This is a genomic window from Paenibacillus psychroresistens (assembly GCF_009728935.1).
In the GTDB taxonomy this organism is placed as follows: Bacteria; Bacillota; Bacilli; order Paenibacillales; family NBRC-103111; genus Paenibacillus_AC; species Paenibacillus_AC psychroresistens.
This window is the reverse complement of record NZ_CP034235.1, coordinates 8,024,902-8,082,572: the sequence shown is the minus strand read 5'-3', so window position 1 is coordinate 8,082,572 and position 57,671 is coordinate 8,024,902. Positions and strand designations below refer to the sequence as shown.

43 protein-coding genes and 2 riboswitches (2 of these 45 only partly in view) are annotated in these 57,671 nt (G+C 40.1%); of the genes, 37 read left to right on the top strand and 6 right to left on the bottom strand.

Features of this window, described 5'->3' with window-relative positions:
* Nucleotides 1-281, bottom strand: the beginning of a protein-coding gene (locus EHS13_RS36025) for an NAD(P)H-dependent oxidoreductase (RefSeq protein WP_155705138.1). 361 nt of this gene lie to the left of the window's left edge; 281 of the gene's 642 nt are visible here — the first part of the coding sequence; it begins with the start codon at nucleotides 279-281; the stop codon falls past the left edge of the window.
* 376 nt (nucleotides 282-657) lie between these two features.
* Here EHS13_RS36025 and EHS13_RS36020 point away from each other — a divergent pair, with 376 nt between their 5' ends.
* The 12 genes from EHS13_RS36020 to EHS13_RS35965 all read left to right on the top strand — a co-directional run bounded on the left by EHS13_RS36020 (nucleotide 658) and on the right by EHS13_RS35965 (nucleotide 18,964).
* Nucleotides 658-1,356 (top strand): class D sortase, encoded by a 699-nt coding sequence (locus tag EHS13_RS36020; protein WP_155705137.1) that lies wholly within the window; start codon nucleotides 658-660, stop codon nucleotides 1,354-1,356.
* A 72-nt stretch (nucleotides 1,357-1,428) separates the two neighbouring features.
* Nucleotides 1,429-1,518, top strand: a riboswitch (cyclic di-GMP riboswitch).
* Between the two features lie 13 nt (nucleotides 1,519-1,531).
* The gene (locus EHS13_RS36015; protein ID WP_155705136.1) at nucleotides 1,532-2,338 is read left to right on the top strand and encodes a transglutaminase-like domain-containing protein; all 807 of its coding nucleotides are present in this window, start codon (nucleotides 1,532-1,534) and stop codon (nucleotides 2,336-2,338) included.
* Nucleotides 2,339-2,555: 217 nt separating this feature from the next.
* Nucleotides 2,556-6,221: a collagen binding domain-containing protein gene (locus EHS13_RS36010; RefSeq protein WP_155705135.1), complete on the top strand. Its 3,666-nt coding sequence runs from the start codon at nucleotides 2,556-2,558 to the stop codon at nucleotides 6,219-6,221.
* A 231-nt stretch (nucleotides 6,222-6,452) separates the two neighbouring features.
* Nucleotides 6,453-8,240, top strand: coding sequence for a sensor histidine kinase (locus EHS13_RS36005; RefSeq protein WP_155705134.1), 1,788 nt, complete (start codon nucleotides 6,453-6,455; stop codon nucleotides 8,238-8,240).
* Nucleotides 8,233-9,834 carry a response regulator transcription factor gene (locus EHS13_RS36000; RefSeq protein WP_155705133.1) on the top strand — a complete coding sequence of 534 codons (1,602 nt, stop codon included), beginning with the start codon at nucleotides 8,233-8,235 and terminating at the stop codon, nucleotides 9,832-9,834. Before EHS13_RS36005 ends, EHS13_RS36000 begins: the two co-directional genes overlap by 8 nt.
* A gap of 110 nt (nucleotides 9,835-9,944) precedes the next feature.
* Nucleotides 9,945-11,297 carry an ABC transporter substrate-binding protein gene (locus EHS13_RS35995; protein ID WP_155705132.1) on the top strand — a complete coding sequence of 451 codons (1,353 nt, stop codon included), beginning with the start codon at nucleotides 9,945-9,947 and terminating at the stop codon, nucleotides 11,295-11,297.
* A gap of 101 nt (nucleotides 11,298-11,398) precedes the next feature.
* The gene (locus EHS13_RS35990) at nucleotides 11,399-12,280 is read left to right on the top strand and encodes a carbohydrate ABC transporter permease (RefSeq protein WP_155705131.1); all 882 of its coding nucleotides are present in this window, start codon (nucleotides 11,399-11,401) and stop codon (nucleotides 12,278-12,280) included.
* Nucleotides 12,280-13,098 (top strand): carbohydrate ABC transporter permease, encoded by an 819-nt coding sequence (locus EHS13_RS35985; RefSeq protein ID WP_155705130.1) that lies wholly within the window; start codon nucleotides 12,280-12,282, stop codon nucleotides 13,096-13,098. Before EHS13_RS35990 ends, EHS13_RS35985 begins: the two co-directional genes overlap by 1 nt.
* 19 nt (nucleotides 13,099-13,117) lie before the next feature.
* Complete coding sequence (locus EHS13_RS35980) at nucleotides 13,118-15,235, top strand: alpha-galactosidase (protein WP_319633411.1); 2,118 nt, start codon at nucleotides 13,118-13,120, stop codon at nucleotides 15,233-15,235.
* 275 nt (nucleotides 15,236-15,510) lie between these two features.
* Complete coding sequence (locus tag EHS13_RS35975; protein WP_155705648.1) at nucleotides 15,511-16,377, top strand: ABC transporter permease; 867 nt, start codon at nucleotides 15,511-15,513, stop codon at nucleotides 16,375-16,377.
* 46 nt (nucleotides 16,378-16,423) lie between these two features.
* Nucleotides 16,424-17,314: a carbohydrate ABC transporter permease gene (locus tag EHS13_RS35970; RefSeq protein WP_155705128.1), complete on the top strand. Its 891-nt coding sequence runs from the start codon at nucleotides 16,424-16,426 to the stop codon at nucleotides 17,312-17,314.
* A 60-nt stretch (nucleotides 17,315-17,374) separates the two neighbouring features.
* Nucleotides 17,375-18,964, top strand: a complete 1,590-nt coding sequence (locus EHS13_RS35965) for an extracellular solute-binding protein (protein ID WP_155705127.1) — start codon at nucleotides 17,375-17,377, stop codon at nucleotides 18,962-18,964.
* Nucleotides 18,965-19,070: 106 nt separating this feature from the next.
* On the opposite strand, the gene EHS13_RS35960 is transcribed toward EHS13_RS35965, so the two are convergent.
* The gene (locus EHS13_RS35960; RefSeq protein WP_155705126.1) at nucleotides 19,071-21,299 is read right to left on the bottom strand and encodes a helix-turn-helix domain-containing protein; all 2,229 of its coding nucleotides are present in this window, start codon (nucleotides 21,297-21,299) and stop codon (nucleotides 19,071-19,073) included.
* A gap of 125 nt (nucleotides 21,300-21,424) precedes the next feature.
* Nucleotides 21,425-22,315 carry an AraC family transcriptional regulator gene (locus tag EHS13_RS35955; RefSeq protein WP_155705125.1) on the bottom strand — a complete coding sequence of 297 codons (891 nt, stop codon included), beginning with the start codon at nucleotides 22,313-22,315 and terminating at the stop codon, nucleotides 21,425-21,427.
* A gap of 225 nt (nucleotides 22,316-22,540) precedes the next feature.
* Between EHS13_RS35955 and EHS13_RS35950 the strand changes: the two genes are divergently transcribed.
* From EHS13_RS35950 to EHS13_RS35940, 3 genes are all read left to right on the top strand, one after another.
* Nucleotides 22,541-25,867, top strand: coding sequence for a DUF5107 domain-containing protein (locus EHS13_RS35950; protein ID WP_227013724.1), 3,327 nt, complete (start codon nucleotides 22,541-22,543; stop codon nucleotides 25,865-25,867).
* 234 nt (nucleotides 25,868-26,101) lie between these two features.
* Nucleotides 26,102-26,191, top strand: a riboswitch (cyclic di-GMP riboswitch).
* A 68-nt stretch (nucleotides 26,192-26,259) separates the two neighbouring features.
* The gene (locus EHS13_RS35945) at nucleotides 26,260-28,134 is read left to right on the top strand and encodes a FapA family protein (protein WP_162463422.1); all 1,875 of its coding nucleotides are present in this window, start codon (nucleotides 26,260-26,262) and stop codon (nucleotides 28,132-28,134) included.
* 25 nt (nucleotides 28,135-28,159) lie between these two features.
* Nucleotides 28,160-29,161, top strand: coding sequence for an HD-GYP domain-containing protein (locus EHS13_RS35940; protein WP_155705123.1), 1,002 nt, complete (start codon nucleotides 28,160-28,162; stop codon nucleotides 29,159-29,161).
* A 74-nt stretch (nucleotides 29,162-29,235) separates the two neighbouring features.
* On the opposite strand, the gene EHS13_RS35935 is transcribed toward EHS13_RS35940, so the two are convergent.
* The gene (locus EHS13_RS35935; RefSeq protein WP_155705122.1) at nucleotides 29,236-29,577 is read right to left on the bottom strand and encodes a LytTR family transcriptional regulator DNA-binding domain-containing protein; all 342 of its coding nucleotides are present in this window, start codon (nucleotides 29,575-29,577) and stop codon (nucleotides 29,236-29,238) included.
* Between the two features lie 173 nt (nucleotides 29,578-29,750).
* On the opposite strand from EHS13_RS35935, the gene EHS13_RS35930 reads away from it, so the two are divergent.
* From EHS13_RS35930 to EHS13_RS35885, 10 genes are all read left to right on the top strand, one after another.
* Entirely contained in the window at nucleotides 29,751-31,205 is a 1,455-nt protein-coding gene (locus EHS13_RS35930; RefSeq protein WP_155705121.1) for a spore germination protein, read from the top strand.
* A complete protein-coding gene (locus EHS13_RS35925; RefSeq protein ID WP_155705120.1) occupies nucleotides 31,195-32,277 on the top strand; it encodes a GerAB/ArcD/ProY family transporter in 1,083 nt (360 codons plus the stop codon). Before EHS13_RS35930 ends, EHS13_RS35925 begins: the two co-directional genes overlap by 11 nt.
* 4 nt (nucleotides 32,278-32,281) lie before the next feature.
* A complete protein-coding gene (locus tag EHS13_RS35920) occupies nucleotides 32,282-33,403 on the top strand; it encodes a Ger(x)C family spore germination protein (protein ID WP_155705119.1) in 1,122 nt (373 codons plus the stop codon).
* Nucleotides 33,404-33,493: 90 nt separating this feature from the next.
* On the top strand, nucleotides 33,494-34,411 hold the full coding sequence (locus EHS13_RS35915; protein WP_227014096.1) for a DUF2232 domain-containing protein: 918 nt from the start codon (nucleotides 33,494-33,496) through the stop codon (nucleotides 34,409-34,411).
* Between the two features lie 34 nt (nucleotides 34,412-34,445).
* Complete coding sequence (locus EHS13_RS35910; RefSeq protein WP_155705117.1) at nucleotides 34,446-36,410, top strand: DHH family phosphoesterase; 1,965 nt, start codon at nucleotides 34,446-34,448, stop codon at nucleotides 36,408-36,410.
* Nucleotides 36,407-36,853, top strand: a complete 447-nt coding sequence (gene rplI, locus EHS13_RS35905) for a 50S ribosomal protein L9 (protein ID WP_155705116.1) — start codon at nucleotides 36,407-36,409, stop codon at nucleotides 36,851-36,853. The genes EHS13_RS35910 and rplI overlap by 4 nt, the downstream gene beginning before the upstream one ends.
* 3 nt (nucleotides 36,854-36,856) lie before the next feature.
* Entirely contained in the window at nucleotides 36,857-38,218 is a 1,362-nt protein-coding gene (gene dnaB, locus EHS13_RS35900) for a replicative DNA helicase (protein ID WP_155705115.1), read from the top strand.
* A gap of 175 nt (nucleotides 38,219-38,393) precedes the next feature.
* Nucleotides 38,394-39,680 carry an adenylosuccinate synthase gene (locus tag EHS13_RS35895; protein WP_155705114.1) on the top strand — a complete coding sequence of 429 codons (1,287 nt, stop codon included), beginning with the start codon at nucleotides 38,394-38,396 and terminating at the stop codon, nucleotides 39,678-39,680.
* A 191-nt stretch (nucleotides 39,681-39,871) separates the two neighbouring features.
* Complete coding sequence (locus EHS13_RS35890) at nucleotides 39,872-41,296, top strand: C39 family peptidase (RefSeq protein ID WP_155705113.1); 1,425 nt, start codon at nucleotides 39,872-39,874, stop codon at nucleotides 41,294-41,296.
* Nucleotides 41,297-41,418: 122 nt separating this feature from the next.
* Complete coding sequence (locus tag EHS13_RS35885; protein WP_155705112.1) at nucleotides 41,419-42,153, top strand: hypothetical protein; 735 nt, start codon at nucleotides 41,419-41,421, stop codon at nucleotides 42,151-42,153.
* Here EHS13_RS35885 and EHS13_RS35880 read toward each other — a convergent pair.
* On the bottom strand, nucleotides 42,150-42,368 hold the full coding sequence (locus EHS13_RS35880; RefSeq protein WP_155705111.1) for a hypothetical protein: 219 nt from the start codon (nucleotides 42,366-42,368) through the stop codon (nucleotides 42,150-42,152). The two genes, EHS13_RS35885 and EHS13_RS35880, sit on opposite strands and share 4 nt — an antisense overlap.
* A gap of 180 nt (nucleotides 42,369-42,548) precedes the next feature.
* On the opposite strand from EHS13_RS35880, the gene EHS13_RS35875 reads away from it, so the two are divergent.
* From EHS13_RS35875 to EHS13_RS35850, 6 genes are all read left to right on the top strand, one after another.
* A complete protein-coding gene (locus EHS13_RS35875) occupies nucleotides 42,549-44,114 on the top strand; it encodes a M23 family metallopeptidase (RefSeq protein WP_155705110.1) in 1,566 nt (521 codons plus the stop codon).
* 151 nt (nucleotides 44,115-44,265) lie between these two features.
* Nucleotides 44,266-44,973, top strand: coding sequence for a response regulator YycF (yycF, locus tag EHS13_RS35870; RefSeq protein ID WP_155705109.1), 708 nt, complete (start codon nucleotides 44,266-44,268; stop codon nucleotides 44,971-44,973).
* A gap of 24 nt (nucleotides 44,974-44,997) precedes the next feature.
* Entirely contained in the window at nucleotides 44,998-46,854 is a 1,857-nt protein-coding gene (walK, locus tag EHS13_RS35865) for a cell wall metabolism sensor histidine kinase WalK (RefSeq protein WP_155705107.1), read from the top strand.
* Nucleotides 46,851-48,143 (top strand): YycH family regulatory protein, encoded by a 1,293-nt coding sequence (locus EHS13_RS35860; RefSeq protein WP_155705105.1) that lies wholly within the window; start codon nucleotides 46,851-46,853, stop codon nucleotides 48,141-48,143. Before walK ends, EHS13_RS35860 begins: the two co-directional genes overlap by 4 nt.
* Nucleotides 48,144-48,241: 98 nt before the next feature.
* Nucleotides 48,242-48,994, top strand: a complete 753-nt coding sequence (yycI, locus tag EHS13_RS35855) for a two-component system regulatory protein YycI (protein ID WP_155705103.1) — start codon at nucleotides 48,242-48,244, stop codon at nucleotides 48,992-48,994.
* Between the two features lie 27 nt (nucleotides 48,995-49,021).
* Nucleotides 49,022-49,828, top strand: a complete 807-nt coding sequence (locus EHS13_RS35850; RefSeq protein ID WP_155705102.1) for an MBL fold metallo-hydrolase — start codon at nucleotides 49,022-49,024, stop codon at nucleotides 49,826-49,828.
* Here EHS13_RS35850 and EHS13_RS35845 read toward each other — a convergent pair.
* Entirely contained in the window at nucleotides 49,797-50,003 is a 207-nt protein-coding gene (locus EHS13_RS35845) for a hypothetical protein (protein ID WP_155705100.1), read from the bottom strand. The two genes, EHS13_RS35850 and EHS13_RS35845, sit on opposite strands and share 32 nt — an antisense overlap.
* A gap of 166 nt (nucleotides 50,004-50,169) precedes the next feature.
* Here EHS13_RS35845 and EHS13_RS35840 point away from each other — a divergent pair, with 166 nt between their 5' ends.
* The 6 genes from EHS13_RS35840 to EHS13_RS35815 all read left to right on the top strand — a co-directional run.
* The gene (locus EHS13_RS35840) at nucleotides 50,170-51,375 is read left to right on the top strand and encodes a S1C family serine protease (RefSeq protein ID WP_227013723.1); all 1,206 of its coding nucleotides are present in this window, start codon (nucleotides 50,170-50,172) and stop codon (nucleotides 51,373-51,375) included.
* A 48-nt stretch (nucleotides 51,376-51,423) separates the two neighbouring features.
* Nucleotides 51,424-51,591, top strand: coding sequence for a CxxH/CxxC protein (locus tag EHS13_RS35835; RefSeq protein ID WP_155705096.1), 168 nt, complete (start codon nucleotides 51,424-51,426; stop codon nucleotides 51,589-51,591).
* Nucleotides 51,592-51,636: 45 nt separating this feature from the next.
* A complete protein-coding gene (gene rlmH / locus EHS13_RS35830; RefSeq protein WP_155705095.1) occupies nucleotides 51,637-52,116 on the top strand; it encodes a 23S rRNA (pseudouridine(1915)-N(3))-methyltransferase RlmH in 480 nt (159 codons plus the stop codon).
* Between the two features lie 537 nt (nucleotides 52,117-52,653).
* Nucleotides 52,654-55,509, top strand: a complete 2,856-nt coding sequence (locus EHS13_RS35825; protein ID WP_155705093.1) for a COR domain-containing protein — start codon at nucleotides 52,654-52,656, stop codon at nucleotides 55,507-55,509.
* Between the two features lie 601 nt (nucleotides 55,510-56,110).
* On the top strand, nucleotides 56,111-57,232 hold the full coding sequence (locus EHS13_RS35820) for a dsDNA nuclease domain-containing protein (protein ID WP_155705092.1): 1,122 nt from the start codon (nucleotides 56,111-56,113) through the stop codon (nucleotides 57,230-57,232).
* Nucleotides 57,207-57,671, top strand: partial view of a hypothetical protein gene (locus EHS13_RS35815; RefSeq protein ID WP_155705090.1) — the start only. It continues 1,260 nt past the right edge of the window; only the first 465 of its 1,725 coding nucleotides appear in the window; its start codon is at nucleotides 57,207-57,209; its stop codon lies beyond the right edge, outside the window. Before EHS13_RS35820 ends, EHS13_RS35815 begins: the two co-directional genes overlap by 26 nt.

The following is a 57,671-nucleotide window of genomic DNA, read 5'->3' as shown; positions in this document are numbered from 1 at the left end:
TCTGCAGCAACAAATTGATCTACCAGATCGCCTAGACGACCTACTTTTGCTTTTTCATTACTAGACAATTTTTCATAATCGGTACCCGCTGCCAATTTACCCCAACCTCTGAAAACATCGGCATCAATCTGCGGAATATCTATTTTATACAGATCAAGATGAACCACCTCATCATTCGGATTTGCTTTACGGTAAGCATCAATAAATTCCTTCCCAACTGCCAAGCTATAAGAAGTTTCATGATCGTGCGGATGAGCTGTAATATACAATAATTTGGACATGAATTTTCACCTTTTTCTTTTTATTCGGAACGATCGTTCCGTTTAGACAATAGATCAATTAACAAAAGTAAATCTAAATTCACCGCATCACCTTTATATAGACATAAGGAACGATCGTTCCGATAAGCAGAAAAAAAAGAATAACTTGCTTGCGACTTCAATACCATAAGTAAAGTTGCTTACAAAAAGTATGTTACTAGTATTGTTTGGTCTTGTCAAATGTTATTTTTAAGAAAAACTCGGCGAGCCTGCAATTAATGCTGCCCAGTATCTCGATGACTCCAGGGTGGGCAAGGAGTCAGGTTGTCGCTGAAAGAGGAAGAGAGTATAATGACCCCATAGACTCGACACTAACTATAAAGGCAGGAAAATAAAGATGATAAAAAAATATGTATCCGTTATATGTATCTTGCTTGGATTAATTCTTGTGCTGTACCCAACAGTCAAAGATCGTTATGAAAGCTATGAGCAACGACAAATCCTAAAACAATGGCAGCAAAATTTGCAAAGCATCGAGGAAGTAAGTCCACAAACGCCCCCTGTGGAAGAACCACCCATTGAACAGAATGATGAGGATACGGTTGTTAGTATCAGTCCTGTGAAGCCTGTAAATACGCCAATAGCTAAACCAGTAAGTATTGAGAAAACAGCAGCAGAGAAGTATATGGAGAAGCATGTAGAAGGAGTGCTGACGATTAAGAAGATCGATCTGAAGCTTCCGATCATAACCAATGCTACAAAGAAGAATATGGCGTTATCTATCGCGAGTATTGCCAAAACAGGCAAGGCAGGTGCTGTGGGGAATTACGCTATTGCCGGGCACAGAAATTTCAGCTACGGGAAAAATTTTAATAGACTGGATGAGGTTGTTGTAGGCGATCTGATTGAGGTTGATACAGGCAAAAAAAAATATACGTATGAAGTAAGTGAGAAGCTATATGTTTTGCCAACCGATGTCCAGGTTTTGGAAGGAAATGGGAAGGATAAAGAGATAACTCTTGTAACCTGTCATCCCATGAAGAATCCTACGCACCGCTTGATAATAAAAGGGAAAATAATAGAAAAAAATAGCTAATTCAGATATACATGTCGAAAATAATATGGTAAAATTGTCCTACAGATAAACTATATCACAATCGCTGCTTTCTAACGATAAAGGCAAATTTAGCGAAAGCTAAAGACGCAAAACTATAGGGTCTTCTTTATAGAGATATAAAGATGATAGCCAGTTACCAAAAGGGGCGTTTTTTATGTTCAATCGACTGAGAATGATGCTTATTATAACAGCGCTTACCATAATGATTTTACCAGGGGCGGTCTTTGCAGATTCTGGGCTAGCTGTGATAGACAAGAGCTTGCTGGATAAGGGAATTATTACAGTCAGCTATTCAAAAGCTAAAGAAACTAAAGCAATCGTTCGTATTACCAAAGATAAAGTTAACTACGATTATATTTTAGTGGTAGGTGCGCAATACCCTTTGCAATTAGGTAATGGCGATTATACTATCATGGTTGCTGAAGCGGTAGGCGGTACTAAATATAAAGCAATTGCGCAAGAGACTGTAATTCTAAATATGCAAAAAGAGAACGACGTTTTTCTGCAATCTATGGTACAGGTAGATTGGAATAAGAAATCTAAATCTGTCATTAAAGCACTTGAGCTAACCAAGAATGCTAAGACAGATAAAGAAAAAGTTACAGCTATTTATACGTACATTACTAAAAACTTTAAATATGATTTTGATAAAGCAAAGACTGTAAAGACGGGTTATATTCCGATTTTGGATGATGTTTTTAAGGCTTCTAAAGGGATTTGCTACGATTACGCAACTACTTTTGCAGCTATGACAAGAAGCTTAGGTATCCCTACTAAGCTGGTCATGGGGTATTATGCGAAGAATCCAACCGTTTATCACGCTTGGAATCAAGTCTATTTAAAAGATACGAATGAATGGATTACCGTAGATTCTACGAATGATGCTGTTCAAGTGCAAGCGGGAAAAGCAACAATAATGAGTAAAAAAACAGCTGAATTTAAAATTAGCAAAATCTACTAAAATCGACATAGTTTGACGAATTCGAATGATATTTAAGATGATTAGACCTGTAATTCTGTATGGTCCTTTCTGGATCAGCGGGATTTAGGTCTTTTTTTTGCGAAAAACCATGAAAATTGGCAGATTGTTCAGATTTTGTTCAGATAGCAGTAATATAATAAAAATAATTGTGAGTAATAGGCAAATGAATGATTAATAATGAAGCGGAGGATTAATAATGTTAAAGAAAAAAGTAAGTATTCTAATTATTGCGGCTTTACTGATTGTGCAATTTGCTAATGGTTTGGGGTTTAATAAGCAGGCTAATGCGATTGGAAATATTCTCACGGGTGTTCATTTAACTGTAAAAGATAGTGATGGTCATACTGTGTCGAATGCGGTATATGCCCAAGGAGCTGATGTAACACTCGAATATACGTGGGCTTTACCAAATGGCCATGGTTATACAGTTGGAAGTCAATTTACTTTTACATTACCGCAAAAGTTCTTCTTAAATACCAGTATCCCATCAACCCCGCTTATCGCTGGATTAGAGATAGGTAGTTTTACAATAGATAAAGCCACTCATTTAGTGACTATGACTTTTGCTGGTGATATTGCAGATTATGATGAAATACAAGGAACAATTATAGTAAATACTAAGTTTGATAGCAGCGAGTTCATTACATCAACAGAACAGGAAATTTCATTTCCGGAGATAGATTCCAGCACATCTATCCATTTACAATTCAGGCCAAGTAATTCCTCTATAATTGAGAAAAGGGGATACCCGCAAGGTTATAATGCCAAAAGTGTTAAATGGGAAGTGGATGTTAATAAAACATTGGACACTATTGAAAATGGAGTCGTAACAGATACGATTCCAACGGGACTAGCTGTTCCGGTTAGCGTCGCTGTTTATAATCTAGGTGTCAGTCTGACAGGGGTGACAACCAAACTAACAGAACTTGCCTCCGGCGACTATGATTTTACAACAACGGGGAGTGAAATCGAGGTAAAATTTAAAGGTGCTGCCGCCACAATTAATACGGCATATCGCATTGAATTTGAAACAGCAATAATTAACACGAGCAGTTCTACCTTTCAAAATACGGCTACTCTAGCCGGAAACCATTTAGCTGAAAAAACTGCAAGTGCATCAGTTAGTGTTCAACGGGGTAGTCACCTAATTAAAACTGCGGGTACTTATACAGCGGCAGATGGTAAACTTGCTTGGCAGGTTAAATATAATTATGATGAGAAAACTATTGTACAAGCAAGTGCTTCGTTAAACGATTATTTTGATGATTCCCAGACACTCGATGCTGCTTCAATTGAGGTAAGAAGAATCTCATTAGATACAGCTGGAGCGGAATCCCCCACATTATTAACTTTGAATACGGATTATTTCATAAATACAATTCCACATGCGAATGGTAAGAATGGTTTTACGCTATCATTCCCAGGTGACATAACATCGGCATACAAAATTGATTATAAAACAGTAAAAGCGGCTCGTTACGAAAATGATAACACTAACGTAACTAATACGGTTTATGCAGCTTCTGAGAATAAATCGGCAACTAAAGGGATTCAGCAAGTGGTTATTAATAAATCCGTGGATAGTTATGACTATATAAGTAAAACGATAACATGGAAAATTACGATTAACGGCGATAAGTACACAATGAACCCTGTGAAAATTACAGATACCTTCAATGCAGCGGAACAAACCTTCTTGCCTGGAACACTTGAGATCAAGGATGGTAGTACAAGCTTGAGTGACATAACGGATTATACCGTGAATACCTCACTATCTGCACCAGACAATGGATTTAGCATTTTGTTTACTAATGCAGTTTCTAATACGTATACAATAATTTATAAAACTCAATTCAATACGGACTGGCTTGACAGTAATAATCAGTATACAAACCATGGGGAAATTAAATGGACAGATGCAATCACTCCATTTAACCATATTAAACAAGTAACAACTACCTTCACTCCTAATAATAAGGCTATCTATAATGGCTACAAATTAGGAGAATATAATGCAGTAACTAAGGAAATTACTTGGACGGTCGGAGTTAACTATAACAGAGAAACTCTTTTAGACGCGGTGATGATAGATAATCTATTGCAAAATCAAAAGCTAATACAAGATTCTGTTAAAGTATATGAAATGACAATTAATGCAAATGGTAATGTAGATAAGGGAGCATCTGTGGTTGATACAGTTTATGAGTTAACCAAAGCTGATAATCTATTAAAAGTTAAAATAAAAGGAATTAACAGCTCTCCGTACATCATTGAATTTAAAACGAGTTTGGCTGGACAGCTACTAGATGATGCAGTCATCTCAAATACTGCTAATTTAGTTGTTGGAATTTCTCCGGAATCTAAGAACTTAACCGCTTCAGTAACTGTGCATAAAGCTGGAGAGTACGTTAACAAAACTGGAGTACAGGACGATAATAAGATTAATTGGAAAATATTTATTAATCGTGGACAATCCGAAGTTATCAATGCAAAAATAATAGATAAACCAAGTGAAAATCAAAATTTAATTCAGGAATCATTTCATTTATTTAAAACAGTGATCGAAGAAGATGGAGATGTATCGAAGGCGCTTGGAGCAGGATCGGAATTAGTTAAAGGGAATGACTACACGCTAGAATTTAAAACAGATATAGATGGTAATCAGTCATTTGAATTAAAATTAGCGGGTACAATTAAGACAGCTTTTCTCTTAGAGTATCAGTCAACTATTGCCGCCGAAAGTGGAGCCCATGTTACAAATGCAGTTGATTTTAGCGCTAATAATGTTGTGCTTGTAACTAAACAAACAATCGGTGATGTTATTGCAGCAGTATCTTCTGCTTCTGGAACAGGAAGTGGTGTTAGAGGTATTCTGACTGTAACAAAAGTCGATGCGGCTAATACATCCACAGTACTTAGCGGAGCAACATTTGCATTATATCGACTACCCGCTCGAGCATTAATTAATACCATTACTACAGATATGGACGGTAAAGCTGTATTTAAGAAGCTGCTTTCTGGTAATTATGTTTTAGTTGAAACAGCTGCTCCAGCAGGGTATTTACTTGATTCAACTGACATTCCAGTCTTGGTTAATACTCAAAATACAATAATTAATAAGCAAGTTACAAATGTAAAAACAGCAACACCGACACCAACGCCGTCAGATGAGCCGACACCGACACCAACGCCGTCAGATGAGCCGACACCAACACCGACGCCATCAGAAGAACCAACGCCGTCACCAACACCATCAGAAGAGCCGACGCCATCACCAACGGCTTGGCATCCAAGTACAACGTCATCACCAACACCGACGCCAACGCCGACTGCAACACCAACGGAAACACCGACGCCAACACCAACACCGTTGGAAGCAATAACAACGCCAGCGCCGACACCAACGCCACTTGCACCAACAGCAACACCAACACCTGTTGTAAAACCGACACCAACCCCGGTTGGCGAAAAGGAAGTTACTAAGCAGGATGTTCCTAAAACAGGAACAGTTGAAGTTCCAGAAGGAAGCACACCATCAATTGGTAAGGATCCAGAGCATGGAACGGTTACAGTTACTCCAGATGGCAAGTGGGTTTATACACCGAAGCCTGGTTTTATCGGTAAGGATAAATTCTCCGTTATTATTACAGATAAAGATGGTAATGAGGAGGAAATTTTTATCGACATTGATGTTGAAGAAGTACCTTTAGGTGTTACACCAGCCGAAGGAACTCTGCCGACAACGGGAGAATCCAGTCATTTGAATATGGAGTTAGCTGGTTTAGCATTAATATTACTTGGAGTAGGATTAAGCAGAAGATTTGCAAAACGTAGAGAAGATAGAGAATTCCCTAGTTCATAACAAAGAAGAGACAGTCGCCGATTACAGCGATTGTCTCTTTTTTGCAGTAAATGTATGAATATTAGTTGCTTTCAAAAAAGTGAACATCATTTTCACAAATTATTGGATTGTTTGAATCCATAGTTGAAGTACAATTAAGGGTGGACGTTTTCTGGTGAGGGGATATAATAAACGAGAGAAGTTCCACTGGGACAAGGTATTTGCTTGGTTCTATACATCGGGGGTTAAGGCATGCTCAAGCTTTTCTTGAATCGCAGTATCAAAACAAAAATTGTCTGGATTAGCGTGGTTGTTTCCTTGATCCCGTTAATCCTATTAGCGTTTTTATTTTATCAAACCAGTACGAGCTTGCTTGAAAAAACAATGGTGAGAAACGCTGAGCAGAATACGGCGTATTTAACGGACAATTTAGATAAATACTTTAGCCGGTTTACTGTTTCGGCGCTGCAGGTTTATGGCGGGGGATTCGAGAGCATTTATGACATCATGAGAAATGGAGGAGATATTAACAGCGATTACACTCGCAGAGAGACATTAAAAAATTATTTTAGACTAATGCAAAGCCAGAATGATGATATTGTCAAAATTATTATATACGGGAAAAGTAATGTCTTGCTGGATAGCTTTTCGAGAAACAGCCAATTTGATCCGATTCAATTGGAAAAGGATACACCTCATGCCAATGAGATAAAAAATTTACCTTTTCAGCATACTTTAATGTTTACCTACAATGAACAAAGCGTGAATAAATCGCTTTTTGTATACGGCATTACGGTTTACGATATTTATTTTCGCGATAAAATCGGCACTGTTTTATTCTATATCCAAACCAAAGACATTCAGAAAATGATTGAAAAATATAATCGCAGCCCCAATGTAATTGTTTTGCAAAATTCGCAGAGCGAAAGGTTTTATCAGACGAGCGATGCGTACGATGAAGCCATTATGGGATACTCTGTTCCTTATTTTCCGATTAATCAAGTGAAGCCAGAGATGAGCTTTAATAGTCACCGTACCCAATTAATCAGTAAAGCCTATCTGGATCATGGCAATATACAGCTAAATATCGTATACCCGAGTACGGAATTGAATAAGAATCGCAAGTACATTCTTAATATAACTTTGGTCATTCTATTTGTAGTGATTTTATTCATCTACTTATTTTCTTTACTCTCGCATCAATATATTACCAAACCGATTCAGCTTTTGGGGAAAACTATGAAGGCTGTACGCAATGGCAATTTTTCGATTACTTTAAAAGTGAATAACTGGCAGGATGACCTGTCCGAGCTATCACGAAATTTTAATTTCATGACACACAAAATAAGCGATTTAATTGAATCGGAATACGAGACGAAATTACGAAATAAAGAGGCGCAAATCATTGCTTTGCAAACGCAGATTAATCCGCATTTTCTCTATAATACGCTGCAAACCATTGGTGGAAGAGCGGTGCTTAACGGGGATTATGAAATTCATGAAATGTGCAGTGCGCTAGGAGATATGTTTCGATATAGCTTCTATGAAGGGAACAAGGAGTCAACCTTAGGCTTGGAGCTGCTGCATGTTAATAATTATTTATATATTCAGAAGATCCGGTTCGAGGAGTTCCTCCAAACGGAGATCCAAGTGGATGAAGAGCTAGTGGATAGCCAAATGATCCGCTTTGTGCTGCAGCCGATTATTGAAAATGCGATTATTCATGCGTTGGGAAAGACTGATAAAACCCAGCTGCACATAATTGTGACAGCAAAAAGGGATGAGAGCAATATTATTATCTCAGTTAGTGATGATGGACCTGGGATAGAACCGCAGCATTTAGGGGAATTAATGACGATCCTCGATCAAAAGACGTTAAGTGTATTCTCCGGAATATCGATTGGGTTGAAAAATGTACATGAGCGTTTAAGAATGGTATATGGGGCAGAGTATGGGATTAGTATTAAGAGCAGCTTTGGGCAAGGGACAACTGTATTTATCACGATTCCATATGTAAAGCGAGGAACCGAACATGTATAAGGTAATGGTAGTCGACGATGAGCAATGGGGAAGAAAATCGATACGTAAATTGATTGATGAGCTGTCCACAATCGTAGAGGTTGTCGCTGAAGCTAAACATGGGGAGGAAGCGCTGCAGCTGATTCAAATCAGCAAGCCTGATATAGTGGTAACCGATATGAATATGCCGGTTATGGATGGTAAAGTTTTTCTGGAGAAGCTCTACGCCATGCATAAAGAGATCAAGGTTATTGTGATTAGCGGCTATTCGGAATTTGAGTACTTAAAAGCAGCGTTAACTTATGAGGTTTGTGATTACGTACTTAAGCCTGTTTCAATCACGGATTTGAATAATGCTATTACAAAGGCTATTGGAGCTGTAGAGAAAGATGGTGATCTCCGTCAGCAGAAGCGGCATGCGAGTACCTCCTTGAAGCTTAAACAAGAGGTGTTTCTGCAGCACGTTTCCCATGGACGGATCGTGAATCACACCGATATGGCTAACCAAGCAACAGAATTTAAGATAGCCCAGGCGTTTAATCAATACCGGCTTGCGATTGTTTCATTTAGACAATTTAAAGAAGTGGCAGAAACCAAATATCATGGAAATGCCGATTTATTTATGTTTAGTTTAGAGAATGTTTTGACTGAAATCATTGAAAAAGAAGCCTTCATTGTGTATACAGCAGATGACAGAATGAAACTATGTATCATAATGCCTGTAGCAGACGATTTTAACAACATAAATCGGATTCTAAATGAGTTTCAGCAAGCGGTCTATAGGATGCTAAAGGTGGACGTAGTTGTAGGGATTAGCCGAATCTATGAAAAAATCGATACGCTTCCCCTCGCATTCGAACAAGCTTTGAAATACCTTTGGTTGAATAAATTCCATGGAACAGGCTTATCCATCTCAATGGCAGATACAGATGCAACAGCTCCCTATGCGGAGACCTTAACTTCCTTTGATCTAAAAGCCATGAAACAGGCAATAGTGAATAAGAATGAAAAGGAAACCAAAGGCATAGTCGAGCAGTTCGTTAATCGAACTATAAGGAATAAGGAACTGCTCATTCAAGATGTCCATTATGGGTATATGAAATTAACGGAAACGATTGCGGGTGCTTTGCAGGAAGTATCCGTTTTGAATCAAACAATATTTGATTATCATGCTCTGTACTATATGATGGAGCGGGATTCATTTACACACTATATAGATAAAATAAATGCGATGATTTCGGAGGCCTTTATCCATTTTGCAGGTCAAGACTCTTCATTTCCTGTACAAGAAATAACGGATTATCTGCAGAAGCATTATTTTGAAGAGATTAGCTTAGTGGATGTTTCAACCAGGTTCCATATTGAACCGAGCTACTTCAGCAAGCTGTTCAAAGCTGTAACGAATGAGAATTTTATTGAGTATTTAACGCGACTGCGTATGGAGAAAGCATGTGAGCTTCTCAGCTCTACCGAGCAAAAAATCAATGAAATTGCTGAGCTGACGGGGTACGAGAATCAAAGATATTTCAGCCAAGTGTTTAAAAAATTTACTGGGCTAACACCCTCAGAATATCGAGAAGCGCAGGAAGGCAACAAATCGATTACAAAAAAATGAACATACTTCTCACAAGATTTTGTATTACGGTTTGTTTGCAATGTCGCTAATATAAGAAACAGAAGAATACTATGTCTTCTACATCTTGAAAAGTGAAAAGGGGAACTCGCATGAAAAAGAGATTGAGTCTTGCACTATGTACGATCTTGCTTATGTCTTTAATCGCAGCTTGTGGAAACAATAAAGACGCTACGGAATCAGCAGCACCTGCAGCATCCGATGCAGCAGCAACTGTTGCACCAGCCGAAGCTACAGCAGCACCAACGGCAGCACCCGAGAAACCAGTAACGATTTCCTTTATGCATTTCAAGAGTGATGCAACCGATGCTATTCAAAAAATTGTCGATCAATTCCAAAAAGAAAATCCAACTATTACAGTAGAAGTAACACCTGTTAAGTTTGATGATTACTACACACTATTAAAAACAAAAATTGCCAGCGGCGATGTTATTGATGTATTCTCAATCAACTACGGCAGCCAAACAAAATTGCTGGTAGATGGTGGTTATCTAGAAGATCTTACATCGCAGCCATTTTTGAAAGAGCACTTTGATGAAGCCGTGCTTAGCAATCAGGCGACTGACGGAAAAAATTATATTATGCCTTTGAACAGTGGGCCAATTGCTGTATTTTACAATAAAAAAATCTTTAGTGATTTAGGAATTGAAATACCTAGAACGTATGATGCTTTAATGGCAGCAGCGAAGAAAATCAAAGAATCAGGTAAAACACCGTTTGCATTAGGCTGGAAAGATGGATGGCCGTTAGGGATGTGGGCACAACGTGATTTGCCAAGCAACACGGCACTTGTTGAAAACATGCCAGATTTCTTTGAAAAGCTTGAAACAGGTGCAGCTAAGTTTGCAGATAACCCTGCTATGAAAACTTTGCTTACTCATGCTAAAGAATATTTTGATAATGGTAATAAAGATCAGCTAGGCGTAGATTATAACGGTGCTGTTGATATGTTCGCCAAAGGCGATGCAGCTATGATGTATGTAGGTACTTGGCCGTTAGCTGACATTCAGAAGAAGAATCCAGAGCTTTATAACACTGGCATGGGCTACTTCCCGTACCCATTCAGCAATGATGTTGAGAAGAACAAATTGGAATTTAACCCGGATGCTTCGTTAGCGATAAGCAGCAAATCTACACATAAAGAAGCCGCTTTGAAATTCCTTAGTTACATGGGAACTAAAGAAGCTGGAGACATGTGGGTGGATAATGTTAAAACCTTGGTTTTCAACAAAGGTGCAAAAACGAATTTAGCTCCAGCAGTTGATGAACTAAAGCAATATATCGATGCAGGTCAAATGTATGATTCTCAATCTTACTTGGCTAAGACAACCATTGCTTGGGGCGATCAGCTTAATCAAGATTTACAAAAGTTTTTCTTTAACAAAATGACGGGTGAAGAGCTAATTAAAGACATGGATGATTGGGTTGCAAAAAATCATAAATAAGAAGCAGCATAGAAAATAATCGAATAGGAGCCTGACAGACGTCATGAGTTTTACTCGTCTGGCGGGCTCTTACTTCCTTCTTCTTAAGAAAGGACAAAATTATGAAAGCTATTAAACGTTTGTGGAAAGCTGAAGCATGGTTTGTTTTATTTACGATTCCAGGAATAGCCTTATTTTGTTTAGCCGTTGTTATTCCATTGATTTTAGGTGCTAAATATTCGTTTACGAATTGGGATGGAGTCTCGAATGTGCTCCATTATATAGGTTGGAAAAATTATGATCATGTCATTAATGATCCACAGTTCTGGGGAGCATTGGGGCACACCTTTAAATTTGCCATTATTTTGACGCTTTTGGTCAATGTTATATCGTTGCTGTTGGCTCTTGTGCTGGACTCTTATTTAAAGTTTAGAACGATATTTAGGACTATTTTCTATTTGCCGACAATTATTTCTGTTGTCTTAGCTGCTTTTATTTGGAACAATAATTACAGTAAAGCCTTGCCTAGTTTATTTGCATTCTTCGGCTATGATGACATGACGAGTCCGCTGGGCAATCCAGATTATGCTTTATTCGGGCTTATTATTATAGCCGTTTGGCAAAGCATAGGTACTCCAATGATCATATATATTGCAGGTTTGCAGAATATTCCCCCTGAATTACTCGAAAGTGCTGAAATTGATGGGGCGGGTACGATGTATAAATTCTGGCATGTGACGTTTCCGTTAATCGCTCCCTCCGTTACGATAAATGCCATTTTGACTTTAACCGGTTCATTGAAGATATTTGATCTGGTCTATATAGCAACTAAGGGTGGACCCGGATTCTCTACAGAGGTGCTGAGTACTTACATTTATCGTGTTGCTTATACCTCGTTTCAAGGTGGATATGGCGCAGCGCTATCGATGGTCTTTTTTGTAGTGCTTGTATTAGTTACAATCGTTCAACTGTTAATCTTAAGAAAAAGGGAAGTGGAAATATAATGAGAAAGACACATGCGCTAGTATTTATAGTTGTTCTGCTTTTAGCATTATTTTTCCTGCTCCCGTTTTATGTAGCTATTCTTATGGCGTTAAAAACCTCGCAAGAATCATTTTTATCTTTCTATGGATTGCCTCATGGATTGCATCTGGATAACTTTATAAGTGCTTGGAAAACCTCGCATTATATTAGAGGGCTGAGCAATAGCTTAATTGTGACAATTGGTTCTGTTTTATTAATCATTGCCGTATCCGGGCTGGCTGGATATGCGATTGCACGCAAGCGGGGTTGGTACTATCAATTGGTCTTTTTGTTATTCTTGGCTGGTATTATGGTTCCTTTTCAAGTTACAATGCTACCTTTATACAAGCTCGGAAAAACACTGCATATGATTAATACACAATGGGGTATTATCTTGCTTTATGGTGGTTTTGGCTTGCAAACAGCGGTGTTCTTATATGTAGGTTTTATTAGAGCGATTTCGCGGGAAATTGAAGAGGCAGCTAAGATAGATGGTTGTTCGACGCCTGGTATCTTTTTCCGGATTATCTTCCCGTTATTAAAGCCTTTGACGGCGACAGTGGCCGTAATTAATGCGATTTATATTTGGAATGATTTCCTGCTGCCATTGCTTTTTCTGCAAAAAGAAAAATTCCGTACAATTCCATTACAGCAGTATTTTTTCTTCGGCCAATACAGCAGTCAGCTAAACCTAGCTTTTGCTTACGCAGTTATGGGTATGATTCCAATCGTTATATTCTTCTTGCTGATGCAAAAATTCATCGTCAAAGGGATCTCGGCTGGGGCAATTAAAGGATAAACCAATAAAAAAGATGAGGGTGTCTGACTTGGCGATCACATTTTACGAGGATTTGCAGTTATTCGAAATTCATACGAAAAATACTTCTTATTTATTCGGGATCAACGAAAAAGGAATTATGCAGCATATTTATTGGGGAGAAGCGGTAGATGCTCGGGAAAGTGCTTTTCTCTTAAAAAGCCATTCTCACAGCTCGTTTGACGCTGAAGTAGAACGTGATGCGGAGGAGTTTGGCGGTGCAGGTGGTACTAGCTATGTCGAGCCGTGTTTAAAGGTTCGTTTCAAGGATGGCGTTAGAGATTTAAAATTGCAGTATGTTGGACATGAGAGTATTGCTGAGGACGTACTAGTGATTACACTTAAGGATGCTCATTATGATCTTTGGGTGAAGATTCACTATGCGATATTTCATGATCAAGATTTAATTAAGCGTCATGTTGAAGTGCAAAATCAGAGCACAGATGAAATTATAGTGGAACAAATGATGTCCGCAGCATGGTCCTTACCAAATCTTGCGGATTATAGGCTGACTCATGTTACAGGCAGATGGGCTGGGGAGTTTCAATTAAGGGAAACGCAGCTTTCGGAAGGCAAGAAAACGCTGGAATCGAGAAGAGGCTTTACGGGACCACACGCGAATCCCTGGTTTGCTATCGATAATGGTAAAGCCGATGAGGTTTCCGGCAAGGTTTGGTTTGGCGCGTTAGCTTGGAGCGGGAACTGGAAGATTGTCGTGGAGAAAACCAACTTTAATCATGTTAGAGTGGTTGGTGGCGTGAATGATTATGATAGTCCTTTTAAGCTAGGTGCTGGAGAGACGGTTGTTTCGCCTTCCTTCACAGGAGGATATACTTCAGGTGGATTTGGCGAAATGAGCCGCAAGCTGCATAGCTATCAGAAGGCATTTGTTTCACCTTCACAAGCACATCGCAGAGTGTTATATAATTCATGGGAAGCCACCTATTTCGACGTCGAGGTTATTGGGCAGAAGCAGTTGGCGCAATCAGCAGCTCGACTTGGTGTTGAACTGTTCGTGGTAGATGACGGCTGGTTTGGTCAGCGACATAGCGATAAGGCGGGACTTGGCGATTGGTACGTAAACCCGGAGAAATTTCCAAATGGACTTCAAGAGTTAATTACTGAAGTAACGGATTTAGGGATGGATTTTGGCCTATGGGTTGAGCCTGAAGCCGTTAATCCAGATAGTGATCTTTACCGTAAGCATCCAGATTGGATCTATCAATTCCCCACACGCGAAGGCACTCAGCTGAGGAACGAATACACCTTGAATCTGGGTAAACCAGAAGTGAAGCAATTTGTTTTGGATTTCATGACCGAGCTGTTAAGTACGTATAAGATCTCATTTATTAAATGGGATACCAATCGGACAATTACAGAGCCCGGGACCAGTGATGCTATACAGGAACAATATGAGTCCATTTGGATCAAGCATGTGCAAAGTCTTTATGAGATCTGGGCGGAGCTTAGGTTGAGATTCCCGAATGTTGAGTTTGAATCATGTGCAGGTGGTGGGGCGCGAATTGATTTGGGTATTCTGCGTTATGCAGATCAAGTTTGGCCAAGCGACAATACCGATGCGTTCGATCGCCTAAGCATTCAAGAAGGCTTCTCTTATGCATACAGTCCTCATGTCATGATGTGCTGGGTTACTGAGTCGCCGCATAGCTTTAATGGACGAGTTCTGCCATTGTCCTTCCGCTTTCACAGCGCGATGATGGGCGGATTAGGAATTGGAGTCAACCTCAAGCATTGGACAGACGAGGAGTTTACAGAAGCAGCTGTATATATTGAGCAATATAAAGCAATCAGACCTGTGGTATTGGATGGTAAGTTATATCGGTTATCGTCTTTGCGAGAGGCGGATTATGCGGCTGTGCAATATGTGAGTCAGGATGGCGAGGAAGCTGTTGTTTTTGCTTTCTTGCATGCTCAGCAATTTGGTGCAGCTATGCCTAGAATTTGTTTGCAGGGCTTAGAAGCAGATGCTAGTTATCAGGTGGATGGGCTAGAGGGTGGAGTTGCGCAGTTTAAAGGCAAGAACCTGATGCATATTGGTTTGAACATTAAGCTAACCGGCGATTTTGATAGCAAGCTGATTCGTTTGAAAAGAATTTAAAGAGTCAGATTAAAGACGGTTCCCTTTGCTACAGCAGAGTGGAATCGTTTTTTTTGTTTAATAAACATATAAAAGTATCGGATTGGCATTAAAAAAAGTAAAGTATTTGTATCATTTTGACCGCTTTTTCAGTATAAATCGATGAAGATTTCCCCTTAAGATAGGATGTATGGAAAACAGATATGATTACCCATCAGGTTCGAACGGAGGAATAAATAGTGCTAATCAAAAAAGGTTTTTTTAGAGAATTAATTAAATCCAGAGTTCTATATTTAATGATTCTACCCACATTGCTGTTGTTTGCTGTTATGAGTTATCTGCCAATGGTAGGGATTTACTTGGCATTTACCCAGTTTAATTTTAGACAAGGATTTTTTGGAAGTCCATTCGTTGGCTTTGATAATTTCAAGTTCCTCTTTAAATCGGGTACCTTGTTCAATATTACACGAAATACGATTTTGTATAATTTAGTTTTTATTTTTCTCTCCAATTTCCTAGGTATGCTGATTGCAATCATGTTAAATGAGGTTCGCAGTCGATGGTTCAAAAGAATCACTCAATCGGTGATGTTCTTTCCTTACTTCATCTCCTTTGTCATAGTGGGGGCATTTGTATACAACATCTTTAATTATGAGTCCGGATTTTTGAATAGCCTTCTTAAGTCCGTTCATCTGGAAGCTTTCAATGCTTATGGAACAACATGGATCTGGAAGTATCTCTTAGTGGCGCTCTATCTATGGAAGAACATTGGGTATACGACGATTATTTATCTCGCAGCAATTACCGGTATTAATGAAGAATATTACGAAGCCGCTAGAATAGACGGGGCGAACATCTTCCAACAAATTCGCAGAATTACGATTCCACTGTTGTTTCCAACCTTTATCGTACTGTTATTGCTTAGCTTAGGCGGGATTATGAGAGGGCAATTCGATTTATTCTATCAAGTCATAGGGAGTAACGGAACGTTGTTCAACTCTACCGATATTATCGACACCTATGTGTTTAGATCACTAAAAGTAACATTTGATATTGGCTTAGGAACAGCAGCAGGTCTCTACCAATCCTTCTTTGGTTGTATCCTTGTCCTAACCGTCAATTACTTGATCCGCAGGAAGCACGAAGAGTATGCCTTGTTTTAACAACGGTCCACAGTATAAATGAAAGTCAGAGGAAGGAATGATAGCCATGAAAATCAAGGATACCTTATCAATCAAATTATTTCATTTGTTCTCCTTTATCATTTTATTCTTTCTATCGATACTCTGTATTCTGCCTTTATGGTTAGTGCTTGCGGGTTCCTTTTCATCCGACCAATCTATCGTGCGCAAAGGCTACAGCTTGATTCCAAGGGATTTTACACTTGAGGCTTATAAGTTTCTGTTTACCTTTCCTGAAGATATTATCAGAGCTTATGCCGTAAGTATTGGGGTTACAGTGATTGGAACATTGCTGGGATTGTTTCTCATTTCCATGGCAGGCTACGTTTTACAACGAACCGATCTTAAACACCGCAGCCAAATTTCCTTCTTTATTTATTTCACTACTATCTTCCAAGGCGGATTAATTCCCTGGTACATCTTAGTTGTGAATTACCTGCATTTGAATGATACCTATGCGATTCTGATTCTCGTCGGACTCTCCAGTCCGTTCTTGATTATTCTAATGAGAAGCTTTATAAAGGCATCGATCCCTTCAGAAATGATAGAATCGGCAAAAATTGACGGAGCAGGGGATTTCAAAATTTATTACAATATCGTCCTTCCCTTGGCAAAGCCTGCATTAGCTACCGTCGGACTGTTCCTTGCGCTCAATTATTGGAATGATTGGTTTAGTGTTTCGTTGTTTATTGAGGATAAGTCCAAATACAATCTTCAGTTCTTCATGTACAACATGCTAACCCAAGCTCAAGTAATTAGTCAGCTGGTAACAAGTGGTTCCGCATCATCCATTCGCGTTCCAACCGAAACGGCAAAGCTGGCTATATCTGTTATCGCCATTGGCCCGATTGTGCTTTTATATCCATTCCTGCAGAGATTTTTCGTAAAAGGGTTAACTCTAGGGGCAGTAAAAGGCTAAATCTTGGTTATTACCTGCGTTTGCAGGATTAACATATAAAAAAATTAGGAGGACTTATCAATGAAAGCATCAAAAAGGTTATGGGGTTCAGTAGCAACTATCTTGTTGATTTCAACCGCGTTAATGGGCTGTACATCGAACAAAGAGGATACAAAGGAGGCGACAAGTGCTCCTACTACCGCAGCAACTGCTGCCGCAAGTACTGAAAAAGGCGGATTGGATATCACCAAGCATGTCGAGCTTCAGGTGTATATGCTTGGAGATGCACCTAAAGGTTTGGCAGATGTACAAGCGGAAGTTAACAAGCTTTCAGAGAAGGATCTTAATGCTACCGTAAAATTCAACTACATCCCTTGGACGGATTGGGAAACAAAGTATAAGCTTCTCTTAACTTCAGGGCAGACGATTGATTTAATCTATGTTGCTCCATGGACAAAATTTGTGCAATATGCTAAAGATGGCGCCTTCTTGCCGTTAGATGAGCTTGCTCCGAAGGTTGCTCCAGAGCTTTATAAATTGATTCCACAGGATTTATGGAACGCTGTTAAAGTGAATGGCAAGATTTACGATGCACCGAACACATGGAAACAGTATCAGAATGTTGGGGTACTATGGAGAGATGATTTGAGAGAGAAGTACAATCTGCCTAAGCCAACGACGATCGAAGACTATGAAGTATATATGGAAGGTATCAAAAAGAATGAACCAGATATGCTTCCTACAGCTATCGAAGCTACTGCATCGTTACCGGGTACTTGGAGACTTTTAAACTTGAAGCATAAATTCTATAACCAGGATTTCCCGAATGAATTCGGAATGGCTATTATGAATGATAAGCCAGCAGAGGTTGTGAACTTCTTCCAATCACCAATGTTTGCAGAAGATGCTAAGCAATGGAAGTCATGGGCGGATAAAGGCTACTGGAGCAAGAGTGCACTTTCCGATAAAACTACGGCTAGCGATACTTTCACGAGTGGAAAAGCGGCTGTAATCACAGGTGTCAACGCACCTAACTATGGAGGAATAATCACGAGCTTGGCTACACAGCATCCTGACTGGAAGCTTGCTTTCAGCACTTTCCCTGAGACAACTGGGGTTGTGCACACGGCTAGTAATAATGGGAATGACGGTTATGCAATCCCAACTACTTCTAAGAATCCTGAAAGAGCTCTTGCGTTCTTCGAAAAGCTTGTTACGGATAAGCGCTATAACTATTTAACAGAGTATGGTATTGAAGGCAAGCACTATACAATCACAAGCGACGGCTTCTACCAAGGTGTGGGTGATGCGAAGACTACAGAATTCCCACGCGAAGCGATGAACGGCTGGGCTTGGAGAAATCCAGCCATCCAATTATTCGACAAGAGCTTTACGCCTGTTCTTGATATCTTTAAGAAACTGGATGCTATCGCTACCCCAGATGTTACTTCAAATTTCCAATTTGATGATGCTTCTGTCAAAGCAGAGATTGCTGCGTATCAAACGGTTAAAGTGCAATATCTGGCTCCAATCGAAGCGGGTCTCGTACCGGATGTCGATAGTGCTATTGCTACTTTCCTTGCCAAAGCAAAAGCTGCAGGCTTGGAAAAGATTCAACAGACTTATACAGAGCAATATAATAAATACGCAGCGGATAACGGCATTAAATAATTACAAATGAGTCCGAATAACAATAAGAGAGTGAGCCGATTTGGCCACTCTCTTATTGTTATTCAAAAAGTATTCAGGAAGTCCAAGAAGAGTTCAAGGTAGATACTTACTTTGAGTTTTTCTTGTATTCATTCGGAGTGAAGCCGGTCCATTTCTTGAAGACTTTGTAGAAGTAGGTGCTGTTAATAAATCCAATTTGTTCAGCAATCGAGGCAATCGGCAGCTTATTCTCCAATAAGAGCTCCTTAGATTTATTAATTCGTACTTCAGCAATGGAGTCTCCGATTGTGACAAGTGTATACTGCTTATAAAGTCGACCAATATACACAGGTGACATGTCTATGGATTGGGCTATGCTATTGATAGACAAATTAGGATCCGTAAATTCGGTTTGAATAATCAGATTGATTTGTTGGATTAGGTCATCATGCTTATTGCTTTTCTTGTCATCAATTCCAAGGGAAATCTCTTCGAATAGCTGGTAGAAATCAGCATGGATCTCCTCAATGGTTTCTGCTTTATTCAGCGTTATGAATAAAGAGTGAACATCCGTCTGTGTAGATATGGAGATCGTTTTTATTACATTGTGGAGCATAAAAATTAAACGTGAAGCAGCTAAATTTATAACCGTAATCGGGTATTTTATAGTTTCATGGATGATTTCATTGTAAATGGTCAGGGCCTCATCCATTTTTCCAACCATCAGATTCTCTACCAGCTGCTTTTCTTTTTGAATTGGATAAACATACTCTATGGCAGGGAAATTTAACACTTCATTAGCGGAAATAATGCATTCACGCCCGTTATATAATCGATAAAGGGAAGCTTCCATTACCTGGCGATAGGATGAGGCGATTTGGCCAATATTATCTTCAATATCACTGATGGTTATGGAAATCGAGACATTCAAGTAGCTTGTTACAGACGATTGGATAAGCTTTAACCGTGTAATTAATGATTCTTCGAGCGGGCTTGCCATGTCTTCTGGAATGTTGATTATGATAAAAATACGGTCATCGGTCATTTCAACAGCTTCAGATTGATAAAGCTCTGAGCATAGTTCGCTTGCAATGTTGGCAATGGCATAATTGATTAAGCCTCTATCTCGAGAGCTATATTGTTCATTCAAGGCGTAATAGTTATCTAATTTCAGCAGGATTAGACAATACCGTTCCTTTAAATTCAGCTGGATGCCAAAATTAAGAAATTGTTTCTCAATTAAACCGGGGTGAATCTCTTTACTGACCATGAAGTTTCGTAGAAACTCCAGCTTTATCGTTTTGAAATTATCTCTTTTATCATTCTCAAGTCTTGTCAGTGAGAGCTCTAGCTTATCGATCGGTTTGTATAATTTTCGTGATAGAGCTAGCAGGATAAAAAAGCTTATCAGAATAATACTTGCCCCTATGTTAATAGTCGTCGATTTCATGTGGCTTATCTTCGCAGTGATAGTCTCAAAAGGAGTTATTCGGATATATCTCCAGCCTAATGAATCTGACGCTGAATAAGTGACTAATGATTTGACTCCATTTACCGAGTGGATGGAATATCCAGGTTCATTCGGATTGCTTTTAAGTGTTTTAAACCATTTTTCATCGGGATAAGCGGATGTAATCTGATAATGATTGCTGTTAGAAGCCAAATGGCCATTTTCATCTAGGATGAACGTATCGCTCAGAGGATTATTAGAATTAGTTAAAGCACCTCTAATCCAGGTTTCAGAGAAATTGATAATAACGGCACTACTAACGCTTTTTCCTTTAGAAAGGGTGTCATAATTAATAAATGTATAGACGCTTGATGGCTGTGAACCAGGCAAGGCCACCTTTCTCGGGATGGGCTTGAATAGCGGGTAGGAGTGATAGTTTTCAAGCAGATCGATTATTCCCTTATCCGCAATTTCTTGTTTCTCCTGCAAAGCGTTCAGAATAACGCTAGAGCTAATATAGAACATCTGGGTTGTCCCATTATAAATGTAGATAGAGTCGATAAAAGGAATCGATGATCGATAGGTATCCAATTCTTTGGTGGTGGGTAGAATTTCGGATACATCTAACGAACGGTAGTACATAAATCTCTGAAGTGTGAAATCGTAGTAGATTTGTTGAGAAAGCGCAGTTGCTGTTTCTTTCATGATGTTCACATTACGTCCAGCCTCCGAAAGACTATCCAAATCATGCTCATATACTTGATTTAAAGAGATTTTCTCAAAGTTCACATAAAGGATAGAGGTAGAGATGAACAAAGTAGCAATGATGGAGAGTATGATCGGAATGAAGGTCTTGAAATATAGACGATTACTGTTTTTATTGTCAAAAAATCTGAGTCCTCCCAAGCAGCACGCCACCTCCTAGTTATTCCACAAAAGTAACTTCTTGCATCCATCATGAATGAAATCAATCTATAAATCAATGATGGGTCTTCGGCACTTTACAAATCATCGCGACGTTGAGAAGTAAATTATCCCTTAGGAATGTTACGGTATTCAGTAGGCGAATACCCCATGATTTTCTTAAACAATCGAGAGAAATAATAAGGATCGGATATGCCGATAGTGTTGCTGATTTCTTTAATGCTAAGGTCCGTTAAGTCCAAGAGCTGGCCAGCCTGCTGCATTTTCATCCGCAAGAAATATTCAACAGGCGGCACGCCTGTTTTCTGATTAAAGATATGAATCAAATGCTGCTTGGATACTCCGGTATGCGCAGCCAGCTCAGGGAGCTTAATGGAATCCGCTAAGTGATCGGTCATATACCGAATGGCAGCTTCAAGATAACGCTCTCCTTTTTTATTGGGAGTGGAAGTGACTAGGCTGATCCCAATACTGCTCAATAAATAACGCATGGTCTGCGAAACATGCACATGAGTCGGAAGGGAGTAGGTCTTGTTTGCCAGCATTTCGTAAATATGATCGAACCATTCAACGAATTTCGCAAAGCCGCTAACAGGCAGCTGCAAAGCTCCAGCAGCTAGCTCATACAGCTCAATCAGCTCAGCAGCATGCTCGCCTTGCAGATGAAACCAATAGATACTCCAGGGATCACTGGAGGAAGCTTCATAGCGATGGGGCGTCCCAGCCGGAATAACCACCAAATACTGGCTGGTCACATGGATAGTTCTATCACCAAACAGCTCTACGGTTCCTGCCCCCTCAGAGCAATAGATGAAAATATGGGCATCGCTGCCCTCAAGGCGCTCACGAAAATGGTATTTAGCATTCGGAAAATAACCAATATCACTAATGAATAAAGATCGCGTTAGCTCCGCTTCAGCCAATTCCTTCGTCATATAATCGGGAAGCACATATAAGCGTTCCTGCTCAAAGCCCACTTCCTTATGTATGGGTTCCATGTGACATCTCCTTATTTACCAATATACGAAAATGATTAAGGAAACTAATAAATTTCCAATGGGAATCAGTCATAAATTACGTAACAATTAAGAATATAATCCATCATTAACCGCATTTTGTCAATTGGCTTTTGTTAGCCGGAGCTCTAAACTAGAGATATAGCAAGCTGATTAAGCCAAATTAGTAAAAAAACAAACTTCATTAAACTACAAGGAGTGAATAAATTGAGTCATCCAACAGATAAGGTACTAGTAAGGGAAGAAACCGTTTCGATCCCAACCTATGGAATTGGCAAGCCGGATAAGAATCCGATGTTTTTGGAAAAACGAGTTTATCAGGGCAGCTCAGGGCGAGTTTATCCGCATCCCGTGATCGAGAAAATTGAAGATGAGAAAAAGCCTCAGGACTATAAAATGGTTATTCTAGAGAATGAGTATGTACGAATTGAGATTATGCCAGAAATCGGTGGTAGAATTTATCGGGCACTGGATAAAACCAATGATTATGATTTCGTTTATTATAATCGGGTAATTAAACCCGCTTTGGTTGGATTGGCGGGACCATGGATTTCAGGTGGGATAGAATTCAACTGGCCGCAGCATCACCGTCCTAACACGTATGGACCCGTCGAATATCGGATTGTGGAGAATGAAGATGGCAGCGCTACGGTTTGGACCAGCGAGATTGATCGAATGTACGGAACGAAAGTAACAGCGGGCTTTACCTTGCATCCAGGAAAAGCTTATCTGGAGATCCATGCTCAGCTATACAACCGCACACCTGAACCGCAAACCTTTCTATGGTGGGCTAATCCAGCTGTAGCAGTAAACGATCATACTCAATCTGTATTTCCTCCGGATGTAACAGCTGTTTTTGACCATGGGAAGAGAGATGTATCACGGTTTCCGATTGCAACTGGAACCTACTACAAGATGGATTACTCCGAAGGTGTTGATATTTCACGCTATAAGAATATTCCAGTGCCGACCTCCTATATGGCTTACAAGTCGGATTATAATTTTGTAGGCGGCTATGATCATGGCGTTGAAGCGGGTTTACTGCATGTCGCCAATCATCATGTATCACCGGGTAAGAAGCAGTGGACTTGGGGGAATGGCGAGTTTGGGCAAGCCTGGGACCGTAACTTAACAGATGAGGATGGACCTTATATTGAGCTTATGACTGGTGTATACACGGATAATCAGCCAGATTTCACTTGGCTTCAGCCGTATGAGGAAAAGTCTTTTACGCAATATTTCATGCCTTATAAGAATATTGGTGTAGTCAAGAATGCGACAATAGATGCAGCCGTTAATCTTGAACTAGATGAAGCTACAGGCCAGATTATCGTTCAAGCTTATGCAACATCCGTATTCGAAGGAGCAACTATAGAATTAAAGAGTAAAAAGCAAGGATACGTTCTAGAGACCACAACACTTTCTCCAACAGCTACTTTCAGAACATCAGTCACACTTGAACACGGTGATCAGCTGCATGATTTGATGCTAACTATTTACGATACTAATAAAACAATACTAGTTGCTTACCAACCGAAAAAGGCAGAGATCGAGCAAATACCGGATGCTGCAAAACCATTGCCTACACCTGAGGAATTAACATCAATTGAGCAGCTTTACTTGGCAGGTCTACATTTGGAGCAATATCGCCATGCTACTTTTGAGCCAGAAGCTTATTATCTGGAAGGACTTAAACGCGATTCTAGTGATATTCGGATAAATATTGCTTATGGTACTTTATTACTACGCCGTGGTTTGTTCACTGAGAGTGAAGTCCACTTCCGCAAGGCTGTGCAATCCATTTCATGGCGGAATACGAACCCCTATGACAGTGAAGCACATTATCAACTAGGTGTATCGCTTAAGCAACAGGGACGTCTGGAAGAAGCTTTTACAATCTTCTATAAAGCGGTTTGGTCAGCTGCCTGGCAGGATAGCGGTTATTATTCGCTGGCACAAATTGCTTGCTGGACGCAATCTTATGCGGAAGCGTTAGAATTGGTGGAGCGCTCGCTTATTCGAAATTCACATAATTATAAAGCACGCCATCTGAAAACAGCTTTACTTCGCAAATTAGGTAAGTTTGATGATGCGATAAAATTTGCTGAAGAAACATTATCGCTGGATATTGCCGATTTCGGTGCACAAAACGAAGTCATCTTAATACAGCTAGCCCAGAACAATCACGCATCCGCTCAAACTAAGCTTGAAGAGCTTACACGTTTTATGAGAGGCGATATCCACAATTATCTAAATTTAGCTGCTGATTATGCAGGCTGTGGATTATTTAATGAAGCTATTGAGGTGTTGGAACGAGTAGCGCCTAATGCTTACCCAATGCTGCATTACACGCTAGGATACTTATACGAGCAGACGGGAAATCCCGATAAAGCTCAGGCTCATCGCGAAGCTGCACAAGCTGCAGTATCCGATTATTGTTTCCCCAACACCTTATTTGACCTAACGGTATTGGAAAGTGCAATAGCAGCCCGTCCAAATGATGAAAAGGCACATTATTACCTGGGAAATTGGCTGTATGACAAAAAAAGGCCGGAAGACGCAATCGCCCATTGGGAGATTTCTTCAGCTATTCAAGAAGGTTTCGCTACGGTACATCGCAATCTGGCGCTAGCCTACTTCAATAAACATAATAATCCGCAAGCGGCATTACAATCACTTGAAAAAGCCTTCGCGTGTGGAACAGAAGATGCTCGTGTATTCTTCGAGCTGGATCAGTTATATAAGAAACTGGGTTATTCAGCAGAAACACGGCTTGCCAATCTTGAGAAATACAGTACGTTAGTTGAAAAACGAGATGACTTATATCTCGAGTATGTAACCTTATTAAATGCGCAGGAGCAGCATGAAAAAGCGATTGAAGCGATTGCCGGACGCAATTTCCATCCATGGGAAGGCGGGGAAGGTAAAGTAACCGGGCAATATGTGCTTGCTCATGTTGAGCTTGCCAAACGTGTTCTTGCTAGCAAGGATTACGAACGAGCTGTAAGCTTATTGGAGTGTGCGCTTGTCTATCCAATCAATCTGGGCGAAGGTAAATTAACGGGAGCCCAAGAAAATAATATCTATTATTATCTTGGCTGCGTCTATGCGGAGATGGGTCAATCTCAGCAAGCAACTACACAATTCGGCGTTGCTTCTCAAGGTTTGGATGAGCCAGCCAGTGCGATGTTCTATAACGATCAACCACCCGATATGATTTTCTACCAAGGGATGGCGTGGTTGGAGCTACAGAATGCTAAAGAGGCTAAACGCCGCTTCAATAAACTAATTGATTATGCGGAGAAACATATGTTTGACGAAGTGAAAATTGATTATTTTGCGGTATCATTGCCGGATTTCCTAGTCTTCGAGGATGATCTGAATCTGCGCAATCAAATTCATTGCCGTTATATGAGAGGCCTTGGTTTGATTGGATTAAGCCAATTTGAACAAGCTGCAGCTGAGCTGGATGAAGTGCTTCGGCTTAATTTGAATCATCTAGGAGCTAGAATTCACCGAAAAATGTGCAATTAGCTATTCAGAAAAATACATTCTTTTGTTAACTGAAAGTGCCTAATGCACTCACTCAGATAGCGGAGAATGTTTTTTTTGCAAATATAGAACTATAGGCCTGGATGCAATTTACATTTGCAATAATTTTGCTTATAATATAAGTAATGGGTAATTAGTAATGGGATATTAGTAATACATAATTAATTTCGACAAGTAATGCGTAATGCTGGTTATTATTTTAAATAAGCATCACTTATACGACAAGAGCAAACCATTTGAAAGAATGGGACGCAAAGCTATGGACCTAAAGAATTGTTATAATTCTACGGTTGCCAAGTTACCGAACTGAGATGATAGTAAGCATCATCCAAACCCGGATGGTGCTTTTATTTTTCATTGAAGGGAGATTTAGCATGACCGAGTATATGCGCGAGGAAGATATTTATCGTCTTATTAGTAAACTGATGCTGGATGAGAAGAACTTGGATATTCAAGAAGCCATGGCTAAGGACATTTCTAAAAGCTTGGACGGCTGGGTAAAGGTAGAACATAACAAAATACATGTACATAATGCTTCAAGTGGTGGAAAGTCTGCAATGATCTCAGCAATACCTCCTTTGGAGCTTATTAAGAATGGAATTAAAGTTAAGAATTCTACAGTGGTCTCCTCAACGGATTCAATCCTATGGAAAGTATCGGAGGAACCGATGTTTGAGATTATCGTTTCCGACGATAAAATGATAGCTTATTTTAAGCTTAACGCATTGGTCAGGTATCGATGGTTTCTGCTGGATCAAGCTAGAATTCCTCACGCGTATTTAAAGGCTGAAAAAGATCCAAGTCGAGTTTCGGAGACCTTACAGTTTAACGAGATTGTAACCGATATTGTGAAGCTAGGCATTCTAAATAATTTGGATATTAGAGTCATCCAGAATGAGCTGCTTCATCCTACCTATGAGAAGATTGCGATTGCTAAAGGCAAACCGCTCGTTCCTGGGAAAGATGCGAAGCTGGATACTTTTTTCGAAGAACGTCTACTGAGTGAATATAATGAGGTTGAAGGTGTCGTTGATTATCGCAACCATTTGAGTATTCCAAACGTCACAGCAGGTGAAGTAATTGCCAAAAAAACCATGATGAGCGTAGGCAGCCTTGGTTGTGATGTGTATGGACAAGTTTTGACGCCGGCAGCGGTGAAGGATATTCAAGTTTATGCTAAAGATAATATCAATCTGCTAGATGATGGACTAATTGTTGCAACGAGTGAGGGCAGGCCTCGCATAACGGGAACAGAACGGGTTAAATATTTTGATATATCTACCGCTTATATCGTTTCTGGCAATGTAGATATGGAGACGGGAAATATCTGTTTTTCAGGTGATATTGTGGTGTACGGAGATGTCATGGATCACATGATTCTTGAAAGCTTAGGCAGTATATACGTTTCAGGTAATGTGTACAACGCGACTTTAACGGCAACTGGTAGCATCCATGTGAAAGGGAATATCGTGGGAAGTCATTTATATTCAGGGTATTTTGGTGTCATGTTTAATCGTCTGTACAATGGTACGAAGATGCTCCTTGTATTGCTAGAGCAATTACTACAAGCAGCGAGCTTGCTGCAAGAGGCCATCACAAAAAAGCAGAATAAGATTAAATACGGACAGATTATCCAATTGTTAATTGAAAGTAAGCTCAAAGAAATCCCGGATACTGCAAAAGAAATCCTGTTCGTCATTGCCAATATTCAAAAAGTGAATAAAGTAGAGCTGGACAAGCTTAGACAAATGCTAGAGTTAATTCTGCAGCCGATCAAATTAGTGGAGCACATGCAGGTGAAAGTACTGCAAGAGCTTATTGAGCTAGTTAGGGAAACCAATGAAGAGGTTGCCCGCATGCAGGAGCCAAAAGCCATTATTGAAATTCGGCAATGCCATCTTTCCACATTAAAAGCGAATGGAGATATTATTATTGTAGCGGATGGGGTTGTGCAAAGTGAGCTTTATTCCTCAAGGAATATTATTTTTCAATCGCTATTCTCTGTTTGCAGAGGCTCAACGCTTGAATCGGAAGGGTTTATAACTGCGATGATAGTTGGGGGGCAAACGGGAACGGGAACGAATACTGTCTTAAAGGCCAAACGCAGAGTGAGCATTCGTAAAATGTATACGGGAAGAGTATGTGTAGGTCGATATTGTGTAGAAATAATGGAAATGATAGAGCATCGGACTTTTGAAGCCCACACTATGAGGAGTGAAGCGTTCTTAGATACACAAAGTAATATCTAAATGAATAGCAGAAAGAAGGGATATTGTGGTCGAGAAACAAATGGAGGGTTGGATAGGTTATCATATAAACAAAAACATTTATAACAAATTAGATGTTTTGTTGATTCCGGCTAACACGGTACTGAAGCTATCCCATATTAATTTATTAATCTCACTGGAAATCTACTTGGATCAAGAGGATGTTAGTTCAGCGACTAGCGTTCGATTGATGAAGGAAGCCATCAAAGAAACCAAAAAAGCGTTTGAAACGATTAAGCTGAAAAAGGCCATTCCATTTGAGAGTATTAAAGCCAATATTATTCCGATCATTGCCGAGTTTAGTATTAATCCCAATGTATTCAGTATCATTTCCTCGATGGAAGCCAAAGATGAATATACGTATAAACATAGCTTTGCTGTTGCCGTTATCTCGACAATTATTGGCGGCTGGATGGAGCTGGATACAGTTGAAATCGAAGATCTAATGATCTCAGCTTTTTTGCATGATGTGGGTAAATTGCAGATACCCGATGCTGTCTTGAACAAAACGCAACCGCTAACCAAGGAAGAGTTTCTTGAATTGAAAAACCATCCAGAGTATGGATACAACATGATTAGCCAAACGGCTGGAATCTCGCAAAACCAAGCTTTAGTCGCCTTGCAGCATCACGAAAGGGAAGATGGCAGCGGATATCCCTCTGGGCTTAAAGGATGCGACATGGGGATCTTGAGTAAAATAGTTGCCGTAGCGGATGTTTTTCATGCGATGATTTCCAAAAGAGCCTATAAGGAAGCATTACCATTATTTCAGGTTCTGCGAGAGTTGGATGCAGGTGCGTATGGCCTCTACGACCCTCGGGTTGTACATTGCCTAATCAGTAAAATAATGAATGCCTTAATAGGCAGTAGAGTATTGCTGTCTAGTGGTGAAACAGTTACGGTAATCCTCATTAATATCCATGACAGGATGCATCCCTTGGTCAAGAAAGAGCAGCAGTTCATTGATTTAAGTAAAGAAAAAGGAATAGAGATTGTTAAGCATTATTAAGGATTACCCGAATATGCATAGCAAAAAAACTCCCCAAGCCATTAAAGTTCAGGGAGTTTTTAGTAGGTCTAGATTCAATTGTGTATAGGCTGGTGATCCAGCAGCTCTTTAAGCCGAAAGTTTTTGTTCCTAGAAACAGGTACACATTTGGCATCTGGGTTATGGTATTCGAAATAGACTCGGCTGTCTTTAATGGTTTCGATTTTTAGAATGTTCACATAGCAATCGGTGTTTACTTTGTAAAAGATGCCTTCTGCGAGAATCTTCTGTAACTGCTCTGTTGATAATCTGCGTCTGACATTGAAGTTCTTACCGTGAAAGCTGACCAATCCATGGCTTCCAGTACGATAATACAAAATATCTTTTTCCAAAACAAAATCCTCAACTACATTGCGATATTCCAGTGCTGCATTCATGTGTAAATCCCCCTTTTCAAATGTTAACACATAAAAGTGAAGCGCTTTCATTTTACCATATTTAATTTGAATTTTAAAGGCTTTTTTTAATAATAATATAAATTTTTATCTTATATTTATTGGCATAACAGGAAAGGCTACCTATTATTAGCAATGAAATTAGGTGAGCTAGGATGTCGGTTGGAATCATGGTGTCTATCGAAGAGATAAGTAAAGAGATCAAGAAGGAGTTACCTACGGACGACCTAGAATTAATCGCCATTGGTTCTAAAATATCTGTATTTTTTATCAATACAATCATTGATCTCAATAGGTTACATAGGGAAATTATACCGTGCTTAAAGCGATGGGTAGAAAAGCCAGAAGAGTTAAGCTTTATCCTCCCAGAAGGTATTCAATTGGACAACGTTCCAGCTATTATTGATGATTTAGTCAATGGCTCATTAGTCATCCTAGCTGAAACGGGCGATGAGGCAGGAGCCCCCACGATTTATTCGATCCAAATGCTGGCCATTAAAAGCAGAGCTATTGATGAGCCTAAGGTGGAGAAGTTTATTCTCGGCCCGAAGGAATCGTTTATCGAGGATATTGCAACCAATATTGGCTTGTTGCGACGAAGGATAATGGATCCTAAGCTAGTTATCCATTATTTCGAGATTGGGGTAAGGTCGAAAACGAAGGTTGCTGTGTGTTTTATCGCGGATATCGCTAAACCTGAATGGGTAGAAGAGATTGAAACGAGCCTTAAGAAGATCAACATTGATGCGATTTTTGAACAAAATGATTTGATGGAGCTGATAATTGAGAAGAACACGACTCCATTTCCCAAGTATGAGCTTACAGAGAGCCCCATTAGCGTGGCAAGAAATTTAAGCATAGGGCGAATTAGTATCATAATGGAAGGATCACCATTTGCATCCTCACTGCCTTCTTTGCTGCTCTCGATGTTATATGGATCTGAGTATATTTTTCAAGGTGGCATTATTCGATTGGCAATTCGGCTGTTAAAGATGCTGGCTCTATTCATTTCTGTTTATTCGGCTGCTTTATATTTATCCATCGTTTCCGTTAATACCGCTGTGTTACCAACCCAATTCGGGTTATCGATTGCCAAGGATCAAGAAGGGATCCCTTATGCACCCTTTTTTGAGGTGATTATATTTGTAGTTATCCTCGATTTATTTATCGAAGGGACTTCGTTTGTGCCTGGGATGATGGGGCCAGCTATTAATGTATTCGGCAGTCTCGTTATCGGTCAAGCCGCTGTGGAGTCGGGTTTAGCCAGTAAAATGATTATCATCATTACGGCTTTGACAGTAATCGGAACGTATTTCTCTTCGTATCAAATCTCATTTGCCTTTCGTTTATGGAAATATCCGATGATTATTGGAGCGGGTATTCTCGGCTTTTATGGTATTATGCTGAGCACAATTTTTCTACTCGCACATCTTTGTAGTATCAGATCGCTGGGAGTTCCTTATTTAACCCCATTTGCTCCTCTTCGGGCAAAGGACCTATTTAGAGGTGCTTTCTGGGATCGAGATCTCAGCAAATCTCGTATAAGAATGAGTGTATACGACCCGCAGGATAAGGTTAGGCAAAAAGGGGAGCCGGACAATGAAGGCTGATACAAGTATTTCACGAGTAGAAATTTTTATCATTTTTACCTATACCTCGATTTCTTTAACACCCATAGGTATTTCCGCAGTAATGATTCGTTCCTACAAACAAAATGCTTGGATAATTGTCATGTTGGCTTTTCTAGTTGGCTTGCTCAATTTGTTTATCACACTTCGTTTAGCTGAAAGATTCCCCCAGAATAATATTGCTGAATGGGCTGCAAATTATTTAGGCAAGTGGGGAGCAAAGATTTATGGCGTTCTGGCAATCAGTGTGTTGTTCTTTTGGAGCATTCTTATGTTCTGGGAGCATTGGCATTTAACCACATATGCACAACTGCACCTAACCCCGCAGTTCTTACCGGCGATAATAGAAATGATTGCGATTATTTATCTCTTAACCCGTGGGCTTGGATCCTGGCCTAATGTGTTTACCGTATTTGCACCATGGGCTTTTATTGGGTTGATCACAATTAATCTGCCGCAATTCTTCAATAGCGATTTCTCCCGCTTGCGTCCCTTATTTGTTGTTGAATCGGGGTGGGAAGACTGGCGGGTGTTTATACTGGCTATGTTTATTTTTCGCGCAAATATACTGCTCTACTACTTTTATCCCAACATCAAACAAGCTAACTTGCTGTTTCGACCTTCCTTGCTTGGACTAGCAATTGCTTGCATCGAAATCATTCTATCTGTAGTGCTGCCAATTGCCATCTTAGGTCCCAATAGTGCGAGTAGATTGACGTATCCCTATCAGGAGTCGCTGGAAACGATTCATTTATCTGGAGTGCCTTTATCTAAGCTAAGCTTTGCAAGCCCTTTATTGTGGTTGATTATGATGATCTATGTGTTGGCTAGTAGTATTTATTGTGCCATGAAGGGGGTAAAAGGTTTGATTCCAAAGGCTAATGAAAATATCACGATTAGTGTTCTTGCTATGCTTGCGATGATCGTATTGTTATTCCCAATATCGGATTTGCTTTTAAATCATTTAGCTTTTTATTGGTCCATGTTAGGGCTATTAGTGTATTCGGTCATTCCGCTGATTTTTTTGATTATCCCCCTAAAGAAAGGATTGTGAATGTATGTTTAGAAGGCTTCGTTATGGAATAAGCTGCTGTTTATTGATCTGGACTACAGTTGTCTGTACGAGCTGCATGGATATTATTGAGCTGCGTTCTGAGGCATTTTTAATTGGAATGGGAATTGATACAGGAGATTCTGCAGATGAACTGCAGGTCAGTGTGATTGAAGTATTGCTTTCCCCGTCCCAGTCCAGTGAAGGGGCTGAGGCTGCGGGAGGGACAATGTCGAAGGGAAAGAGCGGAGGAGGCGGGCAATATAGAGTCATAACGTCTAATGGCGACTCAATGGCAGATTGTTTACGTGATATTCGTCTGAAACTTCAAAAAAAGTTAGTGCTTAGCAAGATTTCCTATATTGTGTTCAGTGAAGCAGCAGCCCGCAAAGGGATTAAGAAAGAAATAGACTTTCTAGCACGAGCCAGCGATTTTGATCAGACTGCACATCTCTTTGTTTCGGAAGGTAAAGCTGCTGATCTCTTACAGAAGGATCAAGGGAAATTGCTTGACTTTACAACGAAAGGTTATTCCTTTCTACCCGCTTATCTGGCGAGTGAGTTTTGGCGTGTTGGGGTGAGAATGCTGAATAATGGCTTGGAGAGCGCTGCGCTTAATCGTATTAATATAAATGGTGACATCCTTATTTTTGAGGGAGAATCCTATCTGCTTCAAGATAAGCTTGCCTATAGTTTGAGTACTAGAGATAGCAAGTTCACTAACATCCTCTTGAATAAAAAAAGTGGCGGCTTGTATATTTCTGCTTACGACCCTGCGCAAACGACATTAGAAATCAGTCATTTAGCAAGAAAAACTAAATATGAACGGAAGCATGTACAATTGAGTTATAAGTTAAGAGCATGGGTAATTGAAAGTGGAGTACGCAAAGAAATCCAGAATAAAGCGGAAATTGAGCAAGCTGCTGCTAAACGAATCCAGAAAAAGCTGCAGCAGCTTTTACAGGAAACCAAGGAGTTGGGCATTGATATGCTGGGCATTGGCGAGAAGTTTCGTCAACGGAATTGGAATACAACGGATTGGCATGAGCAAATTAAAAAGCTGGATATAGGAGTTGAGGTAAAGGTAGAGATATTATCAGGCTCCGGCAAATCGGATTTTGAAAAATAACGAGGCGATAGCTATCTAAACAGAGATGGTGCATTTGTGGTATACTGGAGCGAAAGTCCCAAAGAGGAGTTGTACCGGCTAGTGAATCGCATGACCCCAACCCTAAGGCAATCATTGCTCTGGTGTGCTGTTCTCATTATTGAATTATTGTCTTTAGTGACACCGCTTAATTTTCTAACGATTACGCTGATCATGGTTCCCCTGCTGATACTCTATCTTAAGCTTGATTTAAAGCAGTTTAGTCTGGCTTATGTATCAAGTTTATTTGTGTTGTTTGTCATACTAGGTGGAAGTGGATTAAGCTTATTACTGATTATTTATTCCTTATTCTTCATCCCGCCGGCAATAGCGATGGGGCAATTATATAAAAAAAGAGCAAGTATTCGAGTTGTGCTTATGATAGCTATTCTTGTAGTGATCGCTGAAATTTTATTGCTATTGTTCATGGGTTATTCTACAGGTGTGGATCCAATTGGGCATCTAAAGATTTTCCTAACCGATAGCGTAGCTAGCCTGCCTAAAGCCATGCTGCCAGTGGAATATCTCGAGTTCAGCACCGATTATATAGAAAAAGCAATATGGATGCTGCCTTTTTTATTGCTTTTGTTTGCTACCTTTTATGTCTTTCTTACACACGCAATTACGCGAAGGCTGCTAAAGAAATCGACAAGCCCTTTACCGGGATTGCCCCCCATGCATGAGTGGAGATTACCTAAGTCCATGGTGTTGTATTTTCTAATTGTGCTTATAATAGGTTTAATCATCACAGAGAAATCCGATTTATATTTTCAGATGATTGTGTATAATTTATTGCCCCTGTTTATGGTACTCTTCGCCGTACAAGCCATTGGTTTACTGTATGCTTTTGTTCATTTCAAGAAATGGAATCGGTTTATTCCGTTAGTGATGATTCTGCTATGCCTGTATCCCCCGGTTACCTATGTGGTTTGTTTGCTAGGAGTCATGGATATCTTGATGCCATTAAGGCAGCGATTCTTTAAAATATAAGTATAAGTTTCAATCATAGAGGAGTTATGTTAATATGCCCAAGTTTCTCTTAAAGCGATGGCACGGCCTCCATATTGTATGGGTGTTCATTCTGCTGTCCGTGGCAATTCTATTATTGTTCATAGCGATGGGAGGGGTTGTAGGCACAGCTATTCTGCTGCCTACGCTAGGTTTGGTCTATTACACTGTGGCTGCAGAAAAAGCCTTTCGTAAAGAGCTTAACCGCTATGTAAGCACCTTATCCCACCGCATTACGCAAGCAGGGAATGAGGTTCTGCAGCAGCTGCCTATTGGGATTCTACTATATAATGAAGAGAAGATCGTGGAGTGGCATAACCCATTCGTCGGCCAAATGCTGGAGCGGCCTTCGATCATAGGCGATCATTTGCTGGAGCTTATTCCCGTGCTGAAGAACAAGAAGGAGAAGGACCCGAGATGTGAGATTAAGCTGGGTAATAAAACCTTTCAAATCCTGATGCGTACGGATGAGCGGCTGCTTTATTTTCAAGAAATTACGGCACAGGCTGATTTGTTCAAAAGATACCAAGAAGAGAAAACCGTGCTCGGTATTCTGCTGCTTGATAATTTAGAAGAAGCTACGCAAGGTATGGATGAGCAAACACGCAATTCAACGATTGGCAAGGTAGCGGGCGAGATTAACGAATGGGCGCAAAAGCATAAGCTGTACGTCAGAAGGCTTTCCTCTGATAAGTACCTCCTGGTCATGGATCATAAAGCGCTGCAGCATCTGGAGCAGACTCGTTTTGAAATATTAGATGAGGTTCGTGATTTAACGAATGAGCTGAAGCTTCCATTTACGCTAAGCATCGGAGTTGCCTCTGGGGCGGAAACTTTGATTGAGCTGGGACAGGTGGCTCAAACGAGTTTAGACATGGCGCTAGGACGCGGCGGGGATCAGGTTGCTGTAAAGATTGGCCAGCGTATGACGTTCTATGGAGGGCGTTCGAATGCCGTAGAGAAACGGACGCGAGTTAGGGCGCGGGTGATTTCACACGCATTGCGCGATTTAATCAAGGAAAGTGATAAAGTCATTATCATGGGTCATAAAGTGCCGGATATGGATGCAATTGGTGCTGCGATTGGGGTGCTGAAAGCGGTACAGGTCAGTCAGAAGGAAGGCTTTATCGTCTTGGAGGGTATTAATCCGTCGATTGAGAAGCTGATGGAAGAGATTTACGGGAACGAGAAAATGGCACGATGCTTCATAACGCCTGAGCAAGCGATGCAAATGACGAATGCGCGTACCCTAGCGGTTGTCGTGGATACACATAAAGCCTCGCTGATTGCGGAGGCGAGAATATTGCAGCAGACTTCACGGATCGTGGTTGTTGATCATCATCGCCGCGGAGAAGAGTTTATCAATGAAGCTGTCTTGGTTTACATGGAGCCTTACGCATCTTCTACCTGTGAATTGGTGACGGAGCTGCTGCAATATTTTAACGAGCGGATGTCAATGGAAGTGCTGGAAGCCACGGCGCTGCTGGCGGGAATTACGATGGACACGAGAAGCTTCAGCCTGCGTACGGGAGCACGGACCTTTGAAGCGGCCTCTTTCCTTAGACGTAATGGTGCGGATACCGCGCTGATTCAACGATTGTTGAAGGAAGATTTGGACACCTTTGTTCGCAAAGCGGAGATTATTAAACACGCTGAAGTGATCTATGGGCACATTGCTTTAGCGGTTACAGAGCCGAATAATAAGCATTCCCAGTTGCTCATTGCGCAGGTTGCAGATACACTTTTGAATATGACGGATATTATGGCTTCTTTTGTAATTAGTGAGCGCCAAGATGGGTTAATCGGAATTAGTGCGCGATCTATGGGTCAAATTAATGTACAATTGGTAATGGAGCGTTTAGGCGGCGGCGGGCATTTAACCAATGCAGCTACGCAGCTGGAAGGATCTTTAGAGAACGCGGCTAAGCAGCTTAAGCAGGTTCTCGACGAAATTGAAGCGGAAGAGGGTTTGTTCGAATGAAGGTAATCTTATTGAAGGATGTTAAAGGGCAAGGCAAGAAAGGCGAAGTTAAAGAAGTTTCGGAAGGGTACTATCAGAATTTTCTAGCTAAGCAAGGCTTGGCTAAGCTTGCATCGGATTCCAACATTAAAGTGATGGATCAGCAGAAGAATTCCGAGAAGAAAAAGAAGGACAATGAAAAAGCAGAAGCCCAAGCATTGGCGGACAAGATCGGTGAGCTAACGCTGCAGATCAAAGGGAAAGCCGGAGATGCGGGTCGCTTGTTCGGTTCGATTACAAGTAAACAAATCGCAGAAGAATTGGAACGCCAATATAAAATTACCATCGATAAACGCAAAATGACACTAGACGATCCGATTCGTGTTCTAGGTACAACCAGCATTCCGATTAAGCTGCATCTTGGTGTAGTGGCGACGCTGCAGGTTCAAGTAACGGAGGCGTAGCATATGGAAGGCGAGTGGCTGCTTGACCGCATACCGCCGCAGAATTTAGAAGCCGAGCAGGCTGTGCTAGGCGCTATTCTATTAGACGGCGAAGCGATGGTTACCGCGATGGAACGGCTGCGCGGCGAGGATTTTTATCGTGCGGCGCATCAACACATTTATGACAGCATGGTCGAGCTTGCCGAAGCGAACGAGCCGGTCGATTTGATTACTTTGACGGCGAAGCTGCAGGATAAGAAGCAGCTCGAGGATATAGGCAGCGTTAGCTATCTGGCTGAGCTGGCGAACTCCGTGCCGACTGCGGCGAATATTGACTATTACGCGGCGATCGTCGAGGAAAAGTCTTTGCTGCGCCGGTTGATTCGCACGGCGAATCAGATTGTGAGCAATGGGTATGCGAACGAAGATGAAGTAAGCATCATGCTGAGCGACGCTGAGATGCGCATCATGGAGATTTCCCAGCGCCGCTCAGGCAATGGGTTTGTTTCCATCCGCGAAGTGCTGATGGAAGTATTCGAGCGAGTGGAATATCTCGCGGAGCATAAAGGCGGGGCTACCGGAGTTGCATCCGGCTTCCGTGATCTGGATAAGATGACATCCGGCTTTCAAAAGTCGGATTTAATTATTCTGGCTGCGCGGCCGTCTGTTGGGAAAACCGCATTTGCTTTGAACGTTGCCCAGAATGCGGGGGTGCGCGGCAAAGAAACCGTCGCGATCTTCAGTCTGGAAATGGGCGCGGCACAGCTTGTACAGCGTATGATATGCGCAGAAGCGAATGTCGATGCGAACAGACTTCGTACCGGTGAGCTGAAACCAGACGATTGGGAAAAGCTGACGATGGCCATTGGAGCCTTATCGGAAGCACAGATTTATATAGATGATTCGCCCTCGTTGACCGTTGCTGAGATCCGTGCCAAATGCCGCCGATTGAAGAAGGAAAAAGGCTTGGGGATGATTCTGATCGATTACCTGCAGTTAATTGCAGGACGTGGTAAAGGCGGAGACAATCGGCAGCAAGAGGTCTCTGAGATATCTCGTACCTTGAAGCAGATTGCCCGTGAGCTGGAAGTTCCGGTTATTGCTTTGTCCCAATTAAGCCGGGGAGTAGAGCAGCGTCAAGATAAGCGTCCTATGATGTCAGATTTGCGGGAATCGGGATCGATTGAGCAAGATGCGGACATTGTAGCATTCTTGTATCGCGATGACTACTATAATAAGGAATCGGAAAAAGAAGGCGTCATCGAAATCATTATCGCCAAACAGCGTAATGGTCCAGTAGGAACGGTGGAGCTCGCTTTTCTAAAGAATTATAATAAATTCGTCAGCTTGGATCGCACTCATCAGGACCCTGTCGGGGCATTTTAATAAAATCGACAAAAAACGAACGATTGAGATGAAGTTCTCGTAAACGTTCGTTTTTTGTCCGGTTTTTCTCTGGGATTCGTTGACTTTCATTATTTGGACTGCTACAATATAAATGCTGTGTTTGGGAACGAAAAAATTAAAGGGACCTTTAAGGGACCTTACGGGGGTTATGTTCATGTCAACAGTAGTTGTTGTCGGAACCCAATGGGGCGATGAAGGCAAGGGGAAGATTACGGACTTCTTGGCTGAATCTGCAGATGTGGTGGCTCGATATCAAGGCGGTAATAATGCAGGACATACGATTATTATTAAGGATAAAAAATACAAACTAACTTTGATACCCTCAGGTATTTTTAATCAAAACAAACTATGTGTCATTGGCAACGGACTTGTGCTTAATCCGGAAGCGCTTATTGCCGAAATTCAATATGTGCAAGACAATGGCTTCTCTACGGCTAATTTGAAGATAAGTGATCGTGCGCATGTTATTATGCCCTATCATTTGTTATTGGATGGATTAGAGGAAGATAGTAAAGGCGCTTCCAAAATCGGTACAACACGCAAAGGCATTGGCCCTTGTTATGTAGATAAAGCGGCACGCAATGGGATTCGAATCGCGGATATGCTGGATTGCGATTTGTTCGAAGAAAGACTTCGTCTATTGGTGGCTGAGAAGAATATTGTGCTTGAAAAAATATATGGTCACCCCGCTTTGGAAATAGAGCCGATTCTTGAGCAATATCTAGCCTATGCTGAAGTTTTACGTCCTTATGTAACCGATACTTCTGTGCTGCTTAACGACTTGATTGATCAGAATAAACATGTTTTATTCGAAGGCGCTCAAGGGGTTATGTTGGATATTGATCAAGGTACTTATCCGTTTGTTACATCATCCAGCCCAACGGCAGGCGGTGTTTGTAATGGAGCAGGTATCGGACCAACTAAGATTCATAGCATCATTGGTGTTGCTAAAGCTTATACTACTCGTGTTGGCGATGGTCCTTTCCCTACAGAACAGAATAATGCGATTGGTGATCTAATCCGTGAAACTGGTCATGAATATGGTACGGTTACAGGTAGACCTCGTCGTGTAGGCTGGTTTGATAGTGTTGTGATCCGTCATGCTCGCAGAGTTAGCGGAATTACTGGCCTTTCATTAAACTCATTGGATGTACTATCTGGATTGGAAACCGTAAAGATTTGTACGGGCTACCAATATCGTGGAACGGTTATTGAGCATTACCCAGCTAGCTTGAAAATGCTGGAGGAATGCGAAGCGGTTTACGAAGAGCTGCCAGGCTGGTCCGAAGATATCACCAATGCTCGCAGCTTAGATGACTTGCCAGCAACAACTAGACGTTATGTGGAAAGAGTTGCGGAGCTAACAGGTATTCCAATTGCTATCTTCTCCGTAGGACGTAATCGCGAGCAAACTAATCTGGTAACACCCATTTATGTCTAATTAATTAAATTTATTAGTCACAGCGAATCTCTTCGGAGGTTCGCTTTTTTATGCTGTTTTTGTGCTGCTTTTGTGCTCTTTTGTCGGTATAGATACCTAGTTGTTGCAATCAGAAACTAAATGTTTCTAATCTCGTATAACGTGGTAATAAATGACATGAGAATGACAAATTACGACAAGAGGTGAATGATATGCGGATAATCAAAATGATATGTTTAATAGCTGTTCTGGTAATGGGAGATTATTGGATTGAAGGTGCATCAGCTCCAGCTTATGCAGATTCGGTTGAGCCAGGAAATGTAACGGAAGAATTAGCGAGTTTAATAGTTAGTCCAGAAGTAAGTATGGTTATGCTAGTGAATAGCACGTTAGCTGCCATCGGGGATGAGGTTAAGAAGATCCCAGCTCCTTATTTGGAAAAAGGAATTACGATGGTTCCAATAAGAGGGGTTGCAGAAGGCTTAGGTGCAAATCTAATCTGGAACGATGTGACTAATGGAATGGAGGTAACTACTTCCACAACAAAAGCGGAATTATGGGTTGGTAAAGCTGAAATAACGGTTAACGGTCAAACTGTATTAAGCCCTATTCCTATTTCTATGAAGAAAGAAGTTGCCTATGTACCTATTAGAGTTATGGTAGAAGCTTTTCAGCAGCAAATTTATTATCAGGACGGACTTATAATTATTAGTAATATTAACAGTGAAGAGTTCGAACCCCTCCATGAGTTTCTCACCCAGACATTTGAACAGCTCGAAGCCGGTTTCCCTTATGTCGTTTATCAAGGTGAGAAGTCAATGGAGTGGTTTGACCAGGCAAACAGCGCGATTACTTACGCCAAGCTATATAGCCATGCATCCGTTAGAACGGTAAAAGATGGTGCTTGGTTATGGGATAATTATTTACCTTACCGTGTCTATCAGAAAGAAATTTTTGTGAAAGATTTAACTGTGTATTCTAAAGCAGTTAGCCTGGCCAAACAATATACGAATAGTTCCGTGTATTTCCATTCCAAAGATCAAGCCGTTTGGAGCAATGTAAAACCTATTAAAGCATCGGCGTATATTAATATCCCGCTTGTATTGCAGTTTCCCGAGCTGGCTCGCGGCTGTGAGGTTACCGCTTTAACGATGCTGCTGCAGCATGCAGGTATAAACGCCAATAAAATGACGCTCGCCAAGGAAGTTAATACAGTAGCTTATTACGGAGATCCCAACGAAGGCTTTGTCGGCAATATCTATACGTTCAGTCAACCAGGTTTTGGTGTATACAACGGGCCGATAGCCGAGCTTGCCGAAGCCTATATTCCGAAAGGTATAGTTAATATGACGGGAACTAGCTTTAATGATTTGTTATATACACTCGACCAAGGCAACCCGATTTGGATCATTACTAATTCTATTTTTACTCCCTTATCTCAAGCAAGCTTTGAAAATCTGAGAACCCCTAACGGCAGTATGAAAATTACTTGGAAAGAGCATTCTGTTCTGGTTGTTGGTTACGATAAGGATTATATCTTCATTAATGATCCTGCTGGAGCTAAGAAGAAGATTCAAAAGCAATCCTTCATAGCCGCTTGGGAGCAGATGGGCAAGCAAGCTATTACTTATGTTTAAAAAATTCGATGAAGAGTCTTGCAGTGTTTTATTGCTGCAGGGCTCTTTTTATTTCTAAGCGTTAGAATACTACTTTTTGGTCCATACTAGTCATTATCTGGAAACGTTTAGGAGAGTGAACCGTGATAAAACTAGTAAACTGGTTAACCAAAATAATTATTCAAACCATGATCATTGCAAGCTTGACTGTATATTTGACTTGGGTAACCGTACATACGTATGTGGATAAGCTATTAGCAAAATATCATTTGGATAGTGCAGAGTCCAAAATAGATTTTTCTGATTTTTTGTCACAAATGTCGACAAGCCTAAATATACTGAAACCATCGTCTTCTAATAATCAAGCTTCCGAAAAGACGTCCGAGCTGACTGAAAATGCAGAGTCGACGGAGGAACCATCACGCCAGACACCGGCAGATCCCGAAACGACAGACACTCCTGTTATAAAAGATGTGAATGCTGATCAGGAAAGTACAACAAGTCCTAATCCAACGGCTACTCCTGTAGCAGCTGATTCTCAAGGTGTGGATGCAGTGCCAGATGACAGTATCTCGGTTTGGAACCAATCGAGCGGAGCAAGCGGTCAAGAAGCATCCAAAAGTGGTGATAAGCAGAAAGAGCTAGTTATGTCCGCTGAAGAATTCACTAAGATGAAGGACGAGCTCAACGAAGCGGATAAAGTCCAAATTTTCACATTGCTTGCCGCAAGATTGCCACAAACGGAGTTTCAACAGCTCTCCACTTATGTCGAGGATGGAGTAACGGAAGCTGAATGGGCCGATATTCAGAAGATGGTCGAGCAATATCTCGAGCCTGATGAATATAAAGAGCTTCAAGATTTATTAGCTAATTATTAAAGCTGTCCACCATGTCGAATAAGGGTATCTTCTGCTTGCCGCCAGCGAGACTTCTCTACGAAGACATCCATAGAGTAGGTTGTAGTGCCAGATGATTCCTTATTCTCTATCACATTATGAATCCTTAAATCTAGTACGCCTTGTTTTCGAAGTGCTTTTGCTGCGAGATCCAGGTCTGTTTTCTTTTTGAATGCAGCCGTAAGAGTGGTTTCCATGAACTGACCCCCATATAATTGAATTGATTTACGAACGTATCTGATACTTACGCTAAACAAGTTGAAATCATGAGTCGTGTTGTGTTAAAGTTGTAAAGGACTCTTTTTTTTCTATTTTATGGAGTGTAAATTGGCGATATTATCTAATGTTTCGTAAAAAAGCTTGAAATGGGGAATACCATGAATTTTTTCAAAGGAGCTCATAAGCTTCGAACAAAACTACAGCAATGGACAACACAGACGAACACCAACATTAAGAAGATAAATTGGAAAGAAAATATACAGAGCAAATTTAGATGGATGGCAGTCGGAAACGGCCCTTCATTGATTAAAAAGCACCGCATGCTCATGATTAAGAGCGTCGGATCGCTTGGTTTAATCGCAGCTATTACGGTAGGCGGAAACCATTATGTGAATGCGAATATGGTCGAAGTTTATCACGTTTATGTCGATGGTAAAGAAGCGGGAAGTGTCAGTAGTCCGCAGCTTGTTGATGATTTCAAGGTTTCTAAAGTAAAAGAATTAAAGGAAAAAAACCCCAATGTTCACATGGTCGTCAATATTGATGCGGTCACCTTAAAGCCTGAAAGGGCTTTCAAAATCGCAAGTGAAGATACTGCTACCCTACATAACTTGGATACTATGTTAACAGTGCGTACTTTGGGCATTGAATTAGTAGTGGATGGCAAGCTAATCGGTACGGTGAGAGATAAGGCTGAGGCGGATGCAATCCTTGATCGCATTAAGGCTAAATACCTGCCGAGCAAAGCAAAAGCTGCTGGTAAAGTTGGCATTCTCTCCGCACAGAATAAGGACGCATCTTCAGATATCGTGGATGTCCAAGTCGAGAAAGCAGATTTTGTCCAGAAGGTTGATATTAATGAAGTTGATATTGACGCTAACGCATTAATGGATCCGGATAAAATTGTCGCAAAGCTCGAGACAGGTGATGTTCAGCCTAAAAAATATAAGGTTATGGACGGAGATTGCGTTTCTTGCATTGCTGCTAAATTCGATATATCGCCTCAGTTAATTTATACTAATAATCCTGTTTTAGTAGAGGATGACCGACTCCAAATTGGACAGGTTTTGGACTTGACCTTGCTAGAGCCTACACTTTCAGTGCGTACCGTAGAGAGAGTTATCGAGAATCAAGAAATTCAATTCGAAACGAATTATAAATTAGATGACAGCATGCGGGCTGGGATTGTTAAAAAAACCAAGTCTGGTGTCAATGGAATGAAGAAAGTCACGATTGAGCTTACTAAGCTTAATGGCTTTATGGAAGATGAGAAAATGCTTAGTGAAGAAGTTACAGTCAAACCTCAAGCAGCTGAAGCGATTAGAGGAACCAAGGTTATTCTTGGCGAAGGTACAGGGAAATTCGCTTGGCCCGTTGTGGGCTCAAGCCTTTCTAGTGGATTTGGGACGCGCTGGGGTGTATTCCATAAGGGTGTAGATTTAACCTCAGGCAATCGCAGCATCCTAGCAGCGGATAATGGAAAAGTCATTTACGCAGGCTACAAAAGTGATTACGGCAATCATATTATTATCGATCATCTCAATGGTTACAAAACTTTATATGGTCATCTCAGCAAAATTGGCGTAACCGTCGGAACCACTGTCGAAAAAGGTGAGAAAATCGGCGTTATGGGCAGTACAGGCGATTCCACAGGGACTCATCTTCATTTTGAAGTAAGATCGGATGATTCTCCACAGAACCCGCTTAAATATTTAAATCGGTAATCATTGGGAAAGGCAGGGCACGGAACAATTTGTTTCGCGGCAATGCCTTTTTTTTGATACAATAGAACTATACGGATAACTTTCAACTTATTATATTTGCTGACCGTTTACCGTAAGCGAGAAATGGGATTATGAGAGGAACGTGGTTGCTTTGTTCGCAAAAATTCTGGTAGTGGACGATGAACAGCCGATTGCTGATATTCTAAAGTTTCATCTAGAGAAGGAAGGCTATCAGGTTATCTGTGCTTATGATGGCGGGACAGCGGTTGAGCTTGCTTTTAAAGAGGAGCCGGATTTGATACTGCTTGACTTAATGCTGCCTGTTAAAGACGGAATGGATGTATGCCGCGAAATTAGGGCTAAGCTTAATACACCAATTATCATGCTGACAGCCAAGGATTCTGAGATTGATAAGGTACTGGGGCTTGAGATGGGTGCTGACGATTATGTGACGAAGCCATTCAGCGCACGTGAGCTGTTGGCTCGTGTAAAAGCGCGGTTACGCCGCCAAAGTCAGGCGCAGATTGCAACAGCGGAATCCAAGGAACAGCATGGTTTACGTATTCATAAATTGTTGATCGATAATGAGATGTACATTGTGTATAAAGATGAGGTTGGACTTGATTTAACACATCGTGAATTTGAATTGATCTATTATATGGCGAAGAATAGCGGCAAGGTCATGACACGTGAGCATTTGCTGCAGGCTGTCTGGGGCTATGAATATTTCGGAGATGTCCGTACTGTGGATGTTACGATTCGTAGGCTGAGGGAGAAGATTGAAGACGATGCGAGTCATCCGGAGTATATTACCACACGTCGAGGTCTAGGCTACATGATGCGTACGCCCAAAGTTTAGCTTGGAGCTTGGAGGAAAGGCTGTATGAAAGGCATCCGTTTTTTGCGTACGATTCAGGTTAAGCTGATTATTATGTACGTTCTGCTTATTTTATTTGCGATGCAGCTAATTGGGCTGTATTTTATGAGAACGATGGAAAGCTCCTTCCGTGATAATTTCTCGAATACCCTGGATCAGCAAGCGCAATTGTTTGCACAATCGATGGCTTCTTACTTAACTCCTACGAACCAAGACGGTAAAATCGTGGACGACCAGACCGTGGAAGCGAAGAAAAGAAACGCGGATTTGAGCACAGATATTGGCAACTGGAATAAAGTCATTAATGCAGATATTCAAGTGATTGATGCGAACGGAATTGTATTGGCTAGCTCGCAGTCGAATGCAGAGAATATTGTCGGACAGAAGAATACGCTACCCATCGTCAGTCGAGCCCTGCAGAACATCACAGAAAGTGATAATGATGGAATCCTCATCGATGTAGATGGGAAACGCAAGAAGTTTATCGCTCGGCCTATTGGCAGTGGCGGTAAAGTAATTGGCGTCGTCTATATCGTGGCTTCTATGGAAGATACATTTACAACTATTCAACGGATTAAACAAATTTTCTGGTCAGGGACAATTATTGCCCTTGCTATGACCGCGCTCCTTGGCGTTATACTCTCTCATACCATTACCAGTCCAATTAAAGAAATTACGAAGCAGGTTACGTATATTGCCGCAGGCAGCTTTGATCATCAGCTGCAGGTTAGAGGGCAGGATGAGATTGGCCAGCTAAGCCATGCCTTTAATGGGATGACGGAACGATTGAAGGAAGCCTTATCCTTGAATGAGGAAGAGCGGGACAAGTTAGCCTCGATTCTCTCTAATATGAGTGATGGTGTAATCGCAACGGATACGGAAGGTCGCGTAATTGTTATCAATCAGGTTGCTAAGCAAATGCTGCAGCTAGATGATCAAATTGAAGGCACGCCGTTGGCACAAATATTGAGGATATCCCCAGAGATGGCTTTGCCGCGCCAAATAGGGCAAACCAATACGAATCTAATTGATGTATCCTTCCCCAATGGCGAAGACTTGACCGTTCGAGTTACCTTTACACCGATTCAACGTCGAGAGATGGGCGTCACGGGAACAATCGTCGTGCTGCAGGATGTTACGGAGCAAGAGCAGCTTGAGCAAGCTCGGCGTGAATTCGTAGCTAATGTGTCACATGAGCTGCGCACACCGCTGACGACAATTAAGAGTTACTTAGAAGCTCTTGAGGGTGGCGCTCTTGAGGAGCCTCAACTGGCTCAACGTTTTGTGGGCGTAACGCGGAATGAGACGGAGCGAATGATTCGTCTGGTCACGGATTTACTGCATCTATCAAGGTTGGATTCTAAGGAAGCCATGCTAGCCAAGGAATGGATAACGGTGTCGGATATGCTAGAAGAAGTCGCCGATCGGTTCGCCTTCCAGCTGCTACAGCGGAATACAGAAATCTTCATCGTAGTGGAGCAGGAGCTTCCAACCATTCTAATTGATCGCGATAAAATAGATCAGGTATTGGATAACTTAGTTTCCAATGCGATTAAGTACACCGGTGATAGTGGTCGGATTGAATTAGGTGCGCGGAAAAATGCGCAGAATGAGCTAGAGATCTTCGTTCAAGATAATGGGATTGGGATTCCGCAGAAGGATTTGAGCCGGATTTTTGAACGATTTTATCGGGTGGATAAAGCAAGATCTAGAAACATGGGCGGAACAGGTCTCGGCCTATCCATTGCCCAGGAAATAATTCGTGCGCATGGTGGCGATATCCTGTTGGAATCCGAATACAATATTGGCACTCGCGTCACCTTCACGATACCTTACTTAGCTGGGGAGAGTGAGGAGATATGATGGAGCGCATCAAATCTATAACCTTAACCATATTAGTGCTTGTAAGCCTGGTGCAAAGCTATTTTCTAGCTTATAGCTCACCGAAGTTCGATAATGTGGTGCAAACTGATTATGTGGAGAATGAAGTCATCGGTACGCAAGCGGAGCTCGGTGATATTCTCTTCCCTGAGCAGATTATTCTTCATTCTGGCAATAGCACACATACACTGCTACCCCTGAGCCTACAATTTTATAGTATGGTTTATGATGATTTTCTCAAACGCAAATTCTATGACGGATTACGTCGTACCGAAACATCCTCGTTGGACCTCAATTGGGACTATATTCGCAAACAGAATCCAGGGATAGAGCTGAGGTTTAAGGAGGCGATTCCGCTGCATGTTCTGCAGAGTATTCTGCAAATCAAGCAAGAAGCCCCTTTAATCGACGAGATGATTACGCGAATCTGGATTTATCTGGTTGCCAATACGGATGATGTGCATACGTATTTCCTGACAGACAAAGATTCGGTCGTTTATGAAGCAATGAAGGTCGATATATCCGCGGATAACGTCAAGAAATATGTGGCTTTCGGGCAATATCTAACCAAATATCATAGCGTGACAGGTGATTATTATTTACCGGATGAAGCAATAACGATCGCAAAAATCCAAGCCTCTTACAGTCAATTTACAGCAGATCAGCTAAAACGCAACCTGTTTGTTGATCCCAGTATGACGCGGAATTTTGTGGAGCGAGATTTAACGCAAATATATACAGATGGCAAAAGGGCTTTGCAGGTGAAGAACGATACTCATTGGATGAAATATTCCGATCCGATCTCGATCCCGGTAGACAACAGCAATGATGCGGAAGAAAACCTGCTGGGTTCCATTAAGTTTATTAACGAGCACGGCGGCTGGAATGGCACTTACATTTACAGTCAGATGAGCTCTGAATTAGAAACAGGACCGCAAACCTTCCTTTATCGCCAGTACGTTGACAACTATCCGTTGATTGGATTAGCTCCGAATAATTTTGGCTATATCAAGCTCGTTCTGCAAAGAGGGGTCGTATCGGTCTACGAACGATCACTGATCAAAATTGATACCGACACCATAGTGAAGAAAGAAGCCTTTCTGCCGGGTGGCAAGACGTTGGATAACTTGATTGAGGCCTATAGCAAAAGACAAGAGATCGTCACTATCTTTCCAGCTTACCAAGTGACGGTGGTCAAAGGCAACAAAGTCGACCTTGTGCCAAGATGGGCAGTCGAGCTTAAGGACGGCACTAACGAATTTATTTACTAAGGTGAGTTTTAAAAAGTAGGCGGAAGGAAGTGATGGGTGTGTCTGGAAGGCATATCTATCACGCACTGTAGATTTACTTTTTATAAAGGAGGTGACCCATGGACTGGGGCCGAGCGAAAATGGTTTTGATATTGTCCTTTCTGTTTCTTAATCTTTTGCTAGGCTATCAGATGTGGGTCACTCGCTGGGATCCTACTCTGCTCAATTCCGATATGAAGGCTTTTAAAGAGGAAACCAAGCAAGTGCTGGCTAGTAAAAACATTAAAGTAATTAATAAAATCCCGAGTGCTGTTCCTAAGTTGAGGCAAATCTCGGTTAAATTTGCTGGTAATAATGAAGAAACGAAAATGACTGTATTGGCAGCACCAATTCCTTATACAAGCTTTACAGCTAAGAATAGTTTGCGGGATTTAGCATTCAAAGCGGACATTCCTAATGCAACTCAGTATCAGCTTGATGAGGGAATAAAAAAGCCGGGAGAGATCCTATTTAATCAAATGAGTGAGAATGTGCCTTTGTTCGATGTAACCTTGCAGCTATTCACAAAAAACTCCCAAGTCACAGGTTACAAACAAGCCTTTGTTGAAGTACAATTAGGTGTAGAGCAAAAAGAGCAGAAGGAAACAAAGGTCATCTCTGCTTACACGGCGGTTCGCAGCTTAGCTGAGAATTATTTGCCAGTTGGCTCGGTGATTACCGACATTCAACTGGGTTATCATGGACAACGTTTTAACTCGGATACGCAGCCGATGCTGCCATTCTGGAGAATTGTTCTGGAAAAGGGTGCACCTTATTATGTGCAAGCTTTTAGCGGAGCAGTCGAGGGAAATCAAGAGCAAACCAAGAATTAGCTGAAGACAGGGCGAGGAGCCGAAAACATGGGACTACGGTTTAGCATATTATCAAGCGGATCGACAGGAAATGCTACGGTTGTAGCCAATGACGATGCAACTATATTAATTGATGCAGGATTAAGCGCCAAAAGAATAGATCAGCTGCTGCTGGAACGCGAAGAATCTGCGAAGAATTTCGACGCCATTCTCGTGACGCATGAACATTCCGACCATATCAAAGGCTTAGGGGCTATTGCACGCAAATATGATCTGCCGATCTATGCCAATGAAAAAACATGGGAAGCACTCAATAAGCAAATTGGCACAATAGCCGCAGAGAAGCAGCATGTCATGGAAACGGGTTCAATGCTAGAGATAGGTTCTCTGCAAATTCAATCCTACGGGATTTCGCATGATGCTGCTGAGCCTGTGGGCTATTGTTTCTATGATGGGGAAGAGAAGCTGAGCGTGGCTACGGATTTAGGTTATATGAGCGGCAAAGTGAAAGAGCAGATTAAAGATTCCGATGTATTAATACTAGAATCGAATCATGATATTGAACTGCTGCGCATGGGAAAATACCCATGGAGCATTAAACAGCGTATACTAGGAGATAAGGGTCATTTGTCGAACAATGCCGCTGGAGAAGGGTTAATTGAAGTACTGGGAAGTCGGACCAAGCGAGTGTATCTGGCTCATCTCAGTCGCGACCATAACATGATGGATCTGGCGAGAATGACGGTAGGGAATATATTGCAGGATAATGGAATATCTACTAAGGATGAAGGCATTACCCTTAAGGATACATACTATGATCGCGCTACTCCGTGGGATAGGTTGAGTGAAGAGTAAGGGCTTCGTCCAGCTGTGCGGCTTTTTGCTCGATATCCTGATGAGTGAGCAGGCCTTTCTCGAGTAGAAGCTCAAGCATAGCGCTAAGAATAAGGGTATTCTGGTAATGCTGTTCCTTCAAATCGGCGAGCTTGCCAATATAATCGACTTGTTCGAGATGGGAAATCTTATTCATGGTTGACCTCCTTCAGTAAGTGTAAAATATAAATGAAACAACTCTTCTAGTTTAGACCGATTTAAGAGAAAACATTCCAAATATTTATAAAGAGATATAGACTGTTAATGGACATTAACCAATTGCCCGTTAAACAGTATAGAAGTAGGGGAATAAGGCAGAGGAAGTGATCAGCTTGAGTTTTTTTAAAGACGATTTTTACTCGACGAAGGCGTCGAAGCGAAACTCATTTGGTCGGCGGTCTCAGAGCCGGGTAGGGATTGCACTTCTATCTGCAGCTAGTGGAGCATTACTTGTCTTACTAGTCCTCTGGATTAGCGGTATTGCTGGTTCTACGGGTCAAGCTGTGCAAAGCGTGATTGCTTCTACCTCATTAGGGCAAACTAGCGATCAGGAAGATAATCGAGTGGTTGAAGCCTATAACAAGGTGGGGCCAGCAGTCGTGAGTGTCATCAGCTTAATTAAATCCGAGGAAGATCCCGTTTCTCCTGAAGGGCAGGGGTATGGATTGGGCTCGGGTGTTATTTTTCGAATTGGTAATAATAAGGCACAGATTGTGACGAACAACCATGTGGTTGAAGGCGGAACCTCCTATGAAGTCGTCCTAGCCAACAAAGACCGTCGAAAAGCAGTGCTCGTGGGGCGGGATCCTTTTACAGATTTAGCCGTGTTGGAAATCGATAGCAAAGGTGTTACGGAGTTTGCAGAATTCGGTGATTCCGATACGCTGAAAGCTGGGCAAACGGCAATTGCTATCGGCAACCCGTTGGGGATGGATTTTGCCCAAACCTTAACTAAAGGAATCATTAGCGCTCCAATGCGCATAGTGCCTACAACCATTGGTAAAGACAGCGGAGTGGCTTGGGAAATGAACGTAATACAAACGGATGCGCCGATCAATCAAGGCAACAGCGGTGGACCTTTGGTAAGTATAGAAGGCAAAGTAATTGGCATTAATAGTATGAAAATAGTCGAGTCAGGCGTAGAAGGCTTGGGCTTTGCGATTCCGATTAATGAAGCTAAACCCATTCTTGAAGCACTTATCCTTGATCATAAAATAAAGCGTCCATATATGGGAATTGGGCCAAGTGATTTACAGATGTTTACCGAAGGCTTAGAAGTGCTTGAGCTGCCAAAAGAAATTACAAAAGGCGTTATCGTTATGCAATCCTCTGGACCGGCTAAAGAAGCGGGCTTGAAGGAGAAAGATGTAATCGTCGAGCTAGATGGAAAAGCAATTGAAAGTTCCTTCGAGCTGCGCAAATACCTATTTGATCATAAAAAAATCGGCGATACCTTATCCGTCACTTATTATAGAGGACAGAAAAAGAGTGAGCTTACCGTAACATTAGGCGAGATGCCGGAAAACTAGCATGAAGCATGAAAATGAAAAGACTAAAGAATTTGAGGGATACTAAATATGTATGTTGTTTGTATAGAGCATGTAGAGCTAGCGATTGACCGTTTTGTTGATGAGTACGAAGAAGCACCGGACTTAATTGACCTCCATGAGGTTAAATTCAAAAGCTGGGAGCCGCCTGCTTGCTGTAACGAATGTAAAGAAGCGGCTCGTTTTTTGGTGGTTTAGAGTGAGGGTAAAAGATAAGAGCTTGCTGTGCAGGGGGTAATTAGGTTGTTTATTCAAATTATAGCCGTCGGCAAGCTCAAGGAAAAATATTGGACCGACGGCATTGCGGAATACATGAAACGCTTGGGGCCTTATGCTAAGGTGACGATTACCGAAGTAGCGGACGAAAAAGCGCCAGACAACATGAGTGAAGCCGAAGAAGAGCAGGTCAAGAACAAAGAAGGCGAACGCATCCTCGCACAGATCAAGAGCGAAGCGTTCGTCTTTGTTTTGGCTATTGAGGGCCAGACTTGGTCCTCCGAGCAAATCGCGCAGCAGATTGATAAGCTTGGGGTGGATGGGAGGAGCAGCATTGCTTTTGTTATTGGAGGCTCCAATGGGGTTTCAAGTGCAGTTATGAAGCGGGCTGATCAGCTTCTCTCCTTCGGGAGGATTACTTATCCTCATCAGTTGATGAGGGTTATTTTGGTTGAGCAGGTTTATCGGGCTTATAAGATTATTCGTAGGGAGAAGTATCACAAATAGGCGAATTATGGCGAATATTATTTGCTGGAGATTGTTGGCTTATATGGATTTAATAAATAATAGATCCTTATTAGGTCTTTAATTTAGATTTAGAGATTCTTCACTTTGAAATACGATGTTCAATAAAATATATTGTCGAATGTAATCCTATTATTTCCATAATGTGTTATCATATATTGAAGTATTTTACTAATTTGTTATGTATACAATCTAATGATTTTTTTTTTGCTAAAGTACACTAAACTATTATGTGAGGAGTTATTTGGTCTTGACAATCAAAAAAATTTATCTTCAATGATCAATTACATCTCCCTCAGTTCATGTCCCGATGGGAATATAAATATGGTATAGACTTTAGAGACGGATTTTATGGTTCAAATTAACCTCGCAAATGAAAACAACCTTTTACATTTATTATGATTAATATTGCTATTTATTTCCAACTTATATTATTTCGTTTTACTGCCCGTCCGTTACTTAATAAATATGTAAAATTATTTTTTTCGATAAAGTATTTTAACAATGGGGGGAATTCGTATGACAAAGAAATCAATAACAATATCCGATGATAGTGATGATGAATTTTTTCAAGAAGAAACCTACGAAATAGAAAATCAAAGTGATTGGTACGAAGAAGAAGAAGAAGAAGAAGAAGAAGAAGAAGAAGAAGAAGAAGAAGAAGAAGAAGAAGAAGATGATGATGATGATGATGTTTACGTGGACAGATATAAAGACGAATATGCAGATGAGGATTTTGATATTTTCGGAAAACTTGAATTACCGTATACAAGGACATACGAATTGTTAAATTTAGAAGATTTGCTTAAATTGATAAATGAAGCTAAGGAAAATAAATGGAGAATACTAGATTTATCAATGTGTGGATTAAGAGAGATTCCTCCGGAAATAGGAATTTTGACAGATTTAGAAATTCTAGATTTAGGTAATTCTGGACCAAGAGCCGATATAGAAATCAACCCTTCAAATAATAAATATATTACTCTACCTTCTGAAATTGGTAATTTAAAAAATCTTGTCAATTTAAATTTATATGGAACTGGAATAGAACATTTGCCAAAGGAGTTTTCTATTCTGAATAATTTATTAGCTATTAATCTAAATGGGTCAAATTTTAAAGAATTTCCTGAAGTAATTTGTCAGATAAGTAGTTTGACCAAGTTAGCAATAAATGATTCTTTTAATTATTTACCTGAAAGTATTGGCAACTTGCAAAAACTACAAAAATTATATTTGCCTGGAGCAGAAATAACGACATTACCAGAAAATATCGGTAATTTAAAAGAATTAAGATTATTATATTTGGGACGTAGTAAAATTGAATCAATTCCTTCAACAATAAAAAAATTAAAGAATCTTAAGATATTTGCTTTAGAAAGCACGCCACTCGCAGATATTATACCACCTGAAATATTTAATCAGACTTCCAACCAGATTATTGACTTTATACTTCGATATCAAATCGATCAAAGAAAAGTTATACTTAATGAATCAAAGATGATTATTGTGGGACAAGGTGGAGTTGGAAAAACGTGTTTATTAAACAGAATAATAAACAATCAATATGTTGAGGGTGTTTCGACTGAAGGAATTGATATTGCTAATTGGTGTTTTGAATCTGAGGGTAAGCAGTATAGGCTTAATACATGGGATTTTGGTGGTCAAGAGATATACCATTCAACACATCAGTTTTTTTTAACGAAGCGTTCTCTATATATATTTGTATGGGATGCACGACAGGAAGAAGAGTATGGACGTATTGATTATTGGCTCAATACAATACAGTCATTTGCGAATGATAGTCCTATAATAATTGTTGTTAATAAATGTGATGAAACTAGAAAAAACATAAGACAAATTGATATTAATGATTTAAGATTACGGTTTCCTCAGATAGTAGATGCTTATAACGTTAGTTGCCAAGACAATACGAATATAGAAGAACTGAGAGAAGAGATTATTAATCAAGCTAAATATCTACCATTAATGGAAACATTATGGTTTTCGTCCTGGATAAGAGTTAGAAATGAATTAGAAGAATTGTCTAATACAATAAATATAATTACTTACCATAATTACATTACTATCTGTACTAAACATGCGATTGATAGTGAGGAGGCATCCAGTCTAATAAAATATCTTCATGATTTAGGTGTGGTGCTACATTTTCATGATGATTTGTTACTCAAAAATATTATTATTCTTAGTCCTGAATGGGGAACAGATGCCGTTTATAAAATCCTAGATGCTCAGGCTAATATTTTAAAAGAGCGCAATGGAATTTTGTACTCTAATGATTTGCCAAAAATTTGGGATAATATTGAAATGTACCCTGAATATACTTATCCATATATACTAAAGATTATGGATAATTTTCAACTATCTTTCGTTATTGAAAACAGCACTTTTCTTGTTGTTGAACTATTAGATAATAAAGAAAAAACTCTACAACTTGATTTTCAATCGGAATCTACTCTGAATTTTAGATATGATTATAATTTTTTACCAGCAGGTATAATGACAAAATTTATAGTTAAATCGCATTCGTTTCTAATTGATAATAATGGTTTGAAAATGTGCTGGAGGAAAGGAGCATATCTTCAATATAAAGATGCATATGGCTTTGTAAGACTACGTGATGGTATAACAGAAAGATATGTTGAGATAAAAGTAAGTGGTATAAACACCAGAAATCGTCGTGAATTGTTAGCATATATAAGGAATAATTTTGAGCAAATTCACAGGAGTATTCCAAAGATTGATTTTCTGGAAAAGGTTTTATGTAATTGTAACTCAAATTGTAATTACCTACATGACTTTAATTATTTAAGTAAATTAGAATCAAAAGATATTATCGAAGAACGTTGTAAGAATTCACTTGAAATGGTTGACATTATAATGCTGTTGGACGGAATTCAAATAAAAAATGAGAGGAGAAAAGGTATGTCTGAAATTAATATAAATCCTATATTTAATAATATTATTAATACGAGTGCGAATGCTTCAAATGTTACTACAATTACTATTGAAATTAGAAACTCAATTAATGAGTTGCAAGGATGTATAAACGAATTAAAGGATGAACTTGTTGCCATTGAACCGTCTATTGTTACAGATTTTGATAAACTTAATTCAAGTTTACAAAAACTTGATTCCGCCCAAACGAAAGATGAAGTAATCAAGTCTGGAGCCCTAAATAAAATTAGACGGTTCTTGGAAGAAGTTAGTGAACCAGAATCTTCTACGGGTAAACTAGTGAACGGAATTAAGAATGGATACTCTATCTTACAAGACGTAGCGGAGAAATATAATAGTATTGCTGAATGGTGTGGTATTCCAGTAGTTCCAAAATTTTTTCTGAAAAAAAGTATATAAATAGAAATAAAATATATTAATCTGGTAGACAGAGGTTTCCAACAAAACGAGGAGGACGACCATTAAAGGGGTTGTCCTTTTTTTTGTGAAATTCGCCTAATAAGTGATACACAGAACCGTATCACAAGTAGAGCGAATTTTTTTGGTGTGAGTCCTTAAAATGGTTGGTAATAAGAGAAATTATTAGATGATATAGGTTGGAACTGAATTTTGAAGATCCAGATAAATACAAAAACACTATTATAATTTACAGGTTATAAGCACATTGAAAAATAATTCTTTATAAGTAGTAATAAAAGAAGATAATAACCAAAGTATTTGTACAACTTGATAGCCGCTAGAATTAATATAAATACCATACCAGACAAATTTAAAATATCTAGGTGAAATTTTCAAAAAATGGTAGCTAAAATCAAACCGAAATTGTAGTATGAAGTAATATATAGTCGAATAATGGAAAAATCGCGGACATCAAGAATAAGTTGTTATCTTTAAAGTCAGAAAGCATAGAAACTATTTGAATATATAGCATAGTACTTTTAATTATTATTTATCAGAAAATGTTAGAGATAAGATCATTGCTATTAAAGGGGGAGGAACTATGGAAAATCAAAATAAAACTGCTGTAAATGCAGGTGTTCATGCTTCAATTGGTTTTGAATTTCAAAAACATTGTGCGTTGTACTTTTTGTTTGAGAAATATGACAAATTAAAAGATAGCAAATACTTTATCTGCTTAGAACATCATGATGATTTTTTGTTTTGTTATCAAACCAAAGACGAGCTAATTTCTTCGATTGACTCTTATCAAGCCAAAAAATCTTCTAAGGAGTGGGGTTTGGGTAAGGATATCTATGAATTGCTTATAAAGATGACTAATGTAGGATTATCTTTGCATGCAGATAGTATGCCAAAAGTAGCAGGATATGTACATAAATTAGAGTTTCTAACAAATAATTTTATTAAGTTAAGCGTTAATGGAAGTACAAAGGGTAAAAAGATAAGTATGACTGTTAATGAAACTAGTAGTAGTTATAGATTTATCGATCTAGATAAAGAAATTAGTAGTAAAATTGAAACCGAAATAAAAAAAATATTAGACAAGGATTTAGAGGGATTAAAGGAGTTAAATAATATTTCAATGTCATATATTGATTTACCAAAAAAGAGTCAGGGGCAAAAGGACAATTTAGTAGGAATGTTCAAAAGAATATTTGAAGAAAAAGTTAGTGATTCTAAAGCTGCTGTAGACACATTATTACTTCTATTTAGAGATGTAGAAAATACTTTAAACCGAGGTAATGTTGTAAAGTTAATGGATGAATCAAAACGTGTTAGTTGCGTTAAAATTAATCAGGCAATTGATGTAATCACTACACAAAAGATGGCATATGACATGTGGCGTGATGAAAAAAAAGAAGTGTGTAAAAATTTAGAAATTGTTATAACAGATAGGAGTAAATTCGAGTCGGATTTTAATAATAGTTTTGATAGGTTTAAAGACTATCAACAAGTTGAACATCAAAAAATACTCTCCTTTGTTAGAGAAAATAGTTTTATGATGAATAGTTTTAATGTGGATATTGAGTGTATTCTTGAGTTATACAACATGTTTCGAAATAACATTAGTTCTCAATTATCAGAGTTAAGTATAAAGGCAGCTATTTATGCAGCATATATAGAAGTGAGGGAACATTATGAAAACAAAATTAATAATAAATAAACTTTTTGCATATTCAGAACGTACAAATAAATATTTTTATGCAGAATTTGATGATGGTGTAAACATTATCTACGGAAAAAATACATCTGGTAAAAGCACAGTATTTCAGTTGATTCTTTATACTTTTGGGATAAATGATAATAATGACTATTTGAAAGAAATTATTGAAGAAGGTGTTTTCTTAAGGTTAGACTGCCAAGTAATTTGCAGCCAAAAAAAAGAAGGTATTACTTTTATTAGAGAGGATGAAACCTTATTCATTAAAAGGGGTAATTATCCTGTTAGGAGGTTTAATGGAATTAAGGGGAATAACTCTGCGGAACATATAAAACTTAAAGGGTACATGCATGATTTATTTGGTTTTTCTCTAAAATTAGAGAATAAGGATGGATATAAACCGGCTCCAATCGAAGCAATGTTTTTGCCTTATTATATACCA

Coding starts and splice junctions, on each gene's coding strand:
- EHS13_RS35820 (WP_155705092.1), top strand. CDS start 56,111: ATGGAAAATCAAAATAAAACTGCTGTAAATGCAGGTGTTCATGCTTCA.
- EHS13_RS35970 (WP_155705128.1), top strand. CDS start 16,424: ATGAAAATCAAGGATACCTTATCAATCAAATTATTTCATTTGTTCTCC.
- EHS13_RS35835 (WP_155705096.1), top strand. CDS start 51,424: ATGTATGTTGTTTGTATAGAGCATGTAGAGCTAGCGATTGACCGTTTT.
- rplI (WP_155705116.1), top strand. CDS start 36,407: ATGAAGGTAATCTTATTGAAGGATGTTAAAGGGCAAGGCAAGAAAGGC.
- EHS13_RS35925 (WP_155705120.1), top strand. CDS start 31,195: ATGAAGGCTGATACAAGTATTTCACGAGTAGAAATTTTTATCATTTTT.
- EHS13_RS35975 (WP_155705648.1), top strand. CDS start 15,511: ATGATTCTACCCACATTGCTGTTGTTTGCTGTTATGAGTTATCTGCCA.
- EHS13_RS35945 (WP_162463422.1), top strand. CDS start 26,260: ATGACCGAGTATATGCGCGAGGAAGATATTTATCGTCTTATTAGTAAA.
- EHS13_RS36010 (WP_155705135.1), top strand. CDS start 2,556: ATGTTAAAGAAAAAAGTAAGTATTCTAATTATTGCGGCTTTACTGATT.
- EHS13_RS35995 (WP_155705132.1), top strand. CDS start 9,945: ATGAAAAAGAGATTGAGTCTTGCACTATGTACGATCTTGCTTATGTCT.
- EHS13_RS35825 (WP_155705093.1), top strand. CDS start 52,654: ATGACAAAGAAATCAATAACAATATCCGATGATAGTGATGATGAATTT.
- EHS13_RS36000 (WP_155705133.1), top strand. CDS start 8,233: ATGTATAAGGTAATGGTAGTCGACGATGAGCAATGGGGAAGAAAATCG.
- EHS13_RS35860 (WP_155705105.1), top strand. CDS start 46,851: ATGATGGAGCGCATCAAATCTATAACCTTAACCATATTAGTGCTTGTA.
- EHS13_RS35965 (WP_155705127.1), top strand. CDS start 17,375: ATGAAAGCATCAAAAAGGTTATGGGGTTCAGTAGCAACTATCTTGTTG.
- EHS13_RS35845 (WP_155705100.1), bottom strand. CDS start 50,003: ATGAATAAGATTTCCCATCTCGAACAAGTCGATTATATTGGCAAGCTC.
- EHS13_RS35920 (WP_155705119.1), top strand. CDS start 32,282: ATGTTTAGAAGGCTTCGTTATGGAATAAGCTGCTGTTTATTGATCTGG.
- EHS13_RS35910 (WP_155705117.1), top strand. CDS start 34,446: ATGCCCAAGTTTCTCTTAAAGCGATGGCACGGCCTCCATATTGTATGG.
- dnaB (WP_155705115.1), top strand. CDS start 36,857: ATGGAAGGCGAGTGGCTGCTTGACCGCATACCGCCGCAGAATTTAGAA.
- EHS13_RS35985 (WP_155705130.1), top strand. CDS start 12,280: ATGAGAAAGACACATGCGCTAGTATTTATAGTTGTTCTGCTTTTAGCA.
- EHS13_RS35930 (WP_155705121.1), top strand. CDS start 29,751: ATGTCGGTTGGAATCATGGTGTCTATCGAAGAGATAAGTAAAGAGATC.
- EHS13_RS35990 (WP_155705131.1), top strand. CDS start 11,399: ATGAAAGCTATTAAACGTTTGTGGAAAGCTGAAGCATGGTTTGTTTTA.
- EHS13_RS35850 (WP_155705102.1), top strand. CDS start 49,022: ATGGGACTACGGTTTAGCATATTATCAAGCGGATCGACAGGAAATGCT.
- walK (WP_155705107.1), top strand. CDS start 44,998: ATGAAAGGCATCCGTTTTTTGCGTACGATTCAGGTTAAGCTGATTATT.
- EHS13_RS35875 (WP_155705110.1), top strand. CDS start 42,549: ATGAATTTTTTCAAAGGAGCTCATAAGCTTCGAACAAAACTACAGCAA.
- EHS13_RS35935 (WP_155705122.1), bottom strand. CDS start 29,577: ATGAATGCAGCACTGGAATATCGCAATGTAGTTGAGGATTTTGTTTTG.
- EHS13_RS35895 (WP_155705114.1), top strand. CDS start 38,394: ATGTCAACAGTAGTTGTTGTCGGAACCCAATGGGGCGATGAAGGCAAG.
- EHS13_RS35890 (WP_155705113.1), top strand. CDS start 39,872: ATGCGGATAATCAAAATGATATGTTTAATAGCTGTTCTGGTAATGGGA.
- EHS13_RS36015 (WP_155705136.1), top strand. CDS start 1,532: ATGTTCAATCGACTGAGAATGATGCTTATTATAACAGCGCTTACCATA.
- EHS13_RS36020 (WP_155705137.1), top strand. CDS start 658: ATGATAAAAAAATATGTATCCGTTATATGTATCTTGCTTGGATTAATT.
- yycI (WP_155705103.1), top strand. CDS start 48,242: ATGGACTGGGGCCGAGCGAAAATGGTTTTGATATTGTCCTTTCTGTTT.
- EHS13_RS36005 (WP_155705134.1), top strand. CDS start 6,453: ATGCTCAAGCTTTTCTTGAATCGCAGTATCAAAACAAAAATTGTCTGG.
- EHS13_RS35955 (WP_155705125.1), bottom strand. CDS start 22,315: ATGGAACCCATACATAAGGAAGTGGGCTTTGAGCAGGAACGCTTATAT.
- EHS13_RS35880 (WP_155705111.1), bottom strand. CDS start 42,368: ATGGAAACCACTCTTACGGCTGCATTCAAAAAGAAAACAGACCTGGAT.
- EHS13_RS35915 (WP_227014096.1), top strand. CDS start 33,494: ATGACCCCAACCCTAAGGCAATCATTGCTCTGGTGTGCTGTTCTCATT.